Genomic DNA, 56,733 nt, shown 5'->3' with positions numbered 1-56,733 from the left:
TGGGCGTGGGTGATGCCCTTGGGGCCGAAGTCCTGGAGGCGGATGGGGGTTTCGGCGGCGAGCGGGTCCGGTACGTCCGCCCACTCGATGCCGTCGAACGTGGCGCCCGTCTCCTGGATCTTGGACAGGTCCGGTACGCCCGGCACGCGCATCGCCTGGAGCCGGCCGCCCGCGCGGAGCGAACCGCGGCCGCCCTCAGGCTTGTTGGGCAGGAAGCGGTAGAAGAGGCCGAAGGGCTTCTCGAAGGCGTCCTCGGTCTCGTAGACGATGCCGCGCTTCGGGTCGACGGCGATCGCCTCGTGCTGGAAGCGGCCCATCGCGGTGAGGGGCACGGCGCCCGTGCGGTACGGGTCGGCCGGGTCGACCTCGAAGATGAAGCCGTGGTCCTTGGTGTAGCCGTTCGTGCCGGCCTTGTCCTCGGTCTCCTCGCAGGTCAGCCAGGTGCCCCAAGGGGTGGGCCCGCCCGCGCAGTTGACGGCGGTACCGGCGATCGCGACGCACTCCTCGAGCACCTTCCCGCGCGCGTCGAGCGTCAGCGTCGTACAACCGCCCTTGCCCTCAGGGTCGTACGTCAGCCCCTCGACGGTCGGGACGGCGAGCTTTGCGTTGTTGCGGTTTTCGTGGTTGCGGACCAGGTGGACGCGGCCCGAGTGCCTGTCCCCGGAACGCCCGGCGAAGGCGGCCATGCCGTCATGGTTGCTGGGCACCTTGCCCTCGCCGGAGCGGAGATCGTCGCCCTCGCGGGACAGCACGCGGTAGCGGAAACCCTTCGGCAGGTCGAGCAGGCCTTTGGGGTCGGGGACGAGGGGGCCGTATCCGGAGTGGCCGAGCGCGGTGGCCGTAGTACCGGCGAAGAGTTCGGACAGGGCGCCGGAGAACGCGATGCCCGCTCCCAGGGCACCGGAGCGGGCGAGTACTTGGCGTCGTGTGGTGGACATGGGGGCCTTCCTGTTGGCGGACAGGACTATGACCCGCATGTGTGTATCACGCGGTGGGGGCGGCGTGAACCACGCGCGTAGCGTGGCGTCTCACTGATCGTCACGCGGCGCGTGCGACTCGGGCGACCCGGGGGAGCCGAATGGCTCGGGCGACTCGGCCGACTCGGGCGATGACGGATCGCCAGACGACCCGGGCGGCGGGGGAGTTGCAGACGGCGGGGCGGTCGCGGACTGCGGGGGAGTCGCAGGCTCACCCGGCCCCCTTTCGCCAAGCGCCGGAGCGCCCTGCTGCGCCCGCTCCAGGAACCGCAGCAACTCCACCGGGAACGGCAGCACCAGCGTGGAGTTCTTCTCGGCAGCGACCGCCACCACCGTTTGCAGCAGCCGGAGTTGGAGCGCGGCGGGCTGTTCGGCCATCACTCCGGCGGCCTGTGACAGCTTCTTCGAGGCCTGGAGTTCCGCGTCGGCGTTGATGATCCGGGCGCGGCGCTCGCGGTCGGCCTCGGCCTGGCGGGCCATCGACCGCTTCATCGTCTCCGGCAGCGATACGTCCTTGATCTCGACCCGGTCGACCTGCACGCCCCAGCCGACCGCGGGGCTGTCGATCATCAGCTCCAGGCCCTGGTTGAGCTTCTCGCGGTTCGACAGGAGGTCGTCGAGGTCGCTCTTGCCGATGATCGAGCGCAGCGAGGTCTGGGCCATCTGTGAGACGGCGAAGCGGTAGTCCTCGACGCGGATGACCGCGTTGGCCGCGTCGATCACCTTGAAGTAGACGACCGCGTCGACCCGCACCGTGACGTTGTCCCGTGTGATGCCCTCCTGGGCCGGCACGGGCATCGTCACGATCTGCATGTTCACCTTCTGCAGCTTGTCGATGCCGGGGATGATCATGGTGAATCCCGGTGGGCGCGGCTCGCCGAGCAGTCGCCCGAGCCGCAGGACCACGCCCCGCTCGTACTGCCTGACGATGCGGGCCGCTGCCGCGAAGTAGACCAGTCCCGCGCTTCCGGCCGCGATGCCTGCGGCCAGCAACTCCTCAAGCATGGTGACGACCCCCTGTCGTTTGAGTCGTCCGAGTCGCCGCTTAAGTCACTCCTTTCACGATATGCCTGGTCCGAGGCTCGGTCGAGCCTCGGACCAGGATCTTGATCACGCGGGAGGGCCGACTACGGCGTGTTGACCTTCACCGGCTCCGTCCCCGTCGCGCTGTGGCGCTCGGCCCAGTTCTCCAGGGCCGTGCGGCAGGCGTGGTCCAGGTGGTGCAGGCCGGAGAGGTCCAGCTCCACCGGGCGGTCCTGGGGTAGCGCCTCGAGGTTGTCGAGGATCTTCGGCAGGCGCAGGAAGGTGGCGTTGCCGGACAGGTACGCCTGGACCGGACCCGCTCCCTTGTCGATGATCTCCAGCTTGATGTGCGAGGCCTCCCAGGCCGTCTTGGCGACGGCCAGGCCGAGCCCGATCAGGACTCCCTCGAACATGTTCACCGCGACGATCGACACGGCCGTGACGATCAGGATCAGTGCCTCGCCCCGGTGCTCACGCCACATCGACGCGATCCCCCGCAGCGGGATGAGCTTCCAGCCCGCGTGCACCAGGATGCCCGCGAGCGCCGGCAGCGGAATGTAGGCGAGTACCGCGGGCAGCAGCGCCGCGAACAGCAGCAGCCATACGCCGTGCAGCACCCGGGAGGCCTTGGTCTTCGCGCCCGCCGCGACGTTCGCCGAGCTGCGCACGATCACCGCGGTCATGGGCAGCGCGCCCAGCACACCGCAGACGGTGTTGCCCGCGCCCTGCGCCATCAGCTCCTTGTCGTACTCGGTGCGCGGCCCGTCGTGCAGCCGGTCCACGGCGGCGGCGCTGAACAGCGACTCCGCGGAGGCGATCAGTACGAAGGCCACGATCGTGCCGAGCAGGCCCACGCTGGCCAGCTCGCCGAAGGCGCCGAGGCCGGGCGGCTGGATCGAGTCGAGCAGGCCCTGGACCTCGACGGTCGCCACGGGCAGCGAGAACACCAGCGCCACGATCGTGGCCAGCGCGACCGCGCCGAGCGCCCCGGGCACCGTACGTACCTGTCGCGGCAGGTGCTTCCACAGCACGAGGACGGCGATCGTGCCGGCCCCGAGACCGAGCGAGGCCAGCGCCTCGGTGGACATGGCGGAGTCGGCGAGCAGCCCCGGCAGCCCGGCCAGCTTGGCCAGACCGGAGGCGGGGGCCTCCACACCCGCCGCCGAGTAGAGCTGCCCGGCGATCAGAACGAGCCCGATGCCGGCCAGCATGCCCTCGACGACGGCCACCGAGATGGCCCGGAAGTAACGCCCCAACTTCAGGGCGCCCATGAGGAGTTGGATCAGTCCGGTGGCCAGCACGATGACACCGAGTGCGGGCAGCCCGAAATCGCGTACGGCCTCGAAGACCAGCACGGTCAGACCGGCGGCCGGACCCGAGACCTGAAGGCTGCTGCCGGGCAGGAACCCGGTGACGAGCCCGCCCACGATGCCGGTGACCAGGCCGAGTTCGGCCGGTACTCCGGAGGCGACGGCGACACCCACGCACAGCGGCAGGGCGACGAGGAAGACGACGAGCGAGGCGGCGAAGTCCTGCCGCAGATAGGGGTACTTGGTGAGCATCCTGGCCTCAGAGCTCCGCGAAGACGTCGGACTGGGCGTCATGGGCCAGTACGGAGCCGGTGTGGATCTCGTAGAACCAGCCGTGCAGCCGTAGTTGACCGGCCGTCAGACGCCGCTCCACGCACGGGTACGAGCGGAGCCGCAGCAGCTGGGTGAGTATGTGGCCCTGAACGGCGTCGGTGACGGTCGGGTCCTCAACTGTCCCTGTGGGCTTGGGTGTTGCGTGCGCGAGCCAGTCGCGTACGGCGGGTACGGCGGTCAGGTCCTCGTCGCGCACCAGGGCACCGACGGCACCGCAGTGGGAGTGGCCGCAGACGACAATGTCGTCGACTCCGAGAACTTCCACCGCGTACTCGATGGTGGCCGCCTCGCTGGTGGGCTGCTCGGAGGCGTAGGGGGGCACGATGTTGCCCGCGGTGCGCAGTTCGAAGAGTTCACCGGGCCGGGCTCCGGTGATCAGGGCCGGGACGACCCGCGAGTCGGAGCAGGTGATGAACAGCACCTGCGGGGACTGGCCTTCGGCGAGGCGGGCGAACTCCTCCGGGCGTTCGGCGGACTGCTTGCGGAAGGAGCGTGCGTGATCGATGAGGGGCTGCATGTGTCAGTTCCTCCTGGCGCGCCATGAGGGGGCGCGTCGGTGTGTACCTGGCGTGCCGTGACGGCACGTCGGTTGACAAGTCAGAGCGCATACGGGCACGTCGGCGACCCCCACGTCGCGCGCTCGGCAGACGTGGCGTGGTGAGGGTGGGTCGTGAACGGTCCGTTTCCGGCGGTCAGATCAGCAACGGAAGACCTGAAGTACCGCTGGGGAGTGGGCTCTTGACCATCTGGGTGTACGGAGCGATGCGGCGGCCACGGCGTGTGCCGGGTCCCCGTGCTCGGCCTCGGGGTTCCGGGCGCACAGGGCGCGCGCCGGATTCTCCTGGGCGGAGTCCGCGGAGCGCTGCCGGTCGCGGACCCTCAGGGGTGCTGTCTCGGCGTTGAGATGCTTGCCCTCGCCGCAGCCTGCCGGTTCGGCGCCGGCCGCGGATTCGGTCGTCGGGTGTGCGGACGCGACGGAGGCGGTGGGAGCAAAGAGCTGCAGGGTCAGTAGGACGGCGGCGAGTACGCCATACAGCGTCCGGGCCGTCGTGCCTTGTAACATGCGCCTCCTCTCAGCCGCTCTCCTGTCAAGACTTCTCACGTCAACAGCCAAGCTAACGCGGGAAGTTGTTTGCAGGGTTAACTTAGCGTTTCACCCTGAAGAGAACCTGAAAGGTACCCGTGAGAGTTCCCGGCGATCAGTTCTCCACGTTCTCCACGAGACCCTTGGCGTCGCGGGCCAGCGCGGTCAGCCGCGAAATGGCCCGGAAGTACTTCTTCCTGTAGCCGCCCTTCAGCATCTCCTCGCTGAACAACTGGTCGAAGGGCAACCCGGAGGCCAGGACCGGCACTTCGCGGTCGTACAGCCGGTCGGCGAGGACCACGAGCCGCAGCGCGGTCGACTGGTCCGGGACCGGCCCCACATCCGTGAGGCACACCGCCTTCAGGCCGTCGGTCAGTGCGCCGTACCGGCTGGGGTGCACCCGGGCGAGGTGCGCCAGCAGATGCGGGAAGTCGTCGAGCGCGGCGCCTTCAGTGGCGTACGCCGCCTTGGTGACCTGCTCGTCGGAGAACGGCGCCGGGGCCTTGGGCAGCCCGCGGTGGCGGTAGTCCTCGCCGTCGATGCGCAGTGCGCGGAAGTGCGCGGACAGGCCCTGGATCTCGCGCAGGAAGTCGGCCGACGCGAACCGGCCCTCGCCGAGCTTGCCGGGCAGCGTGTTCGAGGTGGCCGCGAGCGCCACGCCCGCCTCGACCAGCTTGCCCAGCAGCGTGGACACGAGGACGGTGTCGCCGGGGTCGTCCAGCTCGAACTCGTCGATGCACAGTAGACGGTGACCGGACAGCGTCTTCACGGTCTGCTGGAAACCGAGCGCGCCGACCAGGTTCGTCAGCTCCACGAAGGTGCCGAAGGCCTTGAGCGCGGGCTCCGCCGGGGTCGCGTGCCACAGGGAGGCGAGCAGGTGGGTCTTGCCGACGCCGTAGCCGCCGTCCAGGTAAACACCGCGGGGGCCGGCAGGCCGGGCCTCGGGCTTCCGCGAGAACCAGCGGCGCCGGCCTGTATTGCCGGCGTGCGCTCCGCCGAGCCCGGTCGCGAAGCCGTCGAGGACCCGGACGGCCTCGCTCTGGCTGGGCTGGTTCGGGTCCGGGATGTACGTACTGAAGCGGACCGAGTCGAAACGCGGCGGCGGCACCATCTCGGCGACCAGCCGGTCCGCGGGGACGTGCGGCTCGCGGGCGCACAGGGACAGCGGGGTCGCTTCGGCGGTGGGGCCGGTCCCGGAGGCTGCGGTGGAAGTGGACACGCTTATTTACTGTACGGGCCGTGCCACACTGCCGATATGCGACGCCTGTTCCCTGTGACCGATGAGACAGCGCCCTCGGGGGGCGACGCGGACCGCGAGTGGAGCCTGGCCGAGCTGGCCGCGGCCTACGCGTATCCCGAGCACGGACCGGGCGGCCGGGAGCCCTGGCTACGGGCCAACATGGTCGCCACGCTCGACGGCGCCGCCCAGCACGACGGCCGCTCACAGCCCATCTCCGGCGCCACCGACATGCGGATCTTCGGCACGCTGCGGGGGCTCGCGGATGTGGTGCTGGTCGGCGCGGAGACCGTACGGCAGGAGGGGTACCGGCCCGCACGCGCGCGCGAGGGCTTCGCCGCGCTCCGGGAGGCCGCCGGACAAGGCCCGGCGCCCGCGATCGCGGTGGTGAGCGCCAGCCTCGAGCTGGACTTCACGCTGCCCCTGTTCACCTCGCCCCTGGTGCCCACGCTGCTGCTCACGGGAGCCGCGGCGGCTCCCGACCGGATCGCGGCCGCCGAGAAGGCCGGTGTGCAGGTGGTGATCGCCGGGGACGGCATGGGGGTGGACCCCGCCCGTGCCGTACGCGCCCTGGGTGAGCGCGGTCTGCACCGGCTGCTGACCGAGGGCGGGCCGCGGCTGCTCGGTCAGCTGGTGGCGGCGGGGGTACTCGACGAGCTGTGTCTGACCGTTTCGCCGATGCTGACGGCGGGAGACGCGCAGCGGATCGCGGGCGGGCCGCGGGTGGCGGTGCCGAAGCGGTTCGAGCTGACGTCTTTGCTGGAGGAGGCCGGGTTCTTGTTCAGTCGTTACCGTCGAACGTGACGTGGCTGGATGGGGGATGCGACGTGGCGGAGCTGATCGTTCCGGTTGACCGTCGCGGGCACACTTGTTCCCGCGGTATCCGTGCGGGTACGGGGCAGGATGATTTTCGCGGGCCTGGAAACGGGTCCACGGAGGAGCAGGGCCGACGACGGCCCTCACTGGAGAAGGGGCGCCTGTCGTGTTCACAAGCGTTTTGATGATCGAGAAGGCCCTCACGTCCGCCGACGTGGAGTTCGTCACCGGCTTGCACGGGGACGAGGAGGTCGCCTTCCACGTGCTGCTCCAGCCACGTGGCGAGCAGGCGGCGCGGCTGTTGCGGGCCATCGACGACGTGGCGCTCGGCTCGCTGGACGAGGCGGCGCGCGAGCTGGAGGCTCCCGCCGGGGAGCAGGCGGTCAGTGAGGGGCAGCGGGCCCTCGATGTCTCGCTGGTTGCCCTGCGGGCTGCGGGGGCGCAGGCGGTGGGGCGGTTGATCGAGCACCACCCCTTGGACTCACTCAAGTCCCTTGTCGACGAGGCCGGCGCCGATGAGGTGATCGTGCTCACCGATCCCCACTACGTGGAGGAGTTCTTCCACCGCGACTGGGCCTCGCGGGCTCGGCACAAGGTGGGGGTGCCGGTTTTGAAGCTGTTCTCGCACAGCAAGGTGTAGTTGGGCAGGAGCGCCGTGGGGGCTGGGCTCGTGTTTTGACTGCGGGCCCGTCGTGGCTGGTCGCGCAGTTCCCCGCGCCCCTTGGGTGCGTGGTGGGTCGGGGCCGTGGGCCGGTGCGTCAGCCCGTCGCAGGGCGGGCATACGGCCCTTAGCTGGTACAGGGTCCTGGTTCTCCGAGACCGAACCTAAGCGACGGGCATACGACGCACCGGCCCACGACCCCTCCCGCCGGAGGGAGGGCGCGGGCACGTCGTGGCTGGCGGCAAGACAGGACCTGCGCGACGGGCATTTGGCGCACCGGCCCCCACGTCCCCTCCCGCCGGTGGGTAAGTGCGGGTACGGAATAGGCTGGGGCCGCGTCCGTACGGGGCGCGAACCGTTGTCGTACCGCACCCTGGGAGAAACTCGCATGGCAGCCGGCCTTCCTACCGCCATGGACCGACCGCACTTCATCGGGATCGGTGGGGCCGGGATGTCGGGGATCGCGAAGATTCTTGCTCAGCGTGGGGCCAAGGTGGCGGGGAGTGACGCCAAGGAGTCCGCGACCGCGGAAGCGTTGCGGGCGCTGGGGGCGACCGTGCACATCGGGCACGCTGCCGAGCACCTTGCAGATGACGCCACATGCGTGGTCGTCTCGTCCGCCATCCGTGACGACAACCCGGAGCTGGCCCGGGCCGCCGAGCTCGGGATCCCGGTGGTCCACCGGTCGGACGCCCTCGCCTCGCTGATGGAGGGACTGCGGCCGCTCGCGGTGGCGGGTACGCATGGCAAGACGACGACCACGTCCATGCTGGCGGTGTCGCTGTCGGAGCTCGGTCTGGCTCCCTCGTACGCGATCGGCGGGGACCTCGACGCCCCCGGCTCGAACGCGCTGCACGGCGAGGGCGAGATCTTCGTCGCCGAGGCCGACGAAAGCGACCGCAGCTTCCACAAGTACGCGCCCGAGGTGGCCATCGTGCTGAACGTGGAGCTGGACCACCACGCCAACTACGCCTCCATGGACGAGATTTACGAGTCCTTCGAGACGTTCGCGGGCCGCATCGTGCCCGGCGGCACCCTGGTGATCTCGGCGGACCACGAGGGCGCGCGGGAGCTGACGTCGCGGGTGTCCGGTGGGCCCAGGGTTGTGACGTACGGCGAGGCCGAGGACGCGGACGTACGCATCGTCTCGATCGTGCCGCACGGCCTGAAGAGCGAGGTCACGGTCCTGCTGGACGGCGAGGAGCTGACGTTCACGGTCTCGGTGCCCGGCCGGCACTATGCGGGCAACGCGGTGGCCGCGCTGGCGGCGGGCGTGGCGCTCGGCGTCCCCGCGGCCGAGCTGGCGGTGGCGCTGGGTGCGTACACCGGAGTCAAGCGCCGCCTCCAGCTCAAGGGCGAGGCGGCGGGCGTGCAGGTCATCGACTCGTACGCGCACCACCCGACGGAGATGACCGCCGACCTGGAGGCGATGCGGGCGGGCGCCGCCGGCCGCATCCTCGTCGTCTTCCAGCCGCACCTCTTCTCCCGCACCCAGGAACTGGGCCGGGAGATGGGCCAGGCCCTGGCCCTGGCCGACGCGTCGATCGTCCTCGACATCTATCCGGCGCGTGAGGACCCGATCCCTGGCGTGACGAGCGAGCTGATCGTCGACGCGGCACGGGCGGCGGGCGCGGAGGTGACGCCGGTGCACGACAAGGCGGACGCCCCGGCCGTGGTCGCGGGAATGGCAGGGCCGGGTGATCTCGTTCTCACCATGGGCGCGGGTGACGTGACCGACCTGGGCCCGCGGATTCTGGACCGCCTCCAGTCGAAGTGAGGGGCTGAGCTTCATGTCGTACGACATCGAAAAGCCGGACGAGCAGTGGCGGGCCGAGCTGACCCCGGCCGAGTACGCGGTCCTGCGCCAGGCCGGCACGGAGCCCGCCTTCACCGGCGAGTACACCGACACCAAGACGAAGGGCGTCTACTCCTGCCGCGCCTGCGGCGCCGAACTCTTCACCTCAGACACGAAGTTCGAGTCCCACTGCGGCTGGCCTTCGTTCTACGACCCCAAGTCGGCGGACAACGTCGAACTGATCGAGGACCGCTCGCACGGCATGCTCCGCACAGAGGTGCGCTGCGCCAGGTGCGGCTCGCACCTGGGCCATGTCTTCGCGGGCGAGGGCTATCCGACGCCCACGGACCAGCGGTACTGCATCAACTCGATCTCGCTGCGGCTGACGGCTGACGAGGCCTGACGCGCGACCGGCTGTCGATGGACTGGAGGATGTCCCGCACAAAGAGTCGACGCTGAGGTGAAACCTCCCGCAGCCTGATGATCAATCGCGGGAGGTTTTCACCCCAGCGTCGGAGTGGAGCCGCGGGGCATCGGTTTGCCTCCGCTGACCTGGGCTTTCCCGGCAGTTCCCGTGCTGGTGTGCACTGGTTGCGCGCTGCGGTCCTGACGGCGGGGCCGGGGGAGCGATCCGGGGCGGGCGTAGTCGGGACGCGCAGAACGGCCGGAACACGGTCAACCCCCCTTGACGGAGCGGGATAGTGGTGCCTTCTCACGACGTGGCGATCAGGGGAACGGATCGGTGAACTCTGCCGGAGAAACGGGCCGTCGGGGTGTGGGAGGCGGCCGGGACGGGCGGCATGCAGTCGTCGTGGGGGGAGCCTCGCGGGACTGCTCGCGGCGCATGTCCTTGCCGGGCACGCCGAGCGGGTGACCGTCGTCGAGCGCGATCGGTTCCCGGACGGCACCAAGCCGCGGCCCGGCGTACCGCAGGGCCGGCATCCGCATGTCCTGCTGGAGGGCGGGCAGATGGCCCTGGAGTCGCTGCTGCCGGGCTTCCTGGCGGAGCTGCGGGCGGCGGGGGGCGCCGCGCGTGGGCATGCCCTCGGACATGGTGCAGCGGCAGGATGGGCGCTGGCTCCGGCGGCTGCCCGCGTCGACGCACATCTACACCGGTTCCCGCGCGCAGCTCGAGGAGTTGGTGCGGCGGTGGGTTCTCGCCAATCCGGTGATCAGCGCGGTGGAGGGGACGGATGTCGTCGGGCTCCTCGGTGACGCCGCGCGCGTGCGGGGTGTGCTGCTGCGGGACCGCGACGCCCGCGGGGAGCAGCGGGCCCTCGAGGCCGACCTGGTCGTCGATGCCTCCGGCAGTGGCACGAAGGCCCCGCAGTGGCTGACGGCGATCGGGTCCGGGGCCCCGCACGAGGAGACCATCGACACGGGGCTCGCGTACGCCTCCCGCGTCTACCGCGGCAAGAGCGGCGTCCTCGACGGCGACACCCGCGGCTACTACGTCTACCCCGACCCCGAGCAGGTCCACGCCGGAGGCGCGCTGCCGCTGGAGGACGGCAGCCATCTGGTCATCGTCTCGGGGCTGCGCGGCGACGAACCGCCCACGGATGACGACGAGTTCGAGACGTACGCCAAGAGGCTGCCGCACCCGCTCCTGCACCAGTGGCTGGACGAGGCCGAACCGCTCTCCCCGCCGTTCGGCTACCGGCGCACCGCGAACATCCGCCGCCGCTACGACTTGCCCGGCCGCCACCCCGCCGGTTTCCTCGCCACCGGCGACGCTCTGTGCACCTTCAACCCGATCTACGGCCAGGGCATGGCCGTCGCCGCGATGAGCGCGGTCGCCCTGCGCGACGCACTGACCGACCCGCGCCGGACGCCCACGACGCGCCGCGTGCAGCGGGCCATCCTCGCGGCGTCCCGGCAGGCCTGGGACATCTCCGCCGGCGCGGACCGCAAGATGCCGGGCGCGATCGGCAACGCGGTCACCACCACGCCCGCGGACCGCGCCGCCGACTTACCTGCGCCGGGTCCAGGAGCGCTACCCCGGCGACCCCGTCGTAGGCAACGCCTTCCGCTCCGTAATCACCCTCTCCGCGCCCGTCACCGCCCTGTTCGCCCCACCCGTGGCCCGGGCCGTCCTCTTCAGCCCGCCGCTGCCGACGTCCACCGAGCCGCCGGCGACACCGGAGGACCGAGGGCCTGGGTGAGGCCGGCAGCCGACGGCATCTTTCGCGCGGTCCGCGCATCAGCCCCTCCGTCCCGGAAACCCGGTGCCCGAGAACGGTGGGGTGAAGCGGTCGGGCGGAGCCGACGCCACTGCGATGACGCCGGCTGTGTCGAGCTGCGGCTGACGAGGACTGAGCGCAACTGGCTGTTGGCGGAAGGGTGGTGTTGATGAGTTCGGGAGGCATTGGACCTCTTGGCAGGGCAGCGTCGGGATGCTCCTGGTGAAGGGTGCTGGGCAGACCGCAGAAGAGGAGGCCAAGGGTGAAATGGACACTGGGCGAGGAGTTCGAGACGCCCGACGGGACGGTGCGGTGGAGGCGCCTTGGCAGCGGAGACCCGGTCGTGCTGGTGCACGGCACCCCGTATTCCTCCTTTCTCTGGCGGGACATCGCTCCAGCGCTCGCCCGTACCCGCACGGTCTTCGTCTTCGACCATCTCGGCTTCGGCCAGTCGGATCAGCGCGAGGGCCAGGACCTCAGCCTGGCGGCTCACGCGAGGAACTTCGCCCGGCTCCTCGACCACTGGGAGTTGTCCTGCCCCAGCGTCGTCGCCCACGACATCGGCGGGGCCGTGGCACTGCGGACGCTGCTGCTGGAGGAGAGGAGCTACCGGGACCTCACCCTCTTCGATGCGGTGAGCGGCGGTGAGTGGGAGCGAGGACTCTTCCAGCTCATCCTGGAGCACGCGGAGGTCTTCCAGCAGCTTCCGGACTACGCGCACGAAGCGCTGGTCGCCAGCCACCTGCGGCACGCCACGCACGTCGGCTTCCGGCCGGAAGTCCTCGACACGTTCCTCGCACCGTGGCGGGCAGCCGCAGGGCAGGCCGCGTTCTACCGCCAGTACAGCCAGATCAGACAGGCGGACACCGCCGCGTACGAGCACTTGCTTGGCGGGATGTCCCTTCCGGTACGCCTCATCTGGGGCCGCGAGGACCGCATCCTCCCCCCGGAGTACGCCGAATGGCTGCACGAGCGCATCCCGCACGCAGAGCTGCACTGGATCGAGGGTGCGGGCCACCTCCTCCAGGAAGACGCACCGGGACAGCTGTTGGCCTACCTCACGCCGGGTTCCCCTCAGACAGGTGAGGAGGGACGGCGAGAGCGAGGGGTGGCACGCCGATGGTGAGCCCGGTGCCGCCTCCGCGACCTACGAGGCGCGTTGCCGGTACGTCGTGGAGCGCCCCTTCCCCCCGAGCTGCTCGACGAGACCCCGCTCGCGCAAGTCGCGGAGGATCTTCCTGATGTTGGGTGCTGTGAGGTCGAGCTGTAGTTGGAGCTCTGCGACGCTGCGGGGTGCTGCGGCAAGGGCGTCGTAAACCCGCAACGCGTTGGTGTGGAGCTGAGGAGCTGTGGGAGTTTCCACGGTGCGGTGCAGGAGGACGGTGAAGCGGATTCCTGCGTCCATGTAGCGGGCCGGGGGCAGTCCGGCGTGGGCCAGCGCCTCGGTGACGGTGGGGATTCCCGTGGCGAGGGCTTCGATGACGCGGGCGCCGGATTCAGGAGTGCGGGCGTGCTGGCAGAGGGCGACGAGGCGGGCGTTGCGGGCGGAGGTGACGGCGTCGTGGCCGAGGCGGTCGACGGTGATTCCGTACAGGCCGCCGGGGTTGGAGATCACCAGCCGGTCGCGGCGCAGGCGTACTTCGACGGCCATACCTGTGGACCAGTGGTCGAGGTCGCGGTGGACGAGTGCGTTGGCGATCAGTTCGCGGAAGGCGATGTAGGGGTAGCCGGGTTGATCGCGGACGGTGCCGTCCGGGGCCGCGACGATGGTCGTGTCGAAGGAGCGTCGGGCCCAGTCCAGGGCGGCGTCGAGCATGCGGGGGATCGGTCCGGTGATGGTGGTTTGGTTGCGTGCCCGGCTGGAGGTGGGGTAGCCGTCTTCGGGTTCGGCAGAGGCTTGGATGACGAAGCGTGGGAAGAACTGCTGGGGGTGTACTCCGAGGGTGAGCAGCCCTGCCACGGTGGGGGTGCTGCCTGGGGAGACGGCTCCTGCGCGGCGGAGTAGTTCGCTGTCATCGGTGAAGCGGCCGAGGCCATGGGGGTCGTGTTCCCGTACCGAGCTGAGGAACTCGGTGGTGAGCTCCTTGTCAAGGTCGTCGATGGTTGCGTCTGCGACTGGGCTTCGGTCGAAGCGGGGTGCGCTGCGTGCGGCCAGGAAGGCCTGTTCCTCGAGAGGGGAGAGCTGGAAGTCACCGTCGTACCCGCGGAGGTACGAGGCGCCGGATGCGGTGATTCGGCATGGCTTGGCCGATGGATCGCATTCGTGCACCTGCGCAACGACCACGGGATGGCCGTCGGCCTCTGCATCGCTGATGGTGAGACGCACCGGAGGTGTGAAGGAGCGGGCTTTGAGCGCGAGCCCCTGCTTCAGGGCATGCGGGTCGGTCAAGGGGGAGGGGCGGAACCCCGTCCGTTCGTCGAGGCCCAGGATGACCGTGCCGCCCCCAGGGAGGTTGGCCAGCGCGCTGAGCGTCGAGGCGAGCGACTGGGGCAGCCCACCGGCGGCGGACTTCACCTCGATGTCGTCGCAATCGCCCCCTGCGGCGCGTAGGCGTGTGATCAGTGCATGCAGGTCGGTCGTCACACCGCAAATGTAACGACGTCGGAGTTACATTTGCGGCGATCCTGATTACATTTCACCCGGATCGGCGAGAGGTGTGCGCAGATGGTTGACGTTCAGGGCGGGCGCCGGTTCGAGGGAACGAGTTGAGCGCCGTGAGTAGCGTGAATCCGCGAGTCACGACGGCTGGCCCTCTTCTTACGACCCTCAGCCCGCGGACAACGTCGAACTGATCGAGGACCGCTCGCACGGCATGGTCCGCACGACGTGCGCTGCGCCCGGTGCGGCTCGCACCTGGGCCACGTCTTCGAGGGCGAGGGCTATCCGACGCCCACGGACCAGCGGTACTGCATCAACTCGATCTCGCTGAAGCTGACGCCTGACGAGGACTGACCCCGTTCCAGGCTGAGAAGCCGTCGTGGCCGGGGAACGGGGCGGCCATGCTCAGCGGGACGGGATGTGTCCCCAGCCGGGGGCGGCCATGGCGGCGGCCGCGGCCTCCCGCATGGCTTGTACGCCGGGGCGGTGGCGGTGCTGGGTCAGCCAGCCGAGCGCCGACACCGACGGGGACAGATCCACCACGTCCACGTAGCGCACACCCGGGCGAGGGAAGAAGTCCCGGGCTGCCGCAGGCAGGAAGCACATCCCTTCTCCTCGGGCCACCGCGAGCAGCAGTCCCTCCATGTCGGCGACGACAGGGCCGTAGCGCACGCGCGTACCGTCCGGGCGCGGGTCCACCGCCCAGAAATCCCACCACACCCGGGGCACCTCCGGCGGAACGTCCAGGAAGGCGTGGTCGGCGAGGTCGGCGAGGGAGATCTCGGCCCGGTCCGCCAGGGGGTCGGTGGCCGCCAGGCAGGCGACGCGGGGTTCGGTGGCCAGTTCCAGCAGCTCGATGGTCGGCGGCACCGGCGGCCGGAGGAAAGCGATATCGATGTCGCCGGAGAGCAACTGCGCCAGGTGTTCGGTGAAGTTGAGGCTGCGGATCTCGACGGTGATGCGGGGGTGGCGGGCGCGGAGGTGCTCAAGGATCGCGTGGGTGTAGGGCATCGCCGCCTCCGCGCCGATCGTCCCGACCACCACATGCCCGGCGAGGGTACGGGCCCACTGGTCGGCGTGGACGCGCAGCCGGCCCATCGCCTCCACCGTGGCACGCGCCTCCACCGTCAGGGCACGGCCCGCGTCCGTGAGGAACACCGTGCGACTGTCCCGCGAGAACAGGACGACGCCCAACCGCCTCTCCAGGTCCTGTATCTGACGGCTCAACGCCGACTGGGTCATGTGCAGCCGCGCCGCCGCCCTGCCGAAGTGCAGCTCCTCGCACAGCACCAGGAACAACCGCAGTTGATGGATGCTCGGCTCCGCTGGTCCCACCGAATCAGGCACAGTAGACATCCTCTACCTGCGGCCATAGCGCCCACTGCATCGATCATGCGAATTTTCTCATCACCGCCTCGCTGACAAACGCGGTGTCCCCGTATGAAATGTGGGGGCGGCTCCGCCGACCGGGCTGACCACCGGGACGGGCAGGGTGGTCGCGGCTGTGGATCGAGGGGGACACAGAATGAGGACACCTCTGCTTTCCGGTGTGAACCGTGTGCTGCCCGGCGGCGCCAAGGGCGGCCCGGCGGCGAAGCCGGCAGGAACGCCGCCCAGCACTCGCGCACACCCGGCTCTCCACCAGCAAGGGCCCCTGGACGGCGGCCGGACCGGAGACGACGTACCGGCGGAGTGACGGCCGCGCGCGGTCGACCGCTGCGGACCGCACGGCCCATGGCCTCCGCTGTCGTGAGTCCGTACTGGCGGTCCATCGCCATGCCCACCACACAGGCGGCGAACACTCCCGTCCGCGCCATCCGTTCCTTACGGGCCATTCCTTACGGGCCACTCCTTACGGGGACGGGCAGCCCGCGTCACTCAGACCGCACCGGCCGGAAAGCGTGTCCCGACAGCGACCGACACACGGGGAAGACAAGGTGCTGCGCATTCATTTCACGGATGGGGACCTGGCCCGCGTCCATCTGGCTCTGGAGCCGGATCCGGTCTGGGAGACCCTGCTGGGCCTGCACCAGCTGACCGCGCCACGTCGCGGACTGCCGGTCTTCGCCCCCTGGCGGCGCAACGCCCGCAGGTTGGCCGAGGATCACCTGACGGGCCCGGTCCGGATGCTCTCCGCCCTGGCACCCGCTTCGGCGGGCTACTGGCCCGACTTCCTGACGCCCGGCGCCTCGGCCGACGGTCTGGAAGCCGCGCTGGAGGCACTGCATGCCACTCCACGGGTGCAGCTGCGCCAGGAGATGAACCGGCTTGCCGACACCCACCCGCTGCCGCGTTGGGCACACAGTCTTGCCCGGGGGGAACGGCATGTGATGGAGGAGGTCGCGACGGCGTTCCGGCTGGTGCATCGCACGATCATCGCGCCTGACTGGACCGGGATGGCCGGTACGACCGAGGCCGACCGGGCCCTGCGGACACGCGTCCTGCTCGATCGCGGCGTCCACGGGCTGCTGGACTCCTTCCGCCCTCTGATGGACTGGCGGCCGCCCGTGCTGCACGTGCGCTATCCGCAGGACCGGGACCTCCACCTCGGCGGACGCGGAGTGCGGCTGATCCCCTCCCACTTCTGCTGGAAGACCCCCATCGCCCTGGCCGAGCCCTCCTTGCCCCAAGTCCTGGCCTACCCCGTCGCCCACCCTCCGGCCTGGGCACCGGCGGTCACCCGCGACCGCCGCCCCGAGGCTCTGGTCACCCTGCTCGGCCGGACCCGCGCACGCGTGCTGGCCGCCCTGGACGCCACCGCGTCCACAGGAGAACTCGCCCAACGCCTGAATATCTCCGCCTCCTCGGCGAGCGAACACATCGCTGCCCTGAGGGAAGTCAACCTCGCGCACAGCCAACGCGCCGGCGCCCAGGTCATACACACCCTCACCCCGTTGGGCACCGCGCTCCTCCGCGGCGAACTCCCGCCTCACCCTCCGGCGATCTGAGGGACGCGGTCTTGTCGGATGGCTTCTCACCAGCGGTTTTCGGGTGAGTCCGAAAGGTGGTGTCAGCCGGCCAGGGTTCCTGCACGCTGAGACGCAACCACGCGTTCTGCGCAGACGGGGGAGCGCCGTCACGGTAGGCGAACCGGGGAGAAAACCTCGGCCGTTCAGCCGGAGCGGCGATGTCCGGGATGGACCGGGCGAAGTGCCATGGTCCAGCCGACGTCGGGCACGGACGGCCGCACACGTGCCTGGCCCACTTCCGCGGAACGCGCAGACCACACTCTTCACCGTGCAAGGAGAAATAGATGGCCGCCCATAGGAAACTCTCTGTCGCCCTGGCCTCCGCCGCGCTGGCCGCGGGCTTCTTCGCCTCAGCGGGACCTGCCGCCGCCTCCTCGGCCGACGAGCCCGGCAGTGTCCGTATCACCGGCGAAACCCTGGCCGACGAGCCCGGCAGCGTTCGCATCACCGACACTCCGGACAACCGGGAATTCTGACACCACCGAACCGCAAACCCGTGGCCCCGCCGAACGCTGTCCGGCGGGGCCACGGGTTTACCTGCGACCTGCGGAAACGTGATCACTCCCCAGGCTCTCGCAGAACTCTCACGGATGGTCATTGTGAAGCGGGCGTCATCGGACGGATGGGCGAGACATGCGCGCAGGTGGTTGGCGCGCGGCGGCAGGTTCGAGGCCCGTGGCCGGAGGGTCGGGAACGTTCCCGGCCCTCGGGGCGTTGTAGGCAGTGGTTGTAGTTGAAGTTTGCGAACGTGTAAGCGCCCGCGGAGTTCTGACAGCGGGCGCTTTGTCGTTTTCGGGGGTTTTCTTCGACGGCTGGCGACCAGCAGCCCGGGAGCGTGCGAGCGCGCGTTCCCGCACTACTCGCCATCTCGAAGGAGACATCACATGGCTCAAGGAACCGTGAAGTGGTTCAACCCGGACAAGGGATTCGGCTTCATCGCCCCCGATGAGGGCGGCGCCGACATCTTCGTCCACCACTCGGCGATCGACACGGGCGGCTTCCGCTCCCTGGAGGAGAACCAGCGGGTGGAGTTCACCGCCAGCCAGGGCCCCAAGGGCATGCAGGCCGACCAGGTCCGCGCGCTCTGAGGTCACGCAGTCGAACCACGTTCCGAGGCAGGCCCGCGCCGCGGGCCTGCTTCGTGCTGCCTCCGTACGGTGCCGGATCCGGCACCCCCTCCCCATGCCGGGCAGGCAGCGCCCGTGCACCCCGAAAGGAAACCTGTGGCCACTGACATCAGCGCCCGGAGCACTGATCCGGCGGACTACCCCGCGACGACCGAGTCGGCGCCCGGCAGCCGGGGCAGCGACTACGCCGTGCTGTCCCGCGAGGTGAAGCAGCGCGGGCTGCTGAAGAGGCGACCCGGCTACTACTCCGTCAAGATCGGGGCGAACCTGCTTCTGCTGGCCGCCGGATGGACCGCGTTCGCCCTGATCGGAGAGTCGTGGTGGCAGATGCTGACCGCTGCCTTCCTCGCGGTGATGTTCACCCAGACCGGGTTCATCGGGCACGACGCCGGACATCACCAGATCTCCGGCTCCAAGCGCGTCAACAACCTGCTCGGCCGCGTGCACGCCGACCTGCTGATCGGCCTCAGCTACGGCTGGTGGATCTCCAAGCACAACCGGCACCACTCCCACCCCAACCACGTCGACCGCGACCCGGACATCGAGGACGGCGCGATCGCCTTCACCGAGGACCAGGCCCGTGTACGCAGCGGGGCGTACGCCTGGCTGGCCCGCCACCAGGCCTGGCTGTTCTTCCCGATGCTGCTCCTGGAGGGACTCGCCCTGCACGTCGCCGGCGTGCGGGCGCTGCTCGAGCGCACAGGTGCCCGTACGACGCGAAGGACGAAGCTGGCCGAGGCCGGCCTGCTGACGGCGCATCTCGGCGGCTACCTCGGCGCCGTCTTCTGGGTACTGCCTCCCCTGCAGGCCGTGTGCTTCGTCGCCGTGCACCAAGGGCTGTTCGGGCTGTACATGGGGTGCTCGTTCGCCCCCAACCACAAGGGCATGCCGCTGTTCGCCAAGGACGACAAGATCGATTTCCTTCGTCGACAGGTACTGACCTCACGCAACATCCGCGGCCGACGGCTCACCGACTTCATGCTCGGCGGGCTGAACTACCAGATCGAACACCACCTGTTCCCCTCCATGCCGCGGCCCAGCCTGCGCCATGCCCAAGAACTCGTGCGCTCGTTCTGCGCCCGGCACGGCATCGCCTACCACGAGACCGGGCTCTTCGACTCCTACGCCCAGGTGCTACGGCACCTTCACACGGTCGCCGGCCCGCTGCGCCTGCGCCCCGAGCTGGAGTACTGATCACCTGCCGGCCCCCAGACGGCCCGTACGACGTCGACGTCGGTTAGAGGGCTGGTGAGGCGGGCGACTGTGTCCCTGATGCCTTCGAGCCGGCCGGCCGCGTCACCTTCGTCGGGTGGGTTCGCCGGCCGGCCGAGTCTCACATGTGCACCACGGGCGCCGCGTCCGGGTCGGTGGACGGTACGCCGCGCCGGTAGAGGATCACGCTGATGACCAGGCCGGCGAGGAAGAAGACGGCCGACCACCAGTACGCGGTGGAGTAGCCCTCGAGTCCGGCCTGGGCGAGGACGGCGGGGTCCTTGGGGTTCTTGCCGTCCAGGTAGTCGGTTACGGCGCCGGAGAAGAGGGTGTTGAGCAGAGCCGTGCCCAGCGAGCCGCCGACCTGCTGCATGGTGTTGACGGCCGCGGAGGCGACGCCGGAGTCCTCGGCGGCCACGCCCTCGACGGCCAGGCTCATGGCGGGTGCCATCACCATGCCGAGACCGAGTCCCGCCACGATCAGCGGGGGCAGGATGCCGGTGGCGTACGAGCTGCTCATGTCGAGGCCGGTCAGCCAGATCATGCCGGCGGCCGCGGTGCCCATGCCGAGTGGCACGATCGTCTTGGGGCCGATACGGGGGATGAGCACCGTGGAGGCGAGGGTGGCAGCGAGCATGAGCGCGGCGGTCATCGGCAGGAAGGCCAGGCCGGTCTTGACGGGCGTGTAGCCCAGGCTCTGCTGCAGGTAGTAGGTGAGGAAGAGGAAGACCCCGAACATGCCGGCGCCGGTGATCAGGATGGCGATGAAGGAGGCGCCGCGGTTGCGGTCGAGCAGGACGCGCAGGGGCAGCAGGGGGTGGCTGGAGCGGGTCTGCCACCAGGTGAACGCGGCGAGCAGTACGGCGCCGGCGAGCAGGTAGCCCCAGGTCTGCACGGAGCTCCAGTCGTGGCTTTCGGCGTTGGCGAAGCCGTAGACGATGCAGAACAGTCCGCTGCCGACGAGGATCGCGCCGGGGATGTCGATGGTGGCGGTCTTGTCGCGGGTGGTGCGCTGCAGCAGAAGGGCGCCGCCGACGAAGGCGACCGCGGCGAAGACGAGGTTGACGTACATCGTCCAGCGCCAGTCGAAGTACTCCGTGAGCAGGCCGCCGAGCAACAGCCCGATCGCGCCGCCGGCCCCGGCGATCGCACCGTAGACACCGAAGGCCCTGGCGCGTTCCTTGGCGTCGGTGAAGGTCGTCGTCAGCAGGGACAGGGCCGCCGGAGCGAGCAGGGCGCCGAACACGCCCTGTCCGGCACGCGCGGCGATGAGCACCTCGAAGCTGCCCGCCGCGCCGCCCAGGGCGGAGGCGCCGGCGAAGCCGACCAGGCCGACCAGGAAGGTCATCTTGCGGCCGAAGAGGTCGGCTATACGTCCGCCGAGCAGGAGCAGGCTGCCGAAGGCGAGCGCGTATGCGGTGACCACCCACTGGCGGTCCCCGTCGGAGAAGCCCAGGTCCTTCTGGGCCGAGGGCAGGGCGATGTTCACGATCGTCGCGTCCAGGACCACCATCAGCTGGGCTATGCCGATGACGGCGAGGATCCACCAGCGGTGACGGGGTGGTGTGTCGGCGGTCGGGAGCGCGGACACGGTGGCCGTACCGGCCGTGTCCTCGGAGGTTTTGGGCATGACGAAACTCCAGAAGAAGCGAGGCAAGGGGATAGGGCGGTGCCGGGTGGCGGGACGGCTGCGTCGATGGAGCTCGTCATCTGGTCCGGCCGACGCGGGAGCCGCTGAGTCGGCTGGGTCTCCACATCGTCTGACGGATGTCAGATTAGCCTGAATCTGACGCGTGTCAAGTAAACTGGCCGAGGCCCCCTAAGATGGCCGGCGCAGTACGCGGCGCACAGGCCCGTACAAGCAGTACGCGGCGCACAGGCACGTACACGCAGCAATGGAGGAACCGGTGGGAGCAACAGCCGAATCCGCTCGACGGCCGGGCCGCCCCGGCGCGCACACCCCCGCGGTGCCCGAGGAGCAGAGCATCCTGCAGCGAGGGCTGGAAGCCTTCGCCGAGCTGGGCTACGACCATGCCTCCGCGCGCGAACTGGCCCGCCGCCTGGGCGTCAGCCACAACTTCATCAACGACCGGTACGGATCCAAGGCCGCGTTCTGGCGCGCGGTGGTGGACGCCGCCCTGGGGGCGCAGATGGCGAAGCTGCCGCAGCCGGACCCCTCGCTCGACGAGGCCGAGCAGCTGCGGCAGATGGTCACCGGCTTCTACCTGACGGCGGCGAACGATCCACGGGTCGGACGGCTCTTCGTCAACGAGTTCACCCTCGACACCGAGCGGCTGGACTACCTGTACGAGAACTACCTCGGCCCGATCCTGCAGACGTTGGTCTCCGTCATCGACAAGCTCGTGGCTGCCGGACGTATGACACCCGTACCGATCGACGTGCTGTTCTTCGCCGTCATCCCACCCGTCTCGGGAATGGTGGAGACGCCTCTGGCCCGGCGCATGGGCAGGCCCGACCCCGAATCACCGCAGCAACTCACGGCCACGGCAGGGGCGTTGGCGAATCTGGTGGTCAACGGACTGCTCGCGACCGGTTCGGGGACCGGCCGCTGAGCTGCCCCCGGGTGTCTCGTCGGCGGTGACGAGACACCCGGCGCCTGTGTGGCTCAGGGCGTGGTCAGTTCGTAGAAGCCCCTGCCGAACGTCGCGGCCAGCAGGCGGCGGTGTTCCGCGTCGTACTCGATGTCGTCGACCGGTACCTGAGGCATGCCGCGGCCGAGGCGCAGCCAGCGGTTGCCGCCCGCGATGCTGGTGAACACGCCCTGGTCGGTTGCCGCGTAGAGGCTGCCGCCCCGTGCCACGACCAGGTCGTTGACGGGCGCCGCCGGGAGGTTGCCCGACAGGTTCCGCCACCGCTTGCCGCCGTCGGTGCTGCCGTACACGTGGGGGAGTGGGGAGCCGGAGCGGTAGCCGGAGTGCGTGGTCCAGACGCGGTGGGGGTTCTTCGGGTCGACGACCACGCGGGTCACCCAGGGGCGTCCCTCGGCCAGTTTCGTCCAGGTCGCCCCGAGGTTCCTGGTGACCCAGACGCGGCCGTCGTCCGTGCCGGCGTACACGGTGCGTCCGTCGGATGCCGGGGCGATCGAGGTGATGGTGCCGTAGTTGGGGTAGATCGGGTCGGTGCCCGGGCCGCCCGACAGATCGGGGCTGATGGGCTGCCAGGTCTGGCCGCCGTCGGTGGAGCGGTTGAGCACCTCGGAGCCGTAGTAGAGGGTCTGCGGGTCGCGCGGGTCGAATTCCATCGGCGTGAACCAGTTGCGGCGCTGGAACGTCGTTTTGTCCGCGAAGTACGTGAGGGTGTCGCCGCCGTCGGTGGAGGAGAAGCAGTTGCCGTACTGGTAGCAGGCGAAGACGTTGTTCACGTCGGTGGGGTTGATCAGGTTCTCCTCGCCGTCGCCGCCGAGGTATTCGTTGAAACCATCTCCGCCCCAGGAGCGCAGCGAGCCGTTGTCCTGCGTCCCGCCCGAGATCCTGGTGACGTCCTGCGGGGTGATCGCCGCGCTGTAGAGCTGGGTGTACGGCTGGTGGCGGGACTTGACCCAGCCGCCGTCGCCGTTCGCGTCGGAGCGGTAGACGCCGCCGTCGTTGCCGAGGTAGACGCGGCTGGGGCGGCGCGGGTCCCACACCATGGCGTGATGGTCGACGTGCATGCTCGTGTCGTCGGCCGTCCAGGTGTCGCCGCCGTCCTTCGTGGTCAGCAGGGCGACCCCGGCCACATGGACGTGCTCGGTGTCCTTGGGGTCGATCCACACCTTGCCGAACCACCAGCCGAAGGAGGACTGGGAGTTGGTGAGGTCCTCGTTGGCCGGGGTGCGGGTCCAGGTGTCGCCGCCGTCGGTGGAGGCGTAGAAGCCCTCAAAGGAGCCGTTGGCCTTGTTGACGATGGCGTAGAGCCGGTCGCCCGCGACGCCCAGGCCGATACGTCCCACGTCGGGGCCCTGGGCGGGCAGTCCGCCGCCGAGCCGATCCCAGCTCTCGCCGCCGTCCGTGGAGCGGAAGACGCCGGAGCCGACACCGCCGTACGTCCGCAGATCGGGGCGGCGGCGTTTGTCCCACAGCACGGCGTACATGCGGTCGCCGTCCAGCACGATCTCGGTGGCGCCGGTGAACTCGTTGGCGCCAGCGAGGATCCGCTCCCAGGTGGCGCCGCCGTCCTCCGAGCGGTACACGCCCCGGTCGCCGCCGCCGTTGTAGAGAGACCCCGCGGCGGCCACATAGATGCGGCGGGGATCGGCCGGGTCGATGGTGATGGCGCTGATCGCACCGGAGTCACGCAGGCCGATCGGCTTCCAGGTCCGGCCCCCGTCCTTGCTCCGGTACAGCCCCGTCCCTTCGTACGTGATGCTGCCGCCGCCCGGATTCGGCTCACCGGTGCCCACGTACAGCGTGCCGTCCGGGGCGGTGGCGACCGCGCCCATGGCCTGCGTCCAACTGTCGGGCCACACCGAGTGGAACGTCGCCCCGGCGTCGGTGCTGCGCCACAACCCACCGCTCGCGGCCGCCGCGTACAGGGTGTCCGCGCGCTTCGGGTCGAGCGCGAGGGACACGATCCGGCCGCCGATGTTGGTGGGCCCGACGCCCTTCCAGCGCCCGCCCACGGTGGGCAGTTCGCGCGCCTGCGCGGCGGCCAGCTCGTGCGCGTGGCGCGGAATCGACTCTCCCGGCACGGTCTTCTGCATATAGCGGTACTCCGCCGGGGCGGACGGCCCACGCACGGGCCGGTAGACATCGCCCGGCGGGGGAGGCGCCGCGGCTCCCGACGCGCCTGACACCGGTGCCGTGGCCGTCGGCGGTGCCGCGGCGGCCGGTGCGACGAGTAACGCGGCACTGGTGGCCGCGGCGAGAACCAGCGAAAGCAGAGCTCTGCCCATAAGACCCTTCCCAACGTCATGCCCACAACAAACAGCAACGACGTTACGAGAGAAGGGAGTTGAGCAGAAGTGCGCGAGTGAGCCCCTGTGACGCCCCGGGGTCTCCCGAGCCCGGGGCGTACCGCGCGTCGGCTTACAGCAGGCTTACAGAACCTTGCGCTGCACCAGCCACGAGAGCACCAGCATCCCCGGCAGCAGCGGCACCCAGATCGTCAGGACCCGGTAGCCGATGATCGTTGCTGTGGCCAGGCTCATGGGGGCGCCGAAGAGGACCATGGTGAAGATCAGGGCCGCGTCGATGGGGCCGATGCCGCCCGGTGCGGGTACGGCCCCGGCCGCCGTACTGGCGACGAGGAGCGCGAACGTCACCTGTGCCCAGCTCAGCGGCAGCCCCAGCGCGAAGCCGACCGAGGCGATCACACTGGCCTGGAGCAGCGGGGTGGCGGCGGCTCCGCCCCAGAGCGCGAGGACGCGGCAGGGCCGGGTGTGCAGGATCCGTGCGTCGGTCAGGGCGGTGCGTACGAAATTCAAGATCGGCCGACGCAGCGGGTGTACGAACTTCAGGAGCAGCGCGGCCACGGCCACTGTGAGGCCCGCGCCCCCGGCGATCAAGTGCAACGTCCGCTCGTCCGGGACGAGTTCAGCGAGCCCCAGCATGCCCGGGAAAGCCACGAGGAAGACGAGGAGGACCACCGTCTTCGCCAGCGGTTTGACCAGCGAGTACAGCGCGAGCGAGGCGGTGCCCCTGGTGAGGGAGATGCCCTGCCGCTGGAGGAAGCGGAGGGTGACGGCGTGGGCGCCGATGCTCGCCGGGAGTACATGGTTCGCGGTGCCGGCGGCGACCTGGGAGGCGAGCAGCAGCCCCGGTGGGAGCCGTTCGGGCACGGCGCCCTGCCGGACGCAGGCGGCCGCCACCCAGCCCATGCACATGAAGAAGAACGCGGACAACAGCCACAAGGGGTCGGCGGAGGCCAGCTGGACGGCGCCGTCGGACACGGTTCGCCAGTCGAACGCCGCCCAGACCGCGACCAGCAGCAGGGGGAGCAGGCTCAGCGCCCGTAGGGAGTGGCGGCTGTAGGAGGGGGAGCGGGTGGGGGTGAGGTCGGGGCCGGGGGTGGTGACGGGGAGTGGCCCGGGGAGCGGCCCGGGGAGTTTGTCGAGCGGGAGCAAGGACACAGGGCACGTCGTCCTTTCGCGTCACGACCGTGGGGGCGGCCGTGGCGGATTCAAGGCAAGGCAAAACGGGGACAGCGGGAACCGTTCCCTCCCGGTGTGACGGCACGGTGTCCTGGAGCCGAAGGGGCGCCAGCGGGCGGGCGACGGTGCCGGTGATGATGCCCTGTTTCCGTGGCAAGAATGGCTCTCTGTGTCCTTTGTCTCTTTACGCCCCGTCTGGTCTTGTCTTCTTACGACTCTTCTTACGGCGCAGGGGCTCTTGTTTACTCACGACGCCGATGCTCGAGTTTCCTTACGACAGTTTTCTTACGAAAGTCCTTACGACGCCGAAGCCTTCGCCGAAGCCGCTATCAACTGGTCCAGCAGAGCGATCAGTACATCCCGGGAGGACTCGCGCTCGCGGGCGTCGCAGAGCAGCACCTGGGTGCCCTCCGGCAGCGCAAGGGAGTCCCGGATCTCCTCGGGCGTGTACGGATGCTTCCCGTAGAAGCCGTTGACGCCGACGACGAAGGGGATGCCCCGCCGCTCGAAGAAGTCGATCGCGGCGAAGCTGGACTCGGGTCTGCGGACGTCGAGGAGGACCACGGCCCCCAGTGCGCCGATGGCGAGGTCGTTCCACATGAACCAGAACCGCTGCTGTCCGGGCGTACCGAAGAGATACAGCACCAGGTCCCGGCCCATGGTGATCCGGCCGAAGTCCAGCGCCACGGTGGTGGCCGTCTTCCCGGCGAGGCCCTGAAGGTCGTCGACGCCCAGGCTCGCCGAGGTCAATCGCTCCTCCGTGCGCAGAGGGACGATCTCGCTGACCGAGCCGACCATGGTGGTCTTCCCGACCCCGAAGCCGCCGGCGATCAGGATCTTGACCGTGTCCGGTGCCGAGGTCCCCTGGACCGCGGCCCTTGAAGTCCTAGGTGCTGGAGTCCCGTTGACGGGTGCGTCAGAGCCGGCCAAGGCCGTCCCTCACTTTCTGCAGCAGGTCCCGGTCCAGGGTCCCGGAGGCGGGACAGGGCGGATGGACGGTGATCCGGCCCGCCGCCAGCAGATCGCAGAGCATGATGGAGACCACGCTCACCGGCAGGTCGAGATGGGCCGCCAACTCGGCGACGGCGATCGGCTCGGCGCACAGCCGCAGGATCCGGGCATGCTCCGGCTGCGTCCGGGCGGCCCAGGCGGGCGGCGGGTCCACCGCGGACACCGTCGTGATGAGGGAGAAGTCACTGCGGTCGGGGCTGGTCCGGCCGCCGGTCAGCGCGAACGGCCGTACGAGACGGCCGGCCGCCTCGCCTCCGCTCACCTCACTCGCCGCGGTCGGCGGCGACCGGGCCGCGCGGCGCCGCGCTCAGGTGCTCGCCGATCTTCTTGACGAGCAGGTTCATCTGGTAGGCCACCACGCCGACGTCAGCGCCCTGGTGGGTGAGCACGGCGAGATGGGCGCCGGTTCCGGCGGCGGTGATGATCAGGTAGCCGTTGCGCATCTCGATGAGCGCCTGGCGTACGGGGCCGCCGCGGAAGTCCATGCTGACGCCCTTGCTGAGGCTCACCAGGCCGGAGGCGGTCGCCGCCAGCCGCTCGGCGTCGTCGCGCAGGAACGCCGTGGACCGGCTGACGACCAGTCCGTCGTCGGAGAGTACGACGGCGTGGTTCACCTCTGCGACCCGGTCCACCAGTCCGGTGAGCAGCTGGTCGAGCTGGCTGTGCGTGGCGGGGATGGGGCGTGTCATTTCTGTGTCCTTCATGAGCGGTCTGCCGGCGGAGTCGAGGTGACGGTTCTTCCGGGGACGGGGACCTGCGTACCTGGGCTCGCTGGTGGGGCTTCCTCTCCTGCGTTTCCTGGTTCTTCCGGTTCGTTTCTTCCTTCGTTGTACGTCCACTCCTCACCGTCGTCACGGGCCCGAAGCGTCCCGCGCTGGAATCCGGACAACGAGGAGGCCGCGCGCTCCGCGTCGAAGTCGTCGAGCGGGTCGTCGGTGCGGGCGGGCGCGGAGTCTTCGCGCAGCTCGTCGGCGAGGCTGGTTTGCGGTACGCGGCGGGGTAGGGGAGGGGGGTCGCTGCGCTGGCTTGAGCCGGGGTCTGAGCCGGAGCTTGGCGTGGTTCCGGAACCCGGGCTGGACCCGGACCCGGCCACGGAGCCCCGGCCGGACCCGTCCACGGAGCCCGCGCTGGACCCGGCCACGGAACCTCGGCCGGACCCGGACCCGGACCCGGACCCGGCCACGGGGCCCGCGGCGGACCCGGACCCGGCTCCGGAACCCTGGCTGGACCCGGGCCCGGCCACGGAGCCCGCGCCGGGCTCGGCGGTATCGGCCGTCCGCGGCCGGGTTTCGGGCCGGGCCGCGCGGCTGCGCGCGTGGCTGTGCCGATCGGGGCCCTGCCTGTCGGCCGAGCCGGGTCCGGTCGAGCCAGGTTCGGCCGAGCCCAGTCCGGGTGTACCGGTCGAGCCCGGACCTGCCGAGCCCGGTCCTGCCGAGCCCGATCCGGGCTCGCCCGGGCCTGCCGAGCCCGATCCGGGCTCGCCCGGTCCTGCCGAGCCCGATCCGGGCTCGCCCGGGCCTGCCGAGCCCGGGCCGGGCGTACCCGTCGAGCTCTCCGCGAGTGCCGCGGCTGGCTCGGCGTCTTCCTCGGGCTCCCTAGCCGACCGGGTTTCCGTGCCCGTCAGGGCAGGGACAGCCGCTTCGCCCGCCGAAGCGTCCGCCGCGACCGGGCCGGAGGCGTCCGTATCCGCCGTCGGCCCCTCTCGCACCACGATGTCGTGCGGCACCAGCACGATCGCCGTCGTGCCGCCGTACGGAGACGATCGCAGCGTTACGGCGATACCGTGCCGGGTCGCGAGGCGGGCGATCACGAACATGCCGAGCCGGAGATCGTCGGCCAGCGCCACCACGTCGAACTGCGGCTCCACCGCCAACTGGGCGTTGAACGCCTCGTAGTCGTCCTCGGACATCCCCAGACCGCGGTCCTCGATCTCGATGGCCAGGCCCTTGGCCACCATCGCGGCCCGTACCCCGACCGGGCTGGGAGCGGGCGAGTAGGCGGTCGCGTTGTCGATGAGTTCGGCCAGCAGATGGATGACGTCCGCCACCGCGGGCGGGGCGAGATATACCTCCTCGTCGGTGTGCACCTCCACCCGCTGGTACTCGGCGACCTCGCCGACGGCACTGCGCAGGATGTCGATCAGCGCGACCGGTTCGGTCCAGCTGCGTCCCGGCCGCTCGCCGCTGATGATGACGAGGTTCTCCTCGTAACGGCGCAACTGGCTGGCGTTGGAGTCGAGTTCGTACAGGCCCTTGAGGATCTGCGGGTCCTGGTGTTCGCGTTCCAGCGAATCGAGCTTGCTGAGCTGGAGGTTGACCAGGTTCTGGCTCTGCCGGGCGATCCCCAGGATCACCTTTTGGAAGCCGCGCCGGGTGTCGGCGAGTTCCACCGCCGTATGGACCGCCGTGCGCTGGGCGGTGTTGAACGCCTGCGCCACCTGGCCGAGTTCGTCCCGGCCGTAGTCCAGCGGGGGCGCGGCGGAGTCCACGTCGACCTTCTCGCCCCGGTCGAGCCGTGCGACCACATCGGGCAACCGCTCCTGCGCCAGGCTCAGCGTGGCCATCCGCAGCCCGCGCATCCGCCGGAACAGCGAGCGGGTGATGCGCCAGGACAGTACGACGCTCAGCAGCAGCGCTACGAATCCGCCGACGCTCAGGAGGGCGGCCTTGACCAGCAGGTCATGGGCCTCATCACTACTGCGGTCGAGCAGCTCCGTGGTCTGCCGTTGGATCAACTCCGGGTACTGGACGGTCAGTTGCCCCATCGCGTCGTTCCACTGCTGCCGTGCGTCCGGCAGGTTGACCTTCCGGGCGTCGCCTCTGCCGGTGACCGGTGCCTCGAGCACCTGGGCCTCGATGGCCTCCAGGTTCTTCCAAGCCGACCCCTGGAGGATGCGCTCGGTCTGCGACTTCACCGAGCCGGTCAGAGAGTGGATGATCTGGTCCTCCACCAGCCAGCGCCGGGCGTTCACCAACTGGACGAAGGCGGCGTGCGACTCCTCGTCCAGCTCGTCGGACGGCCAGGCCAGGGTGAGCAGGGTGTTCTCCTGGGAGACCAGTTCCGCGGCGTGTTCCAGCGCGACGAGCGGTTCGGCCTGTGAGGTGAGGTCGCCGTCGTCGACCTTGGAGAGCTCCTGGAAGGCGTGGATCTGGTCGTCGATGATCGCGGTGTACTGGTCCAGTGCCTGCGCACCGCTGATGCCTTTGCTGTCGCCGACGTGACCCTGGTCGATCTGGTTCCGGTAGAACTCCAGGCTTCCCGCGGCGGCGATGACCGAATACAGCCGGTCTCCTATACGTTCGGGAGCCCTGTCGATCGCTTCCGACCGGCCGATCAGTTTGGCGACCTGCGCGTCCGTACGTTCCCGCTGCTTGTCGAGGGCGGCCCTGGAGCCGCCGGGATCGGCCAGCCAGGCGGCCGACAGGCTCCGTTCCCGTTGCAACGCGAGCGTCGCGTCGGTGCCCATGGCGCCGGTCGACCTGCTCAGCTCCGTCTGGGCCCGCAGCCGTAGCCCCTCGGAGAACATCTGCGTGGTCGTCACCCCCCACATCGCGGCGAGGGTGACGCTGGGGACCAAGGCCAGAAGGATCAGGGAGAGACGTATGGAACCGAGACGGCGGGGACCTGTCCGTGGAGACATCGTCGTCCTAGTAGTGCGAGGAGCGATGAACTGTGAGCTATGAGCGGTGAGCGGGCGGTATGGGGCAAAGGGGAGACGGGCGGCGATGCGAAGGCGGTGGGTGGCCGCGTGTCCGACATCACACAAGGGGTGCGCAGGATGCTATCCGTACCAGCGTCCGTACGCACCGTGAGAGACCTAAAACCTTGGTGATGGACCGGTAAGAGAGCGATCTGTGACCGTACGCTAACTCCCCGTCCGCAGCCGCTCGTTGAGGACCACCGCGATCTCCGGAAATCTTGTTCCTCCACCGCGTCGCCTCGTGGGAATGTGCCGTCATGAGACCTGATACCAGTACCGATGTCCTGCGCTACGCCGCTTTCACCCCGGAGGGGTCCGGCGCTGACGGTGGCAATCCCGCCGGGATCGTTCTGGACGCCGCCGGGCTTGACCCCGACCGGATGCTGGCCCTTGCCGCTGAGGTCGGTTACTCGGAGACGGCGTTCGTCACGGCGCGGGACGAGGCCGGTCGCCGCTTCCGGGTGCGGTACTTCAGCCCTCTCGTCGAGGTTCCGTTCTGCGGGCACGCCACCGTGGCGACGGCCGTGGCGCTCGCCGAGCGGGAGGGGCCCGGGGAGTTCGTCTTCGACACCCCGGCCGGAGAGATCCCGGTGTCCACGACCGCCGACCCCGACGGGACGGTGCGCGCCACCCTCACCAGCGTCCCCACCCGCTCCCGCCCGGCCACCCCGGACGAGACGGCCCCGGCGCTCGCCGCACTGCGCTGGGCCGAGGCCGACCTGGACCCCGAACTGCCGCCACACGTCGCCTTCGGCGGAGCCGAGCACCTCGTCCTCGCCGTCGCCTCCCGCGCCCGGCTGGCGGATCTCGCGTACGACTTCGACGGCCTCGCCGACGTGATGCGGCAGCATGGCTGGACCACGCTCCAACTGGTCTGGCGCGAGGCGCCCGACCTCTTCCACGCCCGCGACCCGTTCCCGGTCGGGGGCGTGGTGGAGGACCCCGCGACGGGAGCGGCGGCCGCCGCCTTCGGCGGTTACTTGCGCACCCTTGGCCTGGTCCGGGAGCCGATGACGCTCACGGTCCGCCAGGGCGAGGACATGGGGCGCCCCAGCGAACTGCTCGTGGACGTCGACCCGACGGATCCGCGGGTGCGGGTCACCGGGCGGGCGCGTCCGATCGGTGACCCGCGGTAGCGCTCCGCGCCAGGCGCTCCGCGCGAGGGGCAGTATTAAAAGCCGCGGCGCCGTCGTGGCTGGTCGCGCAGTTCCCCGCGCCCCTTACGGGGCGCGAGTCACCAGCCGAGCGCGTCCGGCCGGTGACCCCGCGCAATCCAGACCTACTACGGCAGCCCCCACGGTTCGCCCGGCTCGCTCAACTCCACCGGAGTGATGTCGAGTTCGGGGCGTTTACCCGCGTACAACAGCACCTCCCTGCCCTTGGCCAGCTCGATCACCAGCGTGCCGTCGTCCGTCGCGTGCGTACGCGCCTTGCTGCCGTCGTCGAGCAGCGCCGTCACCGGCCCGCCCGTCAGATCGTGTCGGATCTCGAGTCGTTCGCCCGCCAGGCTCCGTACGCGGACGAAACGGGTGACCCCGCCCTTGCGGACCGCGCTGACCAGGAAGGCCCCCTGCGTGCGGAAGTCGTGCAGCGTGACATCGGCCCAGGAGTCGGGAACGGCGGGGAAGATCCGTATGACACCGCCCCAGCTCTGGCAGAGCATGTCGTGCAGTGACTGTGATGCCGACAGCGGAGTCTCGATGACCGGGCCGGCCTCCGTGTAGTGGGTGTTGGCCCGGCAGGGGTACCGGGTGCTGGGGTCGAAGAACTTCTTCAGGTATTCCAGTGCCTTGGAGCCGCGGCCCATCATCGCGTACATGGACGCGGCGCCCGTATAGCTGTAGCCGCGGTGGGAGCCGGTCACCGCGTGCCAGTGGACGATGGACTTCTCGATCAGTTCGCGCTGCTCCGGCTGCTCCCAGTTCACGAGATACAGCGGGTACACCATCAGCAGGTGTGAGTAGTGGCGGTGGGACTGCGCGTACGGGGTGTCCGCGCCGATCATGAAGCCGTTCCCGTCCACCGGATACGGCGTCAGCTTCGCCAGCACCTCCTGCCAGCGTGGCTTCAGCGGGTCGTCGACGCCCAGCCGCTCGGCCGCTTCCAGGAGCGTGGTGCAGCCCCAACGGATCAGCGCCAGGTCGTAGTTGGTGTCCTTCGGGGGGACCACCGGATACTCCGGGGACAGCGTTGACGGCAGGTGCAGCTTGCCGTCGCTGTCGGGCTGGAGGAAGTGCAGGTAGTAGTTGATCGTGCGGCGCAGCAGCGGGTACACCGTGTCGCGCAGCAAGGCCTCGTCCATGGTGTGGCGGTAGCTCAGCCATACGTTGTGCAGCGCCCAGGTCAGATTGCCCGACTCGCCGCCGCTGCCCGGGGTGGGGGCGCTGCGGTTCATGAACATGTCGGAGCTGCGGCCGACTCCGGCGCTGTCCGAGCGGTATGCGGCGGGCACGTTCGCGATCAGCTGTTCCTGGTTCTGCCTCAGGGTGGTGGCGAGCGAGTCGAGTTCCAGATGGTTGGAGCCGTGGATGAGCCAGTACTCCAGCTGGACGTTGAGGTTCCACCACACGGCGGGCCAGGGCGTGGGCTCCAGCCAGGGACCGCAGGTGGCCATCACCGGGCCGTCGGCGCGGCTGGCGGACGCGACCTTGTAGAGCTGGATCCAGTGGAAGCTCTGCAGCCGCTCGTCGGGGAACGAGACGAAACTCTTGCGGTAGAAGGCGTGCCACCAGCGGGTGTGCAGCCTGCGCAGCACACCGTACGAAGGGGCGCGCTGGATCTTCCGCAGCGAGACCTCCCCGGCGCGGGTGTCGGACGGGTGGCTGTGGGCGACGCTGAGCACGAGGGTGTCGCCCGAGCGGCGGTAGGCCGTCGCGGTCTGGCCGCCGCCGAGGAGCGGCTGGAGGACCTGCTCGATATCGCCCGAAGTCCGGGTGGTCCAGGGCGGGTTGGCGACATACCCGGCCGGCGGCGCCTCGCTGATCTTCCGTGGGCTGATGGCCTCCTCGGGATGGAAGGTCCAGCGCACCTCCTCGTCCCCGTCGGCCGTCACACGCGCCGCGAAGATCCCGTCATGGATGAGCGTGGAGAGCGTCAGGGTGCCCTTGTCGGTGGAGATCGTGCCGGTGAGCTCGGCGTTCCACAGGCTCAGCCGCCAGTCGACCGCACTGATGGTGCCGACCGGGTCGAGCGTCAGATGCCCCACGGGCAGCCGGCACGTCCCCCAGCCGCTGCCGAACTGCGGCCGGTGGTCCTGCACTTCACCGTGCTGCACCGTGAAGCGGATGCTGTTCGCCTCCGGCTCCCGGTACACCATGCTGCCCAGCCGCCCGTCCCCCAGGAACGGACCTTCGTGCCACAGCGTGGGCATCCTGCGCCACACCAGATCCTGCTTCCGCAGGAAGTCGGCCCACGCGCCGTCCGACTTCATACGGTTCCGCAGCTTCCAGCGACGACCGCTGCCCTGCACGGGGGAGGAGGGGTCGGCCGGAGCGGCGTGGGCAACTCCCGGCAGAGCGGCGGCAGTTGTGCCGACGATCGCCGAACCGAGTACTGCTCTACGTGAAGTCATGGCTCACCGCGTCCAGTACGTGATGTTGCGGAAGCGTGCCTCGGCGCGACCACTGCCGTGGTGGTAGACGCCGTTCTTGAAGTGGCGTGTGGCCGGGCCGCGGTCCTCGGCCGTCAGCACCAGCTCGTCGTCGAAGTAGACCTTGATGTCCCGGCTGGAGGCGTTGTGCTCGAGCTTGACGTTGAACCACTTGTTGTACGCGTTGGTCTTCAGGACCGTACGGTCGTACGCCCGCACCGAGCCGCCGCTCGCGCTGTACGCGTTGAGCATGAAGTCCGTGGCAGGAGTGCCCTCGGGATGGATCACCCGGAGGATCTGCACAAAGGTCGCGCCGTTCGTGCCCGACGGGATGTACACGTCGGCGTCCCACATGTGCTGCCCGGTTTTGTACTCCTGCCGCCAGCGCATCTCGGTGCGCGGGTCCGTGGAACTGCCCTGCGACATGGGCTCGTCGGTGTCGTACACCCACATCCGGTGCACACCACCGCTGTTGCTGTAACGCTCGCTCAGACTGAGATTCCACGGCTTCTGCATGCCGTACGTGAACGAGGTCTTCTCCCAGCCGTCCGTGGGAGACGCGGCCACTGCGGAGGACACCGACGGGGTCATCGCCCAGGCGGCACCTCCCGCGACTAAGCCTCCGGCGGCAAGAACCGTACGTCTTGTTGGGTGCATGCCACTCCCTAGTGATTCATCGGATCTATCCTCGACGCAACGTAGAAGGAGCGAGAGAAGCCCGTCAATATGTCGAACGCGTCGAGGATAGATCCGATGTGCTGGCCATTAAGTCTGGACCTTACTCACCAGGCGTGGTACCTGAAGGGAGACCTTTCACCACGTGACCGGGAGGGCACGAACGCCGTGCACCGAGCTTGCCGGGCCGGGTGCGTGGGGAGGTCATTCCCCGGGCTCTTCTTCCTTGGTGCCTGCATCGTCTTCAAGTCCCGCGAGCCGCAGCAGCAGCGGCTTGACGTCCGTGGCCGCGAACTCCGGACGCGCCGCCCCGGGCTCCGAACACAGCAGTACGGGCCCGTGGTCTGGATCCTCCGGCAGCCGGCCGTGGCTGCCACGAACCCCGGACGGGTCCAGCGGGACGGTCTGGATCCGGTAGCGGAACCCGAGCTTCTTGCGGGCGATCTGGCCCACGGCCTTCAGCTTCACCGCCGGGACCGTCTCGTCGTACAGCAGCTCGGCGGGGTCGTAGCCGGGCTTGCGGTGGATCTCCACCTGGCGGGCGAAGTCCGGGGCGCGCTCGTCGTCCAGCCAGTAGTAGTACGTGAACCAGGAATCGGAGTCGGCGACGGCGACCAGCTCGCCGGACCGCTCGTGATCGAGGCCGTACGCCGCCTTGCCATCGGCGTCCAACACCCGCTCCACACCGTCGAGTTCGGCGACGATCTTCGCGACGGCCGCGGTGTCGGCCGGGTCCCGTAGGTACACATGCGCCACCTGGTGATCGGCGACGGCGAACGCGCGGGAGGTCCACGGGTCCAGGTACTCCATACCGTCCTGCGTGTACACGTCCAGCAGTCCGGCGCGGCGCAGGGCGCGGTTGATGTCGACGGGGCGGGAGACCGGAGTGATGCCGTACTCGCTGAGCGCCACGACGGTGGCGCCTTCGGCGAGGAAGTGGTCGATCAACGGGCGCAGTGCGTCGTCGAGTTGGCGGGCGGCGCGGGCGGTGGCGGGAGAGTCCGGGCCGGAGCGCTGGGGCTCGTAGTCCATCTGCGGGATGTAGACGAGGGTCAGGTCCGGGCGATGCTCGTCGAAGATCTGGCGGGCGGCGCCGAGGATCCACTGGGTGGAGGGCATGCCCGCGTTCGGCCCCCAGTAGGTGAAGAGGGGGAACGGGCCGAGCCGGTCGGTGAGTTCGTCGTGCAGGGAGGGCGGCCAGGTGTAGCAGTCGGGTTCCTTGCGGCCGTCCGAGTAGTAGACGGGCCGCGGGGTGACGGTGAAGTCGACGTCCGCCCCCATCGCGTACCACCAACAGACGTTGGCCACCTTGTAGTTGGGGTCGCTCTTCCTGGCCGTCTCCCAGATCTTCTCGCCGCCGACGAGCGCGTTGTGCTGCCGCCACAGCAGCACTTCGCCGAGGTCGCGGAAGTACCAGCCGTTGGCCACCGCGCCGTGCGTGCTCGGCGGCTCCCCGGTGAGGAAGGTCGACTGGGCCGTGCAGGTCACCGCGGGCAGGGTCGTCCCGAGCCGGGCCTGGAACCCGCGTTCACCGAGGGCGGCGACGGCGGGCATGTGGCGCAGTAACGTCGGGGTGAGCCCAACGATGTCGAGCACGACGAGCCGGTCGGTCATGACGTTTCCTCCTTCAGGCCGAGCCCGGTCAACCGGTCCCGGGCCCAGGCGAGTTCGGCGGCGATACCCCCGGCCAGGTCGGCGGGCGGCCGGGGCAGTACGGACCAGGTGTAGGTCTCCACCTCGATGTGGTCACATCCGGCGACCGGCCCGCCGAGCAACTCGGCGAGTACCGCGGTGAGTTGGGATGCGGTGGTGCGGAGCGGGGGTTCGGGTTCGGCATGCAGCGGGGCGTGGAAGTGGACCCGCCAGGGGCCTCGGTCGGCGGGGAGGCCACCGGCCAGGGCGTCGGGGAGGTCGTCGACGCCGAGGATCGTGCCGTCGGGTAGGGCGCCGTATCCGATGGGCGTCTTGACGGACCTCGGCCCATCGGGAGATCCGCCGGGCTGCCTGTCCGACTGACGGGCGCCCCCGGAGCCGCCGGGACCGTTCGGGTGCCAGGTCCCGTACGCGAACCCGGTCCCGTCCGCCTCCTCGCCCGCCGCCACCCCCCGCTGGCGCGGGATCCGCGGCCCCACGCCGCGTGCCGCCCCCTCGCCCCGTACGCCTGACGCGTCCCAACTACCCTGCGCAGCAAGCCTCGTACGCGTCTGATGCAGAAACCGCGGCTCCGCAAGCCGCCCCAGCGCGGCCCGCGCAGCCGGATCCGCCGGATCGACCGCCTCCACCGCGCACGACGCCTGCACCTTGACCACCGGCAACCCGGCGGCGGCAAGGCGCGCCAGAGCGGCACCCGGGTCCTCGAACTGGACCGCGAGATGGCAGGCGTCCAGGCAGATGCCGAGCCGTTCCGGGTCAAGGCCGCCCAGTTCCCGTACCGCCTGCGCGGTCGTCTCGACCACGCACCCCGGCTCCGGCTCGAAGCCGACGCGGACCGGACGGCCGGTCTCGCGCTCGAGCGCGGCGAGGCCAGCGGCCAGCCGGTCCAGGGCGCGGCGGGCGGTGTTGGCACGCTCGGCCGGCCAGGGCGTGCGCCAGGCGAGCGGAAGCGTGGAGACGCTGCCGCGGCGGGCGTCGTCCGGGAGGAGCGCGGTGAGGACGCGGGCGCAGTCGAGGGTGTAGTCGAGGCGGGCCTGGTGCGTCCAATCAGGCAGGTAGACGTCCTTCTTGACGACCTCGCGGTGAAAACCGGAGTACGGGAACGCGTTCAGCGTGACCGTCTCCAGACCCCGCGCGCCCAGCTCACTTTTCAGCCGCCCCAACGCCCGCTCGTCACCGACGAGTTCGGTGACGATGTCGCGGGCCAGCCACAGGCCGATCCCGAGCCGGTCGACGCCGAGCCGTTCCCGTACGGGTTCGGCGTAGGCGGCGAGCTGCGTGAGCACCCCGTCCAGGTCCTCCGCCTGGTGGACGTTGCTGCAGTACGCGAGATGAACGGGCGTCCCGTCGGGGTGGCGCAGGCGCATGCCCCGCTCACTCTCCGCCGCGCTTGATGGAGTTGCCCTCGTAGGTCGCCGACTCGTCGGGCTTCGGCTCGTCCAGCACCGGGTCGAGGTCCAGTCGGCCGCTCTGCCCGTAGAAGGCGACCGGGTTGCCCCACAGCACCCGGTCGACCTGGTCCACCGCGAACCCGGCCGCCAGCATCGCCAGACCGGTCTTACGGGTCTTCAGCGGATCGCTGCGCCCCCAGTCCGCCGCCGAGTTGACCAGCATCCGCTCGGTCCCGTGCTCCTTGAGGATCGCCACCATCCGGTCCTCGCTCATCTTCGTCTTCGGGTAGACCGAGAACCCGGCCCAGCAGCCGCTGTCGCGCACCATGCCCACCGTGAGTTCATTGAGATGGTCGAGCACGACCAGCTCGGGCGCGATCCCCGACTCCCGTACGACATCCAGCGTCCGCCGCGTGCCCGCCTCCTTGTCGCGGTGCGGGGTGTGGACGAGGGCCGGGAGCTCGTGCTCGATGGCGAGCTGGAGCTGCCGGGCCAGGGCCTCGTCCTCCTCCTTGGTCATCGAGTCGTAGCCGATCTCACCGACCGCGACGACCCGGTCCTTGGCGAGATAGCGCGGCAGCTCGTCCAGCACCGGTATGCAGCGCGGATCGTTGGCTTCCTTCGGGTTGAGGGCGATCGTGCAGAAGTGCTGGATCCCGAACTGCGCGGCGCGGTACGGCTCCCAGCCCAGCAGCGAGTCGAAGTAGTCGTAGAAGCTCTCGGGTGAAGTACGGGGCTGGCCCAGCCAGAAGGCCGGTTCGACGAGGGCGCGTACCCCGGCGGCGTGCATCGCCTCGTAGTCGTCCGTCGTACGCGACGTCATGTGGATGTGGGGGTCGAAGATGCGCATATTCAGGAGACTCCATCGAGGGCGGCGGGGCGGTCATCGGCGGGCGCGAAGGCTCTGATGACGGGCGTGATGTCCTCGGGCACGGCACGTCCGGCCGCGATCCGTTCGCGCGCGAAGTCGGCCAGCATCCGGCCGAGTTCGGCGTCGGCCCGCTCGTCGAGCCCGGCGACACGCTCGAGCGGTATCTCGTAGAAGACGCACTTCAGGACGGCCTGCCGGTACTCGTCGTCCGGCAGATGCCGCGCCGCGTACGGCCCGAGCGCGGCCTCGATCAGCGTCGTGTCGTTGCCGCGCAACGTCTCCCGCACCAGGAAGAGGAAGCGGCCCTCGTCGTCGATCAGCGGCAGCGCCCGCAGTACGGCCCGCTGTTCGGCCGGATCGCCGTGCCGATGGAGCGCTCCCACGGTCTCGACCAGCGCGGGGTCGTGCAGCGGCAGGGCGGTGAGCAGTACGGCACGGGCGGCCTCGTCGATGGTCCAGTGGTCGTCGAGCCTGGCCCTGCCGCAGCGGCGGCGGACGGCGGGGAAGAGGGCGCCGATGGCGGTGGGATCGGCGAGGACGCGGTCGACGGCCGCGTCGAGCCAGGCGCGGGCCTCGGGCTCGAGGACCGTACGGAGTTCAGGTATGCCGGAGATCATGGGCGCGCTCTCTGTGCTCACTGTGCTGCTTCTTGAACTGCCTCTTGTGCTTTCTGCTCGCTCTGCTCCGTCTGAACCTTCGGTGTCTTCGGTGTCTTCGGTGCCGCCCGTCGGAGGAACTCGATGGAGCGCCGGGCGACTTCGGGTGCGTCGAGCGAACCGCCCTGGATCTCCACGGAGACCAGCCCCTGATGCCCGAGTTCGCCGAGCGCGCCCAGCACCGGCCCGAACTCGATCTCACCGTCGCCGAATTCGAGATGCTCGTGGACGCCGCGCCGCATGTCCTCGATCTGCACGTTCAGCAGCTGGGGCGCGGCCAGCCGTACGCACTCCAGCAGGGGAATCTCCTCGACGCAGTGGGCGTGTCCGATGTCCAGCGTGATCCCGAACAGCTCATGTCCGCCGAGCCGTTGCCCGAGTTCCAGGCACCGCTCCACGGTGTCGATGAACATGAACGGCTCCGGTTCGAAGGCGAGGGCCACGCCATTGGCCTCCGCCGTCCGCAACACCGTCTCCATGCCCGCCGTGAGCCGCTTCCACGCGTCCTCCTCCGGCAGCCCCTTCGGCGCGGCACCGCTGCACAGATGGACGGTGGGCGAACCCAGGTCGGCCGCGATCCAGATCGCCCGCCGCAGCAGATCGACGCGCCGCTGCACCCCCTCCGACATCAGCGTCGGCTCGTGCATGCCCCACGGGTCGAGTAAATAGGGCGCCCCCGTCTCGACCGTGACGCTGAGCCCGTACCATGCCAACTCCCCGGCGAGCGCGTTGACTTGGCGCGGCAGGTCTTCGGCGTACGGATCGAGGTGGCCGTGATCGAGCGTCAGCGCCACCCCGTCGTAGCCGAGGTCGGAGAGTACGGCGATCGCATCGCTCAGGCGGTGGTTGGTGAAGCCGTTGGTGCCGTAGCCGAATCGCAGATCCATGAGTGGCTGTCCTCGGGTCGTTTCCAGGTTGCTCTTCGGGTCAGGTCGGTGACACGCGCCGGGCCAGCCGTCGCGCCAGCGGATGCACGGCCCCCAACGCCGCCGCCACCACCGGCGACCCGCCCCGAGCGGTCAACGCCGTCTGCAAGGGCACAAGGCCCAGAATCCCGGCCCCCACCGCCCGCCGTACGTTCTCTCCCGACGGCTCCCGTACGGCCTTGACCTGCGCCAGTCCGTACGTACCGAGGTAGCCGAGCGCCCCGGCGGCGGCGACCGCGGCGGTACGCGCATCAGGGTGCCGCCCCGGACCGGAGGGTGCGGTGCCCGCCGCCGCCAGCGCTGTCGCGGCCGACACTCCGAGCGTGGTCGCGGGCAGCCGCGCCGGGGCGCCGGAGATCTCGTGCCGGCTGAGGGCGGTGAGCGTGTACGTATGCAGCCCGACCAGGGCCGCGGGTACGAGTCCACGCCGCCCGGACTTCGTCCCGCCGGCCGCGACCGCGCCCGCGAGCACGTCCAGCGCCCGCGCCCCGGCCATCGCGGCGGGCCCCGCCTTCGTCGACTTCAGCTTCAGGTCGTACGCCCAGATCAGCCCCGTAAGCGGCAGTGCGACGCCGAGGCCGCGGCGACCGCCGGAGAGGGCCGCGAGTCCGAGCCCGGCGGCGGTCAGTCCGCCGGCCAGGGAGAGGGCCGTACGACGGGGGACGCGGCCGGAAGGGACGGGGCGCTGGGGGCGTTCGACGGCGTCGATGGTGGCGTCGGCGTAGTCGTTGAGGGCCATCCCGGCCCAGTAGAGGCAGACGGAGGAGGCCATGGTGCCGACCGTGCGCGGTCCCAGTGGGCGTCCTGCGGCGGCGGCCCCCGCGAGGATGTCGCCCGGCACGCTCAGTGCGGCCGGGGCGCGTACGAGACTTGCCAGGTCAGCGAGTTGTACGGGCCGGGATCCGAAGCGGAGGTTCGCTTTCCGGTCGTTCATGAAATCACGCTACACGCGCTGATTGAACATTCATTCTTGAGCTTTGTGGGAATTCTGTGATGAATGTGGCTAGCGGTGGATGCTTCCATTTGCGCGCTGGATGCCTCTAAGGGCGCCCCTATAGCTGAATCGACCATCCATCCACCTTATTGACTTCCGGCTCAGTGAACCAGAGGATTCCCGGGGTGACCCACACCGAGCACCCGTACGCCGGCGGTCCGGCCCCCCTCCCTCCTGACCTGGACGAGGCCGTCCACCGCTGTCTCGTCGCCGGATTCGACGGAACCACGACCGTCCCCGACACCCTGAAGCGGCTCATCGACCGCGGCCTCGGCGGCGTCATCCTGTTCACCCGCAATGTGCGCGACGCGGAACAAGTCCGTGAACTGACCGAAACCCTGCGGGACTTCCGCCCCGATCTGCTCGTGGCCATCGACAACGAGGGCGGCGGCATCGGTCACCTGGTGAACGCGGACGCACCCGAAGTCCCCGGCTCCTTCGCCCTGGGTGTCGTGGACGACACCCGGCTCACCGCCCGCTGCGCCGACGCACTGGCCGGACACCTGGCCTCCCTCGGCATCACAGCCTCGTACGCCCCCGTCGCCGACCTCCAGCACCACCCGCTGAACCCGATCGTGCGCACCCGCTCCTTCGGCGCCGACCCCCAGCTCGTCTCCCGGCATCTGCGTGCCTGGATCACCGCCACCCAGGCACGCGGCGTCGCCTCCTGCGCCAAGCACTTCCCCGGCCACGGGGGCACCGTCACCGACAGCCACCACGATGTGGCGGTCGACCCACGCCCGTACGACGAACTCGACCTCGACCCCTTCCGGGCCGCGATCGCCGTAGGCGTGCCGATGCTGATGAGCGCGCATGTCGTGTTCCCCGCACTGGACCCCGACCGCCCGGCCACGCTGAGTCCCCGCATCCTGAGCGGACTGCTGCGTGACGAGTTGGGCTTCGACGGCGTACTGGTCAGCGACGCCCTGGAGATGAAGGCGATCGCGGACAGGTACGGGGAGTCGGCGGGCGCTCGGCTCGCCCTCGCGGCCGGCGCCGACCAAGTCATCGTCGCCGTACCGGACTTGGGGGTCACGCTCGGCTGCCGGGACGCGGTGCTGGACGCGGTGGGCAGCGGGGTGTTGCCGGCGGAACGGGTGCGGGAGGCCGCGGACCGGGTCCGGCGGCTGGCCGATCGGTACGCGGCGCCGGTGGCTGCGGGTGCGGTCGCCAGGTGGGATGTCGGGGCCGGCTTGGAGGCGGCGCGGCGGGCGGTACGGGGGACTGCGCCGCATGTACGGGGCGCCCATGTCGTCGACCTCTTTCCGCCGCCGCACCCCGCGCTCAACTGGGGCGGCGAGGACTTGCTGACGGAGGTACGCGCCCTCGACCCCACGGCCACGGGGACGGCGGTCACTCGGGTTCCGGCGGATGTGGCGGACCTCGCGGACCTCGCGGCCGAGATCCTGCGCCGGGCGGAGGGCGCGCCGCTGGTGGTCGCCACGCACGACGCGGGCTTGCATCCCTGGCAGGGCGAACTCCGGGATGCGCTGCTGGCCGGACGGGCGGATGCGATCCGGGTGTCGACGGGTCTGCCGGACGGCGGTGACGTGTGCTCGTACGGGCGGGGGCGGGTGAACTTGCGGGCGCTGGCGGAGGTGTTGGTGTGTGCTGCTTGAGCGCGTCAGCGGCGACCGCGACGTTGGGTCGTTCCCTGTCGCGTGACTCATCGGATGCGCCGGGCGAGCCCGGTCGCCCTGCCCATCAGCCATTCGAGCGGCCCTCGTTGGAAGAAGCGGGACCAGAGGGTGGCGAGGACGGTGACGGAGGCGATGAAGCAGAGCAGTACGTACAGGGGCTGGACGGGCGGTTCGTCGGTGTCCAGGAGCCAGATGGCGACGATGTGGTAGACGTACGCCGTCAGTGACATCGAGCCGACCGCGATGACGGGCTTGGCCAGGCGGCGCAGGCGGGGGAAGGCGTCCATGGCTGCCAGGCACGCGGTGATCACCAGGATCGCCACACCGGTGTTGCCCACGATGGACAGGGTCGCCTCGCTGTGCGGTGAGGCGACCAGCATCGCGGCGGGGGTGTCGCCGAAGATTTCGACGCTGCCGAGCGATGCGGACGGCATGGACGGCATGGATGACATCGACGGCATGGACGCCATGCCCGCTCCCTCCTCTGCCTTTCGGATGGCTTCGGCGGCACCGGGTACGAGGCGCAGCGCCAGCCAGGAGCCGCCGTAGCCGGTGACGGCGAGGGCTGCGCCGGAGAGGGCGAGGCGTATGCGTACGGCGGTTGAGGCCAGGTCGAGGCGGGCGACGGCCATACCGGCGAGGACGAACGGGACCCAGGTCAGGGCCGGATAGCCGCCGGTGAAGAACAGCGAGACGGGGCCGTCGGCCTGGCCGACGGTGGTGAATGAGCGGCCGCCGACCAGCGGCTTCAGCAGGTACAGCAACTGCGGACCCACCAGCGCCCAGCCCACGGCGATCAACGCCAGCGGCTTGGCGCCCAGCCGGTACAGCGGCAGCACGAGCAGGAAGAACAGTCCGTAGAAGGCGAGGATCGGCACGACCGGAGTGCCGGTCATGGTCAAGGCGGTGCCCAGAGCTATCAGGATCACGGCCCGGATGACGACCTTGGCGACGGCCTGGCGTCCGGCCAGCCCGGTCTTCGGCGTGCGGCGCCCGGTGATGAGGGCGACCGCGAAGCCGGCCAGGACGGCGAACAGGGCGGAGGAGCGGCCCTGCGCCAGCTCCATCAGGAAGCCGATGACACCGTCCTGGCCCGGGGCGGGGCCCACATGGACCGCGTACATGCCGAAGACGGCCAGGCCGCGGGCCAGGTCCAGCCCGATCAGCCGGCCCACGGCGGGTGCACTGGTCTGCGCGCTGGTCGGTGCGTTGGTCGGCGGGCCGGCCGAGGGCTCACTGCGCGTGCGTTCAGGGGGCGAGGGCTCATTGCGCTCGCGTTGTTCAGGGGACGGTGCGTCGGCCGGGAGTAACGGGGATTCTGAATGCTGTGTCATGCAACTCAGCCTCGAGACCGCGCCGTTCACGGAGTATCCGGCAGAAGGCTGCGGTGTCCCTGCCGACCGGCGGGTGATACCCCGCCGTGTGGCTGGAGCTGCCGTTCGCCGTGCCGTCGGGACTCCGCGTGGCTTTAGGGTCGAGAGGGTCGTGTCGGTATGGTCCGGACGGCATGAACGCCGGATGGCATGACCGAAGGTGAGGCGGATCGCGCGTGATCCGGGTAGTGGTGGTGGACGACGAGGCACTGGTCCGGTCGGGGTTCGGTCTCATTCTGGGCGCGGCCGAGGACATCGAGGTCGTCGCGACGTCGAGCGGGGGCGAGGCCGTCGAGACCGTCCGCCGGGAGCGGCCCGACGTGGTGCTGCTGGACATCCGGATGCCGGACGTCGACGGGCTCACCGTCCTGCGCGAGCTGCGTACGATGCCGGAGGCGCCGGTGGTGGCGATGCTGACGACGTTCGACGCCGACGAGTACATCCTGACCGCGCTGAACTGCGGCGCGGCCGGTTTCCTGCTGAAGGACACCGAACCGGAGCAACTCGCCCAGCTGGTACGCACCTTGGCCGCGGGCGGTGTCGTACTGTCCCCCAAGGCGTCGCGCACCCTGCTGCGCGGCCACCCCGGCACCGAGGCGGCCGTCGACGAGGAGGCGGCCCGCGTCCGGCAGCTCACCGCCCGCGAGCGCGACGTTCTCGTCCTGGTGGCCGAGGGGCTGTCGAACGCCGACATCGGGGCACGTATCCACCTGGGTGCCGGCACGGTGAAGGACCACGTCAGCGCGATCCTCACGAAGCTGCGGGTGACGAGCCGGGTGCAGGCCGCGCTGCTGGCGCAGCGGGCCGGACTGCTCGACGAGCGCCCGCAGCCGGAGGCCACCCGATGAATCGCGCACGTGTCCTGTGGCAGCGTGTGCCCGCGCCGGTCGTCGACATCATCGTGGTGGCGTTGGCAGCCGTGGACGTATGGCTGAGTCTGTGGGACGCCACGCGAACCGATGTCGCGCTGGCCGCGCTCGGCTGCGCCGCGCTGGCCTTCCGGCGCAGGTTCCCGCTCGGCGTCTTCCTGCTCACCCTGCCCGTCGCGGTCACGCAGCCGGTCGCTGTCGCTCCGCTCGTGGCGCTGTTCACTCTGGCCGAACGCTGCCGCAACCGCCGTCTCCTCGCGGGGTGCGTCGCCCTGGCCGCCGTGGCGAGCAGCGTTCCGTGGCCCGCGGCTTTCACCGACGTCGGCCGGACCATGACGCTGATCGACTTCGTGTACAGCCTGGCGACCGCTGTCGCCCCGGTCCTCTTCGGTCAACTTCTCCAGGCACACCGGGACTTGGCGCGGCGGCTGGTCGAGATCGAGGAGGCCAGGGAGTACGAGCGGTCCCTGCACGCCCAGGCCGTGCTCGCCCGCGAACGCGCCCAACTGGCCCGCGAGATGCACGACGTGGTCGCCCACCAGGTCAGCCTGATCGCCGTACAGGCCGGAGCCCTCCAGGTCGCAGCCGGGGACGCGGACGCCAAAGAGGCCGCCCGCACGATCCGTTCGCTGAGCGTCACCACGCTCGACGAACTCCGCACCATGGTCACCCTGCTGCGCGCCTCCGGCGGCAACGCCACCGAGCTGACCCCTCAACCCACCCTGGCCGACCTGCACAAGCTCCTGGAGTCCAGCGGCACGCACACCGAGCTGAAGGGCGAACTCCCGCCCACGGTGGGCACACCCGCCCAACGCGCCCTCTACCGCACGGTCCAGGAGGCCCTGACCAACGCCCGCAAACACGCCCCCGGCGCCACGGCCCACGTCGAACTCTGGCAGGACGGCGACGACGTAGGCGTAACCATCACCAACACCCCACCCACCCGCCCCTCCCTGTCCCTCCCAGGCTCCCAACACGGCCTGGTCGGCCTACGAGAACGAGCCGACATCCTCCACGGCACCCTGGACTCGGGCCCAACCCCGGAGGGCGGCTACCGGGTGCGGTTGCGGATCCCCTTGAGCGCGGACTGACGGACCCGGGCCTCCGCCTACCGCGCAACCCGTGGAGCGAGCCCGCGCTCCAGCCGGGCCAGCGCTACCTCACCGCCGCAGCCGTCCGTCACCCGGTCGACCTTCAGCCTTCAGCCCGAGTTCCCGCAGGCGGTGCACGGCCTCCGTGAGAGGCCCGTGCGCACCAAGCAGGCCTCTGGTGGCAACCAAGCGCTCGCCAGGGCTGCAGCCCAACGCCCGGACAGTCTCGGTCAGTTGATCGGCAGCCTCGCGGACTTCCAACGACGAGCCTGCGGCCACAGCCTGTCGGCAGCTTGAGTACCCGCTGAGTAGTCGAGCTCATGTGCCCGTCCGCGCGCCCGCAGGACGCTTACACCATGAAACTCACCCGCAACGTCAAGCCTCATGATCTGGCCGGCGGGCCCGGGGCGATCGCTGCCGCCGTCAGGGACGGCGTCGATGCTGCGCGCGGCTACTCGTCCCGCGCTGGTGGCACAGCCTTGCTGTCGTGCAGGGGGGTGGCGGAGAGGTCCCTCTGGTCGTTCTGGCCGAAACGAGTCCACAGCGCAGCCGATACGAGCAGGGCGAAGCCGAGGCTGACGAAAACTGCGTGCCCGCCGACCAGATCGAAGAGGAAGCCGGCGGACAGGATCCCGGCTGCGCTCACTACGCGGATGACGGCGTCCAGTTGACCGTTCCAGGTGCCGAGCACGGCGATCGGAGCGTGCAGCTGGACGACGAGGCCGGCGGATCGGAGATAGACGGTGAAGCCCAGGCCGAACAAGATCAGGCCGAGGGCCAGCGGCCATCGGGCGGAGCCGAGGAGCACTGCGGTCAGCGTGCCCACACCGGCAAGGGCTGGAGCCCAGCGCATGCTCGCGAAGATGCGCTCCGGTCCGGACTTGGCCACGACCAGTCCGCCGAGGAGGGCTCCGGCGGTGGAGAAGGCGAGGAAGGTGCCGGCCGCGGCGGCGGACATGTCCAGCGTCTCTCGCATGAGAGGGATCCACGAGAGGATCACCGTGGAGAGAGCCAGCACGGTCAGAGCGTGGAAGACGAGGTAGCGGTGCCAGGGCCGGCTGGACAGGATCGTGCCGGCCACCGCACGGCGTGACGGCAGGGCGCGAGGGTCGGCAGAGTCGTCCTCGGACTCTCGCTCCGCGGTGGCATCGGGCTTCGTTCGCAGTCCGGTGTGCCGCGCGACGGCCAGGACGCAGGCGAACAACGCCAAGGCGAGGATCTGAAATCCCGCCGCAGCGATCAGTCCGCGGGCGCCGGGCAGCAGGGAGATGACCAAGCCTGCGACGACGGGAGAGAGGATCTCGCTGGCGGAGCGGGCGGTCGCCCCGATGCCTTGGACCTTGACCAGGGTGTGGGCGTCCACGAGCCGCGGCAGCAGCACGAACAGCGCCATCTCACCGACCTGGTGGATGAAGTCCACTGCTGCGGCCGCGATCACGATCGTCCATAGGTGCGACGACAGGAACGACGAGCTCAAGCCGATCAGAACGAAGATGCCGATCTTGGCGAGGTAGGAGACGACAAGGACTTGCCCCGCGTCCCGTCGATCCAGCAGCGGGCCGATGGCAAGGGAGGCGACGACTTCGACGCCGTATCCCACGCAGTACACGATGCCGATCGTGCTGACCAGGCCGGACAGGTCCAGCGCCAGGTTCGCGAAGGCGATGTCGTAGACACCCTCACTCATCGCCGCGGCGAGGGTGAGGGCCACATAGAGCGCCAGCATTGCGCCCAGCCATCGGGGCCAGGCCGGCGCCTGCTTCTTCGTCTGTGTGGGCTGCTGCGATGTATCGGTCACCGATAGGCCAACTCTCGTACGACATCGTCGCTCAGCACGTCGCCGGGCGGATCGAAGCTCGGCAAGGGCCCGCCTTCGGGAACGGGTACGAAGAGCTGCGGCAGCCCCGACCGCGCATTATGCACATCGAACTCGACCCGGTAGTGCAGAAATCCGCCACCGCGGGCCCGCATCATGACCCCTGGTTCGATCCGCACCACGGTGCGGGGGTCGGAGGGGAAGGGCAGGACTTCTTCGGCGCCGAACGTCGGCGAGTCGGTACGCCGGTCGACGAGGTGCAGTTCCACCTCAGGGCTGTCATACAGCAGCGGCGAGAGCCGCAGGGTGAGGTTGGGGTGCACGCTGTAGTACCCCGGCCACTCGGCTGTGCAGGGGAAGACCATGGTGTCAGCCAGGCCGCTGGAGACGTTGGCGCCGATGCCGAACGAGTCGTCACGGATGGCCTGGTAGGAGCCGACCTCGGCGGACACGGTGGCGAGCTTTGAGGTGGGCAGGTCCGGCTGGGCGAGAGCCCGGTCGACGAAGTACCGCATCTCCTGGTCACCGATGGTGGCCGTACCCAGCACTCCCTGCTCGGTGGCACCACCCTGCCAGCTGCGGGACACGGCCTTGGAGATCAGGAACTGCGCGGGGGAGGGAAGCTCGGTCGTGTTGGCAATGACCTCGGGCCGCGAGGAGCGCATCTCCGTGACCGAGTAAGTGGCGTTGTCCTCAAGCGGGTTCCAGGGGGAGGAGGAGTCCTCCGGGGCCAGGACCGAGTAGTCGTTGCGCGTGGTGACGCAGCCGAGGTTTTCGAACCAGTGGGCGTAACCAGGAGGAATGGCCAGCACACAAGAGCCGTCCGTCGGCACATCGACTTCCAGCTTCCGGTCGTACTCCGGAGAATTTGCGCGGCAGTCGTACATGTGAACCCTTACGGGCATGGCTCCGGTCTCGCCGTAGAAGGAGAGCCGGTCGTATTGCCCGAGGTGGATGGCGTACTCCTCGTACGCGAAGTGCGGGCTGTGGACCATGTAGTGGTAAGGCCGGTCGTTGCGTGACGAGCGGATGTGCCGCGCACCCGGGAAGCCGGCGTCCGGGCCGGTGGTGCGGGTCTTGGTCAGCATCAGCTGGGGCTTCGGGAGTGCGGGCATGCCGGTTCCTCCTGGACGTGCGCGCGGGTGGGTGCGCCGTGTTGGTGCACCCACCCGCGCACGGAGCGGGCTTACTGGACGGTCGTGACGGTGACGCCCGCCGGCAGGGCCGCTTTGAACTCGTCCAGGTTCTGGAAGGCCTGGCCGGTGATCTGTTCCTCGGTCTCCGGGTCGATCATCGACTTGGCGATCTTGCCGAGGACGCTGCGGAAGAGCACCGGGTTCTCGAAGTAGCCCTCCAGCGCGGAGTGGAGGCTCTCGAGTGCCGCGCGGCTGGCCGGGTCCGCGACGTCGGCGGTGATGGTCTCGAGCTCGGTCTTCCAGGCGGTGGCCTCGGTGGCGGTGATGGTCATGTCAGTCTTCCCTTCGGTTGGTGAGGGCGATTGCCTGCGCTTCCATTCGCGCGAGCGCGTGGAAGGCGGGCCCAGGCAGGTAGCGGTCGCTGTCCTGCGCAGGTCTGCTGGGGCCGATCTCGGATACGGCCGCGGTGGTGACGTCATTGCCGAGGCGGTGCTCGGGCCCCCAGGGGCGGTCGAGGAGCTCCATCTCGGCGCGGAGCCATATGCGGCCGTGTCCGATCAGCCGGTACCAGGTGCCGGGGGGAATCGCGACGCCGATCGTGGGGTCACCGAGGTCGATGACGAAGTGCTCGCCGTCGGCGTGCACGATCTCGATCTGGGCGTCAGTGCTGCCGGCAAGCCAGGTAAGGCGGCGGCGGGAGTGATCGTGGCGTACGAACTGATCGGGCGTGCCGTTCAGCTGCACTTCCCAGGCGTCCGAGGTGCAGGTGTCGGTCGAGGGCACCACGGTGAAGGATTCGGGGCCGGTCAGGACGAAGTTGTTCTCGCTGGCCAGGCCGTGTGTGTCCTGCTTCATCTCAGCGACGCGCCAGTCCGGGCGAACCATGGCATAGGTGGTCTTGCCGCCGATGGAGACGCGGTAACGGGCGGCGTAGGCGTTGTGCGACAAGGCGTTGGTCCGCTGCGCCATGCGGGACATCAGCAGGTGGGCGGCCACCGGCAGTTGGTGGCGATTGGTCTGCACGATCGGGGCGGAGTCCGAGGAGCGGGAGAAGGAGATCAGGTCGTTGTCCGGCTCCCAGTGGGGGTTGGCATCCGCGTACCACACGGGCTCATCGCGGGTGACGACACCGCCGAGGCCGTCGAGGGTGTGTGCCACGCCCTTGGGGATGATGAGCACGCGATAGGGCGACACCGCCAGCTCGATGGTGATCTCAGCACCGGGCTGGTCCACGTCCTCGCGGCAGTCGATGAGGTGGACGCTGATCTGCTGGCCTTCGCCGAAGAACGTGAGCCGGTCGTCCTGGCCGACGTGGATGCCGTAGGTGGAGTAGGTGAACTCCTGCTCGTGGGTGACGTAGTCGGTGATGCCCGGTCCTGTGGTGATGCGGGTAATCCGGGTTACCCCATTGGTGCCGTCCCCTTCGGTGACATTCGTGCTCTCCAGCCGGACACCCGGGAGGGGGAAGTCCAGGTCATTTACCTCGTCGGGGACCTGGAAGGTTCCGATGTGACGTCGCTCGACGGAGTGGTCGAGTGCGGGTGGTGCGCCGGCTGTTTCGAGCATGGGTCGAATTCCTTTCTCGGATCGGTCGGGCTGTGATGCGCAGCGGCATGGAGGAGGTCTTGAGGGCCTGTCAGATGGACAGCTGCCAGGAGGCGAGTGCTGGCTCGTGCGAAAGGGCTCGTTCGCAGACGGCGCGGGCGGAGAGCAGGGCGTTGGCTTCGCACTCCGCAAGGACGAAGAAGACGAGGTCAATGTGGCCCTGGTGAGTCCGCGCCCAGACGTGTTCGACGCCGTCGGCGGGTGTGCATTGCGCCATGAGGACTTCGGAGGGCTTGTCCGGGGTCTTGGGCGCCACGGGCGGATGGACCAGCCGCATCGTGATCATGTGCATCACAGTCTCCCGGAGTGTGCCCGCCGGCTGGATCCGGGCACGGCATGTCAGGCGGCCCTCTCCGCTCCGTCGGTGTCCTGCGGGGCACTCCAGCCATACCCGTCGCCGGCCACCACACGCTGGGTGTCCGCTACTTCGAGGGCAGCGACCGGGGCGGTCCCAGCTGCGGTCAGGAGAACGACAGATGCGATCACCACGGCGGCGACTCGGGACATGGCAAACTCCACCCTTCAGTGACAGTTGGATTACGAAGAATTTCCGCTCCGCCCGAGAATCAGGTGTTGCGGCCGATGACGTAAGACTCACCCATGGGCACCAGCCGTGTCACTGGTTGGTCACTGTCCGCAAGGTGCTTGGCACCTTGGAGCCACGAGGTTCGTAGACGCACTGGCCAAGACCCTGTAAAGCGGAAGGGAGACTTCCCCGGCCCCGTATGTCAATCTTCTTCAGTCCGCAGAACTGACTCACGGGGGTGTCATGCTGCAGTTACTCGGGTTGTCCTCGAATGCGGAAGCTGTCTACCGAGCCGCGCTTCAACACCGAGACCACGGAGTGGCCGCGCTAGCCACGGACACCGGGCTGTCAGACCCCGAAGTGCGGGCTGCGCTGGACGAACTGGCCGAACTGGCATTGCTCAAGCCCTCCGCTCAGTTCGACGGAAAGCTTCGGCCGGTAAGTCCCGACGTGGGACTGGCAAAGCTGCTCGCCTCGGCCGAGGCATGCCTGGCATCACGACAAGTGGAAGTTGAAGAAGCCCGCGCGGAGATAGCCTCCATAACCGCCGAGCATCACAGCGCCTGGCCTATTGACGGAGCGATTCGGCACGACGGGCTGGATGCCATCCGGACCCGTCTTGAGGAGCTGCAGCGCACCACGGAGTTCGAGTGCCTCTCTCTCAACCCCGGCGGCGCCCATCGGCCCGAAGCCCGCGAGGCTGCCGCGTCACTCAACGAGGAGGCCCTCGCGCGGGGTGTCACGATCCGCGCGGTCTGCCGTGACAGCTTCCGCAACGACACCGAAACGCTCACCTACGCCCGCCGGCTCGTAGAGCTCGGCAGCGAGATGCGCACCGTGCCGACCGTCCCGATCCAGATGGTCATCGTTGACCGCAAGATCGCAGTGGTGCCGGCCCAAGCCGACAACCCCCGCGCTGCTGCCCTGGAAGTGCGCAGTCCCGGCATCGTGGCGGCGCTGCACGCACTCTTCGAGCAGGTCTGGGAAGTCGGACTGCCCTTCGGTCAGCAAATCCCGCGGGACCAGGACGGTTGCACCCCAACAGAAAGAGAACTGCTGCGGATGGCCGCTGGCGGCGACACCGACGAGGCCGCAGCCCGGAGACTCGGGGTATCTCTACGAACCGTCCGCCGCATGATGGCTCATCTGATGGAGCGGCTGGATGCCGCCAGCAGGTTCCAAGCCGGCGTTAACGCGACAAAGCGCGGGTGGCTGTAGTGCTGTCCGACAGTTCGCCGCCGAGCAGCTCAGGTAGGCCTCGGAGTCCCAGCTCAGACACCAGGAAACAAGTAACTCGCTGGTAGCCCTTGGTGGCCTCCTCCGCCCCACCGTCTACCGGCACCCCGCTGGCTCTTCCCCGGCTGCCGGGCGGACCCAGGGTGAGTCGCAGAGCGTGAGCGCTTCGCCTGCTCGTGTTCACGCAGTGCTCGTTTGAGCTCCTGAAGGACATTCTCCCGCCATGTGTTCACGATGTGTGCGCCAGGGGTCATGGGACCGCGGTGCCAGTACGCCAGGTGAAGTCACAGCATCCGAATGAGTTCCCTGATGCCTCGTGCGCTCAAGTACTCCGCATCATCCGCCCATTCCGCCCTCACCACCGCCGGGCGTACCCCCTCGACCCGCAGTCGCATCCACTCCTCGAAGTACGCGCCGCCCGGACCGGACACGGAACGGGTCGCGGGAGTGCAGTCCAGGACCAGGGCGGTGTCGCGGGGCTGCGCCCGGTGCGAGCCGGTGCGCAGCTTCGCCGCCGCGTCCGCGAAAGCCGAGGCGATCGGCTTCGCGCGGCCCGTGGAGTCGAAGAGGCCCAGGGTGTACTCCAGTTCCGGGAAGTCGGTCAGGGAGCGGTCCACGTCGTGGGAGCACCACCAGGTCACCCCCCACAGGTCGGTGCAGTCGGCCGCGTTGAGGACGGTCGCGCGGGCGAAGTCCGGGGCGTCGGACGCGGGGATGTGCGGCTCGGACGCTCCGGTCTCCTGGACCCAGACCGGGCGGGCCGGTTCGGTGGCGTACGCCTTGGCGAGTTCGACTCCGTACTCGGCGAGGTGCTGGACCTGCGGGGAGCGGGGTCCGTAGCGGCGTGCGCAGTCCGCGGAGAACACCCAGGGGTGGACGGTGGTCAGGTCGCCCTTGCGGGCGGAAGCCTCGGGGGTGAAGGGGTGGTCGTCGCCGTACCAGGCGGCGTCGTAGGCGGAGTGGGTGACCAGGCCGCTTGCGCCGAGTCCGGAGCGGGCGGCGGTCAGCAGAGTGTCGAGGTAGTGGTCGACCTGGTCGGGTGTGACGGGGTTGTGTTCGACGAGGTTGTTGAGTTCGTTGCCGAGCTGGAGGCCGAGGAGGTTGGGGCGGTCGGCGAGGGCGCGGCCCAGGACCCGTAGCAATTCGGCCTGGGCCTCGATGGCCTCGGGGTCGGTGAACACATTGCGGTAATGCCAGCTACGGGTCCACTCCGGGTAGAAGTCGAAACTGGACAGGTGGCCCTGGATACCGTCCACGAGAACGTCGAGACCGGCCTCGGCAGCCAGGTCGACCAGGCGCACCAGCTGGTCGACGGCGGCGGTGCGGATGAGCGTGCGGTTGGGCTGGAGGAGCGGCCAGAGGTGGAAGATCCGTACGTGGTCGAGGCCCAGGTCGGCAATCTGCGCCAGGTCCTCGCGTGCGTGCGCCGGGTCGAAGTCGTGCCAGGAGTGAAACCAGCCGCGTCGGGGGGTGTAGTTGACGCCGAAGCGCAGGTTCGCGGGCGCGGTGGGAGTGTTGATGAGGACCTCCTCCTGGTCGGGCCCGCCGGGGCGCGTCAGGCCCCGCAGGGACCCGTCGGCCCTCGTCGGACCTTGTCTGTGGCGAATGTATCAACCACCATGGTCGCCAATGAACAATGATTTGAACCAGGATTTCGTGGTCGGCCTGGACGCCGGCGGCACCCGTACGCGCGCCGTCCTGGCGTCCGTGCGCGACGGCCGCCCACGGGGTGAGGGCGCCGCCGGGCCGGGCAACGCCCTGACCGTCCCGGTTCCTCAGCTCACCGACCACCTCGCCGAGGCGATCGCGGAGGCCGTGCCGGAAGCGCTGCGCGGCCGAGTGGTGGCGGTGGCGGGCGGTTTCGCGGGCGCTTCACGGACCGCCGCGGACGAGCCCGGCCGCCTCAACGCCCACTCCGCCCTCACCTCGGCGCTCCGCCGGCTGGGCATCACCGCCGCATCGGTCGAGATCTACAGCGACATCGAGGCCGCCTTCGCCTCCGCACCCGGCACCCCCGCGAACGGCCTCGCCCTGGTCGCCGGCACGGGCGCGGTCGCGGCCCGCATCACCGACCACCGCTGCACGGCCACCGTGGGCGGCGACGGCTGGCTCCTCGGCGACGACGGCAGCGGCTTCTGGATCGGGCGCGAGGCGGTGCGTTCGGCGCTGCGTATGGCGGATGGGCGGGGTGGTTCTACGGTGCTGGCGGCGCTGGTCGGCCGGGAGTTCGGGCTTCCGGACGAGGTGGTGCCGGGCGGCGGCGCGAAGGGGCCCGCCTTCGCGTCACGGGAACAGCGCGAGGCGTACCGCATGCGGCTGCTGCCCGCCGTCATGGCCGAGCCCCCGATCCGGCTCGCCGGGCTCGCGCCGCTGGTGAGCGAGGCGGCTCGCGGCACGGATGCCGTCGCCATGGCCATTCTCCGCGAGGCGGCCGGTCAACTGACCGAGACGGTACGTGCGTTGGGCTGCCGACCAGGGGAACGGCTGGTTGCCACCGGCGGGTTGCTGGGCACGGGCGGGCCTCTTACGGAGGCCGTGCATCGTCGCCTGGAGGAGTTCGGGTTGGAGGTCGACCGGGTGACGGACGGCTGTGGCGGTGCTGTGGCGCTGGCCCGCTTGGAGTGGGAGCTCGACCCGACAACGAAGCGGCCAGCCTCATGCTGAGGCCCGCCCAGATCGTCCTCTATCGCGACCCCGCCGCCCCCATAGAAGCCCGCGTCCGCGACCTGCTGGGCCGGATGACCCTGCGAGAGAAGGTCGGGCAGCTCAACCAGCGGATGTACGGCTGGAACGCCTACCGCCGCACCCCCTCCGGCTTTGAACTCACCGAGGCGCTGTACGCCGAAACCGAGCGCTTCGCCGGACTCGGTGCCCTCTACGGACTGTTCCGAGCCGACGCCTGGTCGGGTGTCGACCACGCCACCGGAGCGGGGGCCGCGGACAGCGCGGCGCTCGCCGATCTGGTGCAGCGCCATGTCGTCAGCGCTAGCAGGCTCGGCATACCCGCCCTGTTCGTCGAGGAGGTCCCCCACGGTCACATGGCTCTGGACGGCACCGTCTTCCCGGTGAACCTGGCCGTCGGCGCCACTTGGGATCCCGAGTTGTACGAGCAGGCCGCGGCCCACGCCGCAGCCGAACTCCGTTCACGCGGCGCCCACTTGGCGCTCGTCTCCGCACTGGACATCGCCCGCGACCCCCGCTGGGGCCGCACGGAGGAGTGCTTCGGCGAGGACCCGTACCTCGCCTCTCGGCTCACCGAGGCACTCGTACGCGGCATGCAGGGGAGGAACCCCGGCGAACTCTTCGCCCCAGATAAGGCCCCCGTCGTGCTGAAGCACTTCGCCGGCCAGGGCGCCACCATCGGCGGCCGCAACTCCGCCGAGTCCGAACTCGGCCCCCGCGAACTCCACGAGATCCACCTCCCGGCCGCTCGCGCCGGTGTCCGGGCCGGAGCCGCCGCCGTCATGGCCGCGTACAACGAGGTCGACGGCATGCCCTGCTCCGGCAACCGTGCCCTGCTCACCGAACTCCTCAGGGAACGCTGGGGATTCGAGGGCCTGGTCATGGCGGACGGGTTGGCGGTGGACCGGCTGGCACGCATCACCGGCGACAAGGTCTCCGCCGGCGCTCTCGCCCTTAACTCCGGTGTAGACCTGAGCCTGTGGGACGAGGGCTTCACGCACCTGGAAGAGGCGGTCGAGCGTGGCCTCCTACGCGAGGAAACCCTGGACGCGGCCGTCACCCGCGTCCTCCACCTGAAATTCCGCCTCGGCCTCTTCGAACGCCCCTATGCGGCAGACCAGTTGACCTCCCCTCCCACAGCCCTGGGCCGGGATCTAAGCACCGCCCTCGCCCGAGCCGCGGTCACCCTCCTCCACAACAACGGCGACGTCCTCCCGATCCCCCCGACCGCGACCCGTATCGCCGTCCTGGGCCCGCACGCCGCCACCACCGCGCACCAACTCGGCGACTACACGGCCCCGCAACGCCCCGGCACCGGCGCCAGCGTGCTCGACGGACTGCGGCGCCTCGCCCCGCCCGCGGTGGAGATCACCCACGCCCGCGGCTGCGCCCTCACCGGCGGCGACACCTCCGGGATACCCGAAGCCGTCGCCCTCGCCGACGCCGCGGACCTGGCCGTGCTGGCGCTCGGCGGCAGCAGCGCCCGTACCCCCGAGACCGACTTCGCGGCCAACGGGGCCGCCCAGCAGGCCAGTTCGCAGATGACCTGTGGCGAGGGCGTCGACCTCGCCGGGCTCCGGCTCGGCGAGGCGCAGTACGAGCTGTTGCGCGCCGTCTCGGCGACCGGCACCCCCGCCGTGGTCGTCCTGGTACAGGGACGCCCACACGCCGTCCCGGAGGCGGCGGACCTCGCAGCGGCCCTGCTCACCGCCTGGTACCCGGGCCCCTGGGGAGGAGCCGCGATCGCCGAGGTCCTGCTCGGCCACGCGGAACCGACCGGCCGCCTCCCCGTCTCCGTCCCCCACTCGGCGGCCCAACTCCCCGTCTACTACAACCACAAGGACACCGAGTACGGCACCTACGTGGACGAAAGCGCCGACCC

49 protein-coding genes and 2 pseudogenes (2 of these 51 only partly in view) are annotated in these 56,733 nt (G+C 69.8%); 20 read left to right on the top strand and 31 right to left on the bottom strand.

What is annotated here, in order from left to right; translation table 11 throughout:
* The 6 genes from ACQEVY_RS10820 to zapE form a co-directional block, all read right to left on the bottom strand.
* A protein-coding gene (locus ACQEVY_RS10820) for a PhoX family protein (protein WP_432947243.1) crosses the window boundary here: on the bottom strand, positions 1 to 938 show its 5' portion. The gene continues 442 nt to the left of window position 1, outside the view; 938 of the gene's 1,380 nt are visible here — the first part of the coding sequence; its start codon is at positions 936 to 938; the stop codon falls past the left edge of the window.
* A gap of 90 nt (positions 939 to 1,028) precedes the next feature.
* A complete protein-coding gene (locus tag ACQEVY_RS10815; protein WP_432947241.1) occupies positions 1,029 to 1,982 on the bottom strand; it encodes a slipin family protein in 954 nt (317 codons plus the stop codon).
* A gap of 122 nt (positions 1,983 to 2,104) precedes the next feature.
* Positions 2,105 to 3,562: a SulP family inorganic anion transporter gene (locus tag ACQEVY_RS10810; RefSeq protein WP_432947239.1), complete on the bottom strand. Its 1,458-nt coding sequence runs from the start codon at positions 3,560 to 3,562 to the stop codon at positions 2,105 to 2,107.
* Between the two features lie 7 nt (positions 3,563 to 3,569).
* Positions 3,570 to 4,160: a carbonic anhydrase gene (locus ACQEVY_RS10805; RefSeq protein ID WP_432947237.1), complete on the bottom strand. Its 591-nt coding sequence runs from the start codon at positions 4,158 to 4,160 to the stop codon at positions 3,570 to 3,572.
* Positions 4,161 to 4,340: 180 nt separating this feature from the next.
* Positions 4,341 to 4,706 carry a hypothetical protein gene (locus tag ACQEVY_RS10800; RefSeq protein WP_432947235.1) on the bottom strand — a complete coding sequence of 122 codons (366 nt, stop codon included), beginning with the start codon at positions 4,704 to 4,706 and terminating at the stop codon, positions 4,341 to 4,343.
* Between the two features lie 136 nt (positions 4,707 to 4,842).
* Positions 4,843 to 5,946 (bottom strand): cell division protein ZapE, encoded by a 1,104-nt coding sequence (zapE, locus tag ACQEVY_RS10795; protein ID WP_432947233.1) that lies wholly within the window; start codon positions 5,944 to 5,946, stop codon positions 4,843 to 4,845.
* Between the two features lie 36 nt (positions 5,947 to 5,982).
* Between zapE and ACQEVY_RS10790 the strand changes: the two genes are divergently transcribed.
* The 6 genes and pseudogenes from ACQEVY_RS10790 to ACQEVY_RS10765 all read left to right on the top strand — a co-directional run bounded on the left by ACQEVY_RS10790 (position 5,983) and on the right by ACQEVY_RS10765 (position 12,542).
* Entirely contained in the window at positions 5,983 to 6,768 is a 786-nt protein-coding gene (locus ACQEVY_RS10790) for a pyrimidine reductase family protein (RefSeq protein ID WP_432947231.1), read from the top strand.
* Between the two features lie 178 nt (positions 6,769 to 6,946).
* Positions 6,947 to 7,420: an indole-3-glycerol phosphate synthase gene (locus tag ACQEVY_RS10785; RefSeq protein WP_432947229.1), complete on the top strand. Its 474-nt coding sequence runs from the start codon at positions 6,947 to 6,949 to the stop codon at positions 7,418 to 7,420.
* A gap of 409 nt (positions 7,421 to 7,829) precedes the next feature.
* Positions 7,830 to 9,218: a UDP-N-acetylmuramate--L-alanine ligase gene (gene murC / locus ACQEVY_RS10780; protein ID WP_432947227.1), complete on the top strand. Its 1,389-nt coding sequence runs from the start codon at positions 7,830 to 7,832 to the stop codon at positions 9,216 to 9,218.
* A 13-nt stretch (positions 9,219 to 9,231) separates the two neighbouring features.
* Entirely contained in the window at positions 9,232 to 9,639 is a 408-nt protein-coding gene (gene msrB, locus ACQEVY_RS10775) for a peptide-methionine (R)-S-oxide reductase MsrB (RefSeq protein WP_432947225.1), read from the top strand.
* Between the two features lie 372 nt (positions 9,640 to 10,011).
* Positions 10,012 to 11,398 (top strand): annotated as a pseudogene (locus ACQEVY_RS10770) (FAD-dependent oxidoreductase).
* Positions 11,399 to 11,678: 280 nt separating this feature from the next.
* A complete protein-coding gene (locus tag ACQEVY_RS10765) occupies positions 11,679 to 12,542 on the top strand; it encodes an alpha/beta fold hydrolase (RefSeq protein WP_432947222.1) in 864 nt (287 codons plus the stop codon).
* Positions 12,543 to 12,563: 21 nt separating this feature from the next.
* Here ACQEVY_RS10765 and ACQEVY_RS10760 read toward each other — a convergent pair whose 3' ends face one another.
* Positions 12,564 to 14,000 carry an ATP-binding protein gene (locus ACQEVY_RS10760; RefSeq protein ID WP_432947220.1) on the bottom strand — a complete coding sequence of 479 codons (1,437 nt, stop codon included), beginning with the start codon at positions 13,998 to 14,000 and terminating at the stop codon, positions 12,564 to 12,566.
* Between the two features lie 151 nt (positions 14,001 to 14,151).
* On the opposite strand from ACQEVY_RS10760, the pseudogene ACQEVY_RS10755 reads away from it, so the two are divergent.
* Positions 14,152 to 14,369 (top strand): annotated as a pseudogene (locus tag ACQEVY_RS10755) (peptide-methionine (R)-S-oxide reductase); the annotation flags it as partial.
* A gap of 51 nt (positions 14,370 to 14,420) precedes the next feature.
* Here ACQEVY_RS10755 and ACQEVY_RS10750 read toward each other — a convergent pair.
* On the bottom strand, positions 14,421 to 15,371 hold the full coding sequence (locus ACQEVY_RS10750) for a LysR family transcriptional regulator (RefSeq protein ID WP_432947218.1): 951 nt from the start codon (positions 15,369 to 15,371) through the stop codon (positions 14,421 to 14,423).
* A 169-nt stretch (positions 15,372 to 15,540) separates the two neighbouring features.
* Here ACQEVY_RS10750 and ACQEVY_RS10745 point away from each other — a divergent pair, with 169 nt between their 5' ends.
* The 5 genes from ACQEVY_RS10745 (at position 15,541) to ACQEVY_RS10725 (ending at position 19,305) form a co-directional block, all read left to right on the top strand.
* On the top strand, positions 15,541 to 15,711 hold the full coding sequence (locus ACQEVY_RS10745) for a hypothetical protein (protein ID WP_432947216.1): 171 nt from the start codon (positions 15,541 to 15,543) through the stop codon (positions 15,709 to 15,711).
* A 241-nt stretch (positions 15,712 to 15,952) separates the two neighbouring features.
* Positions 15,953 to 16,963, top strand: a complete 1,011-nt coding sequence (locus tag ACQEVY_RS10740) for a winged helix-turn-helix domain-containing protein (RefSeq protein ID WP_432947214.1) — start codon at positions 15,953 to 15,955, stop codon at positions 16,961 to 16,963.
* A 305-nt stretch (positions 16,964 to 17,268) separates the two neighbouring features.
* Positions 17,269 to 17,460 (top strand): hypothetical protein, encoded by a 192-nt coding sequence (locus ACQEVY_RS10735; RefSeq protein WP_432947212.1) that lies wholly within the window; start codon positions 17,269 to 17,271, stop codon positions 17,458 to 17,460.
* A gap of 408 nt (positions 17,461 to 17,868) precedes the next feature.
* A complete protein-coding gene (locus ACQEVY_RS10730) occupies positions 17,869 to 18,072 on the top strand; it encodes a cold-shock protein (protein ID WP_344388916.1) in 204 nt (67 codons plus the stop codon).
* Between the two features lie 135 nt (positions 18,073 to 18,207).
* Positions 18,208 to 19,305, top strand: a complete 1,098-nt coding sequence (locus ACQEVY_RS10725) for a fatty acid desaturase family protein (protein WP_432947209.1) — start codon at positions 18,208 to 18,210, stop codon at positions 19,303 to 19,305.
* Positions 19,306 to 19,444: 139 nt separating this feature from the next.
* Here ACQEVY_RS10725 and ACQEVY_RS10720 read toward each other — a convergent pair whose 3' ends face one another.
* Positions 19,445 to 20,953, bottom strand: coding sequence for an MFS transporter (locus ACQEVY_RS10720; RefSeq protein WP_432947207.1), 1,509 nt, complete (start codon positions 20,951 to 20,953; stop codon positions 19,445 to 19,447).
* A 277-nt stretch (positions 20,954 to 21,230) separates the two neighbouring features.
* On the opposite strand from ACQEVY_RS10720, the gene ACQEVY_RS10715 reads away from it, so the two are divergent.
* Positions 21,231 to 21,896 (top strand): TetR/AcrR family transcriptional regulator, encoded by a 666-nt coding sequence (locus ACQEVY_RS10715; RefSeq protein ID WP_432947205.1) that lies wholly within the window; start codon positions 21,231 to 21,233, stop codon positions 21,894 to 21,896.
* Between the two features lie 53 nt (positions 21,897 to 21,949).
* Here ACQEVY_RS10715 and ACQEVY_RS10710 read toward each other — a convergent pair whose 3' ends face one another.
* The 6 genes from ACQEVY_RS10710 to ACQEVY_RS10685 all read right to left on the bottom strand — a co-directional run bounded on the left by ACQEVY_RS10710 (position 21,950) and on the right by ACQEVY_RS10685 (position 30,062).
* On the bottom strand, positions 21,950 to 24,214 hold the full coding sequence (locus ACQEVY_RS10710) for a WD40/YVTN/BNR-like repeat-containing protein (RefSeq protein ID WP_432947203.1): 2,265 nt from the start codon (positions 24,212 to 24,214) through the stop codon (positions 21,950 to 21,952).
* Positions 24,215 to 24,358: 144 nt separating this feature from the next.
* A complete protein-coding gene (locus tag ACQEVY_RS10705) occupies positions 24,359 to 25,390 on the bottom strand; it encodes a lysylphosphatidylglycerol synthase transmembrane domain-containing protein (protein ID WP_432947201.1) in 1,032 nt (343 codons plus the stop codon).
* Between the two features lie 318 nt (positions 25,391 to 25,708).
* Positions 25,709 to 26,341: a GTP-binding protein gene (locus ACQEVY_RS10700; protein ID WP_432947199.1), complete on the bottom strand. Its 633-nt coding sequence runs from the start codon at positions 26,339 to 26,341 to the stop codon at positions 25,709 to 25,711.
* Complete coding sequence (locus ACQEVY_RS10695; RefSeq protein WP_432947197.1) at positions 26,328 to 26,684, bottom strand: DUF742 domain-containing protein; 357 nt, start codon at positions 26,682 to 26,684, stop codon at positions 26,328 to 26,330. The genes ACQEVY_RS10700 and ACQEVY_RS10695 overlap by 14 nt, the downstream gene beginning before the upstream one ends.
* 1 nt (position 26,685) lies before the next feature.
* Complete coding sequence (locus tag ACQEVY_RS10690) at positions 26,686 to 27,111, bottom strand: roadblock/LC7 domain-containing protein (protein WP_328767984.1); 426 nt, start codon at positions 27,109 to 27,111, stop codon at positions 26,686 to 26,688.
* An 11-nt stretch (positions 27,112 to 27,122) separates the two neighbouring features.
* Positions 27,123 to 30,062 (bottom strand): nitrate- and nitrite sensing domain-containing protein, encoded by a 2,940-nt coding sequence (locus ACQEVY_RS10685; protein ID WP_432947194.1) that lies wholly within the window; start codon positions 30,060 to 30,062, stop codon positions 27,123 to 27,125.
* A 317-nt stretch (positions 30,063 to 30,379) separates the two neighbouring features.
* Between ACQEVY_RS10685 and ACQEVY_RS10680 the strand changes: the two genes are divergently transcribed.
* Positions 30,380 to 31,258, top strand: coding sequence for a PhzF family phenazine biosynthesis isomerase (locus ACQEVY_RS10680; RefSeq protein WP_432947192.1), 879 nt, complete (start codon positions 30,380 to 30,382; stop codon positions 31,256 to 31,258).
* A 146-nt stretch (positions 31,259 to 31,404) separates the two neighbouring features.
* On the opposite strand, the gene ACQEVY_RS10675 is transcribed toward ACQEVY_RS10680, so the two are convergent.
* From ACQEVY_RS10675 to ACQEVY_RS10640, 8 genes are all read right to left on the bottom strand, one after another.
* Complete coding sequence (locus ACQEVY_RS10675) at positions 31,405 to 33,693, bottom strand: glycosyl hydrolase family 95 catalytic domain-containing protein (RefSeq protein WP_432947190.1); 2,289 nt, start codon at positions 33,691 to 33,693, stop codon at positions 31,405 to 31,407.
* A 3-nt stretch (positions 33,694 to 33,696) separates the two neighbouring features.
* Positions 33,697 to 34,302, bottom strand: a complete 606-nt coding sequence (locus ACQEVY_RS10670) for a cinnamyl alcohol dehydrogenase (RefSeq protein WP_432947188.1) — start codon at positions 34,300 to 34,302, stop codon at positions 33,697 to 33,699.
* Between the two features lie 288 nt (positions 34,303 to 34,590).
* Positions 34,591 to 36,000: an alkaline phosphatase family protein gene (locus ACQEVY_RS10665; protein WP_432947186.1), complete on the bottom strand. Its 1,410-nt coding sequence runs from the start codon at positions 35,998 to 36,000 to the stop codon at positions 34,591 to 34,593.
* A complete protein-coding gene (gene eboE, locus ACQEVY_RS10660) occupies positions 35,997 to 37,406 on the bottom strand; it encodes a metabolite traffic protein EboE (RefSeq protein ID WP_432947184.1) in 1,410 nt (469 codons plus the stop codon). The genes ACQEVY_RS10665 and eboE overlap by 4 nt, the downstream gene beginning before the upstream one ends.
* A 7-nt stretch (positions 37,407 to 37,413) precedes the next feature.
* Positions 37,414 to 38,280, bottom strand: coding sequence for a TatD family hydrolase (locus ACQEVY_RS10655; RefSeq protein ID WP_328767978.1), 867 nt, complete (start codon positions 38,278 to 38,280; stop codon positions 37,414 to 37,416).
* A gap of 2 nt (positions 38,281 to 38,282) precedes the next feature.
* Positions 38,283 to 38,939, bottom strand: coding sequence for an EboA domain-containing protein (locus ACQEVY_RS10650; RefSeq protein WP_432947181.1), 657 nt, complete (start codon positions 38,937 to 38,939; stop codon positions 38,283 to 38,285).
* A complete protein-coding gene (locus ACQEVY_RS10645) occupies positions 38,936 to 39,844 on the bottom strand; it encodes a sugar phosphate isomerase/epimerase family protein (RefSeq protein ID WP_432947179.1) in 909 nt (302 codons plus the stop codon). Before ACQEVY_RS10645 ends, ACQEVY_RS10650 begins: the two co-directional genes overlap by 4 nt.
* A 40-nt stretch (positions 39,845 to 39,884) precedes the next feature.
* The gene (locus ACQEVY_RS10640) at positions 39,885 to 40,817 is read right to left on the bottom strand and encodes an SCO3242 family prenyltransferase (RefSeq protein ID WP_432947177.1); all 933 of its coding nucleotides are present in this window, start codon (positions 40,815 to 40,817) and stop codon (positions 39,885 to 39,887) included.
* Positions 40,818 to 41,002: 185 nt separating this feature from the next.
* Here ACQEVY_RS10640 and ACQEVY_RS10635 point away from each other — a divergent pair, with 185 nt between their 5' ends.
* A complete protein-coding gene (locus tag ACQEVY_RS10635; RefSeq protein WP_432947175.1) occupies positions 41,003 to 42,496 on the top strand; it encodes a glycoside hydrolase family 3 N-terminal domain-containing protein in 1,494 nt (497 codons plus the stop codon).
* Positions 42,497 to 42,543: 47 nt separating this feature from the next.
* Here the strand turns inward: ACQEVY_RS10635 and ACQEVY_RS10630 are convergent, their stop codons facing one another.
* Complete coding sequence (locus ACQEVY_RS10630) at positions 42,544 to 43,851, bottom strand: DUF418 domain-containing protein (RefSeq protein WP_432947173.1); 1,308 nt, start codon at positions 43,849 to 43,851, stop codon at positions 42,544 to 42,546.
* A gap of 215 nt (positions 43,852 to 44,066) precedes the next feature.
* Between ACQEVY_RS10630 and ACQEVY_RS10625 the strand changes: the two genes are divergently transcribed.
* Complete coding sequence (locus tag ACQEVY_RS10625) at positions 44,067 to 44,738, top strand: response regulator (protein WP_432947171.1); 672 nt, start codon at positions 44,067 to 44,069, stop codon at positions 44,736 to 44,738.
* Complete coding sequence (locus ACQEVY_RS10620) at positions 44,735 to 45,850, top strand: sensor histidine kinase (RefSeq protein ID WP_432947169.1); 1,116 nt, start codon at positions 44,735 to 44,737, stop codon at positions 45,848 to 45,850. The genes ACQEVY_RS10625 and ACQEVY_RS10620 overlap by 4 nt, the downstream gene beginning before the upstream one ends.
* A 451-nt stretch (positions 45,851 to 46,301) precedes the next feature.
* Here ACQEVY_RS10620 and ACQEVY_RS10615 read toward each other — a convergent pair whose 3' ends face one another.
* The 6 genes from ACQEVY_RS10615 to ACQEVY_RS10590 form a co-directional block, all read right to left on the bottom strand.
* A complete protein-coding gene (locus tag ACQEVY_RS10615) occupies positions 46,302 to 47,648 on the bottom strand; it encodes an MFS transporter (RefSeq protein WP_432947167.1) in 1,347 nt (448 codons plus the stop codon).
* A complete protein-coding gene (locus ACQEVY_RS10610; RefSeq protein WP_432947165.1) occupies positions 47,645 to 48,781 on the bottom strand; it encodes a hypothetical protein in 1,137 nt (378 codons plus the stop codon). The genes ACQEVY_RS10615 and ACQEVY_RS10610 overlap by 4 nt, the downstream gene beginning before the upstream one ends.
* Before the next feature lie 71 nt (positions 48,782 to 48,852).
* Entirely contained in the window at positions 48,853 to 49,134 is a 282-nt protein-coding gene (locus ACQEVY_RS10605) for a hypothetical protein (RefSeq protein ID WP_189325224.1), read from the bottom strand.
* Between the two features lies 1 nt (position 49,135).
* Complete coding sequence (locus ACQEVY_RS10600; RefSeq protein WP_432947163.1) at positions 49,136 to 50,368, bottom strand: hypothetical protein; 1,233 nt, start codon at positions 50,366 to 50,368, stop codon at positions 49,136 to 49,138.
* A gap of 70 nt (positions 50,369 to 50,438) precedes the next feature.
* Positions 50,439 to 50,693, bottom strand: coding sequence for a hypothetical protein (locus tag ACQEVY_RS10595; RefSeq protein ID WP_432947161.1), 255 nt, complete (start codon positions 50,691 to 50,693; stop codon positions 50,439 to 50,441).
* Positions 50,694 to 50,746: 53 nt separating this feature from the next.
* On the bottom strand, positions 50,747 to 50,914 hold the full coding sequence (locus ACQEVY_RS10590; protein ID WP_432947159.1) for a hypothetical protein: 168 nt from the start codon (positions 50,912 to 50,914) through the stop codon (positions 50,747 to 50,749).
* 337 nt (positions 50,915 to 51,251) lie between these two features.
* Here ACQEVY_RS10590 and ACQEVY_RS10585 point away from each other — a divergent pair, with 337 nt between their 5' ends.
* Complete coding sequence (locus ACQEVY_RS10585; RefSeq protein WP_432947157.1) at positions 51,252 to 52,151, top strand: LuxR C-terminal-related transcriptional regulator; 900 nt, start codon at positions 51,252 to 51,254, stop codon at positions 52,149 to 52,151.
* Positions 52,152 to 52,453: 302 nt separating this feature from the next.
* On the opposite strand, the gene ACQEVY_RS10580 is transcribed toward ACQEVY_RS10585, so the two are convergent.
* Positions 52,454 to 53,689, bottom strand: a complete 1,236-nt coding sequence (locus ACQEVY_RS10580; protein ID WP_432955165.1) for a glycoside hydrolase 5 family protein — start codon at positions 53,687 to 53,689, stop codon at positions 52,454 to 52,456.
* Between the two features lie 109 nt (positions 53,690 to 53,798).
* Between ACQEVY_RS10580 and ACQEVY_RS10575 the strand changes: the two genes are divergently transcribed.
* Positions 53,799 to 54,833: an N-acetylglucosamine kinase gene (locus ACQEVY_RS10575; protein WP_432947155.1), complete on the top strand. Its 1,035-nt coding sequence runs from the start codon at positions 53,799 to 53,801 to the stop codon at positions 54,831 to 54,833.
* On the top strand, positions 54,827 to 56,733 hold the 5' portion of the coding sequence (locus ACQEVY_RS10570) for a glycoside hydrolase family 3 N-terminal domain-containing protein (protein WP_432947153.1). The gene runs 412 nt beyond the window's last position; 1,907 of the gene's 2,319 nt are visible here — the first part of the coding sequence; its start codon is at positions 54,827 to 54,829; its stop codon lies off the right edge, out of view. The genes ACQEVY_RS10575 and ACQEVY_RS10570 overlap by 7 nt, the downstream gene beginning before the upstream one ends.

This window comes from Streptomyces sp. CA-288835, from assembly GCF_050936385.1.
Lineage (GTDB): Bacteria > Actinomycetota > Actinomycetes > Streptomycetales > Streptomycetaceae > Streptomyces.
This window is presented reverse-complemented; position numbering and strand designations above follow the sequence as displayed.

Excerpts from the sequence above, each read along its gene's own strand:
- ACQEVY_RS10815 (WP_432947241.1), bottom strand. The coding sequence starts at position 1,982 with ATGCTTGAGGAGTTGCTGGCCGCAGGCATCGCGGCCGGAAGCGCGGGA.
- ACQEVY_RS10810 (WP_432947239.1), bottom strand. The coding sequence starts at position 3,562 with ATGCTCACCAAGTACCCCTATCTGCGGCAGGACTTCGCCGCCTCGCTC.
- ACQEVY_RS10805 (WP_432947237.1), bottom strand. The coding sequence starts at position 4,160 with ATGCAGCCCCTCATCGATCACGCACGCTCCTTCCGCAAGCAGTCCGCC.
- ACQEVY_RS10800 (WP_432947235.1), bottom strand. The coding sequence starts at position 4,706 with ATGTTACAAGGCACGACGGCCCGGACGCTGTATGGCGTACTCGCCGCC.
- ACQEVY_RS10790 (WP_432947231.1), top strand. The coding sequence starts at position 5,983 with ATGCGACGCCTGTTCCCTGTGACCGATGAGACAGCGCCCTCGGGGGGC.
- murC (WP_432947227.1), top strand. The coding sequence starts at position 7,830 with ATGGCAGCCGGCCTTCCTACCGCCATGGACCGACCGCACTTCATCGGG.
- msrB (WP_432947225.1), top strand. The coding sequence starts at position 9,232 with ATGTCGTACGACATCGAAAAGCCGGACGAGCAGTGGCGGGCCGAGCTG.
- ACQEVY_RS10750 (WP_432947218.1), bottom strand. The coding sequence starts at position 15,371 with ATGTCTACTGTGCCTGATTCGGTGGGACCAGCGGAGCCGAGCATCCAT.
- ACQEVY_RS10745 (WP_432947216.1), top strand. The coding sequence starts at position 15,541 with ATGAGGACACCTCTGCTTTCCGGTGTGAACCGTGTGCTGCCCGGCGGC.
- ACQEVY_RS10735 (WP_432947212.1), top strand. The coding sequence starts at position 17,269 with ATGGCCGCCCATAGGAAACTCTCTGTCGCCCTGGCCTCCGCCGCGCTG.
- ACQEVY_RS10730 (WP_344388916.1), top strand. The coding sequence starts at position 17,869 with ATGGCTCAAGGAACCGTGAAGTGGTTCAACCCGGACAAGGGATTCGGC.
- ACQEVY_RS10720 (WP_432947207.1), bottom strand. The coding sequence starts at position 20,953 with ATGCCCAAAACCTCCGAGGACACGGCCGGTACGGCCACCGTGTCCGCG.
- ACQEVY_RS10710 (WP_432947203.1), bottom strand. The coding sequence starts at position 24,214 with ATGGGCAGAGCTCTGCTTTCGCTGGTTCTCGCCGCGGCCACCAGTGCC.
- ACQEVY_RS10690 (WP_328767984.1), bottom strand. The coding sequence starts at position 27,111 with ATGACACGCCCCATCCCCGCCACGCACAGCCAGCTCGACCAGCTGCTC.
- ACQEVY_RS10685 (WP_432947194.1), bottom strand. The coding sequence starts at position 30,062 with ATGTCTCCACGGACAGGTCCCCGCCGTCTCGGTTCCATACGTCTCTCC.
- ACQEVY_RS10680 (WP_432947192.1), top strand. The coding sequence starts at position 30,380 with ATGAGACCTGATACCAGTACCGATGTCCTGCGCTACGCCGCTTTCACC.
- ACQEVY_RS10675 (WP_432947190.1), bottom strand. The coding sequence starts at position 33,693 with ATGACTTCACGTAGAGCAGTACTCGGTTCGGCGATCGTCGGCACAACT.
- ACQEVY_RS10670 (WP_432947188.1), bottom strand. The coding sequence starts at position 34,302 with ATGACCCCGTCGGTGTCCTCCGCAGTGGCCGCGTCTCCCACGGACGGC.
- ACQEVY_RS10665 (WP_432947186.1), bottom strand. The coding sequence starts at position 36,000 with ATGACCGACCGGCTCGTCGTGCTCGACATCGTTGGGCTCACCCCGACG.
- eboE (WP_432947184.1), bottom strand. The coding sequence starts at position 37,406 with ATGCGCCTGCGCCACCCCGACGGGACGCCCGTTCATCTCGCGTACTGC.
- ACQEVY_RS10655 (WP_328767978.1), bottom strand. The coding sequence starts at position 38,280 with ATGCGCATCTTCGACCCCCACATCCACATGACGTCGCGTACGACGGAC.
- ACQEVY_RS10645 (WP_432947179.1), bottom strand. The coding sequence starts at position 39,844 with ATGGATCTGCGATTCGGCTACGGCACCAACGGCTTCACCAACCACCGC.
- ACQEVY_RS10640 (WP_432947177.1), bottom strand. The coding sequence starts at position 40,817 with ATGAACGACCGGAAAGCGAACCTCCGCTTCGGATCCCGGCCCGTACAA.
- ACQEVY_RS10630 (WP_432947173.1), bottom strand. The coding sequence starts at position 43,851 with ATGACACAGCATTCAGAATCCCCGTTACTCCCGGCCGACGCACCGTCC.
- ACQEVY_RS10620 (WP_432947169.1), top strand. The coding sequence starts at position 44,735 with ATGAATCGCGCACGTGTCCTGTGGCAGCGTGTGCCCGCGCCGGTCGTC.
- ACQEVY_RS10610 (WP_432947165.1), bottom strand. The coding sequence starts at position 48,781 with ATGCCCGCACTCCCGAAGCCCCAGCTGATGCTGACCAAGACCCGCACC.
- ACQEVY_RS10605 (WP_189325224.1), bottom strand. The coding sequence starts at position 49,134 with ATGACCATCACCGCCACCGAGGCCACCGCCTGGAAGACCGAGCTCGAG.
- ACQEVY_RS10600 (WP_432947163.1), bottom strand. The coding sequence starts at position 50,368 with ATGCTCGAAACAGCCGGCGCACCACCCGCACTCGACCACTCCGTCGAG.
- ACQEVY_RS10595 (WP_432947161.1), bottom strand. The coding sequence starts at position 50,693 with ATGATCACGATGCGGCTGGTCCATCCGCCCGTGGCGCCCAAGACCCCG.
- ACQEVY_RS10590 (WP_432947159.1), bottom strand. The coding sequence starts at position 50,914 with ATGTCCCGAGTCGCCGCCGTGGTGATCGCATCTGTCGTTCTCCTGACC.
- ACQEVY_RS10575 (WP_432947155.1), top strand. The coding sequence starts at position 53,799 with ATGAACAATGATTTGAACCAGGATTTCGTGGTCGGCCTGGACGCCGGC.